Raw genomic sequence first — 45,613 nt, 5'->3', positions numbered from 1 at the left:
CGGAGCGGCCCGACCGCCGTATCGAGTTTGTCCCGCTGTTGCAGGAGACCGCCGTGGTGGCGCTGTCGCACAAGCACGCGCTGGCGCGGCGCAAGCAGATCGTGCTGCCCGACATCGCGGATCAGCCCCTGATCGTGCCGGAACGCCGCTCGCGGCCGCACAGCCACGATCTGACGACAAAACTGTTCGACGAGGCCGGGCTGACGCCGCGTATCCAGGAGATCGCCGACGAGAAGCAGACCATCGTCAACATGGTCGCAGCAAGGCTCGGCGTCGCCATCGTGCCGCGCTGGACCGCGCGGATGGCGATCCCCGGCGTCCGCTTTGTGCCGCTCCGCCTGAAGCGCGGCAGCAGCGCCGGCCGGCTGCCGCTCGCCGCCGCCTGGCTGAAAGGCTCCCGCGATCCGGTCCGCGACCAGGTGATCGCGGTGCTTGAGGCAAGGTTGAAGAGTTACGCGCGCGAGGCGTGAGGCTGCCTCGTTGCGTGATGCCTCGACGGCCGATGAATGATTTTGGCCGGTTGACCTAGGTCAACACGACCTGCGCTGGCCAGGATGAGCGTGCCCGGCATGGCGAAGCGTCAGGACTGGGTCATGATCGCAGGGTGCGTCGCTACCGCTTTGGCGGTGGTGGCGCTCGTCGCCCTTTTCTCTGCCTGAGCTGTGTCGCCCCCGTAGTGTTACGGGGATGTCCAGCTAGGTCCCTGAGATAACTGGGTAATTCCCAAAGCTCGAACACCGCTGGCACAAACTGCACTGGCTTGCCGAGTTCCTCCCGGCATAGCTTCCCCTTCCAACGTAGGGCGGCATTATGGGCAACCTACTTTACAGCGTGTTTGTCGTGCTGATGGGGCTAAGCCCGGTCATCCTCGTGGCGATTGCCATGTTCATAAATTGAGGGCCGGAGCAGTGTCTTTCGGCGTGCCAACCACCAATCCATTCCGCTGGCGTGTTTAGTGAATCAATCTGCGATGCCTTAACCTGGTGAAAGGTTGGCGTCAGCGCGGGCGTGTACGCTCGCGCCCATGAATTGGGATCTGCTGTATTTCCGCCTCTCGCTCGTCTGGATGGCGATCACCGCTGCCATGCTGGTCTATGTGCTGGTCGCATAAAGGCAGCCTCTCCGTCGCCGAAGGCCTTCCGCCGGTATTTTCCCCACGCCAATCGGTGATTTGCCGACGGACAACTCAGCAAAACGTGTCAAGTCCCCGCACGGAGCCCATGGGGGCGATCGACACCCGGCTTTCCCGCGCCCTCAGTTCAAGAGAGGGCGGATTGAAAAGTCAAAGCTCGGCAATTCATATCGCGAGAGCGCAGAAGTTTGTCTTACTCGCGGCTCCACACACTCAGTGTCGTCCCGGCGCAAGCCGGGACCCATAACCACAAATGCCGATTGTTACGCACCGTTGGAATAACGAGTCCCGTCAACAACACCCGCCGCGGCGTATGGGTCCCGGCCTGCGCCGGGACGACACTGAATTTGAGGCGCGCAGGCGGGCCTCGCAATCTGCACCACGGATTCGCCGTTGTCTCGGCCTTCGCCAGGACGACGCGGAGAGAACTGCGCACGGGTCTGCCTTCGCTCCGGCGCAGGTAGCCAACGGTTCCCATCCAGGCAGGTTTCCGGCAAAGCTGTCGACCGGGACGTCACTCTCCCGGCGCGGCTCAAATCTCCCCGGTTTTGCGGGTCGGTCATGAGTTCCTCGTTTGTAGACTCGCGTTATGTTATAATATAACAGTCGTTCCATGGCGCATACGCACACCCACGAGCACCACCATCACGGCCACGCCCCCCACGGGCACAGCCACGCCCCGCACGCGCATCCGGCGCAGGCCGCGCACTGGTCGATCCTGCGCATGCCGGTGCCGGCCCGACTGCTCGCGGCGCTCGCGGTCTCTGCCTGCCTGTGGGCTGTCGTCTGGCTGGCGATGAGGTGAGACCGGTGGCTGCTCTTGTTACCTTCCGCGACGTCACGCTCGGCTATGACCGCCACCCGGCGGTGCATCATCTCAATGGCGCCGTCGAGGCCGGTGCGCTGCTCGCCGTGATCGGCCCGAACGGCGCCGGCAAGTCGACCCTGCTGCGCGGCATCGCCGGCGTGCTCAAGCCGCTGTCGGGCGTGATCGATCTCGACGGGCTGGATCATCGCGACATCGCCTATCTGCCGCAATCTGCCGACATCGACCGCAGCTTCCCGATCTCGGTGTTCGATTTCGTCGGCACCGGGTTGTGGCGCTCCACCGGCTTCTTCGGCGGCATCGGCAAGGCCGCGCGCGAGAAGATTTTGGCGGCGCTCGCCGCCGTCGGCCTCAACGGATTCGAGAACCGCCCGATCGGCACGCTGTCCGGCGGCCAGACCCAGCGCATGCTGTTCGCGCGCGTGCTGTTGCAGGACGCCCGGCTGATCGTGCTCGACGAGCCGTTCAACGCCATCGACGCCAAGACCACCGCCGACCTGCTGGCGCTGGTGAAGCGGTGGAACGGCGAGGGGCGCACCGTGCTGGCGGCGCTGCATGACCTCGACATGGTGCGCAACAATTTCCCGGAGACGCTGCTGCTGGCGCGCGGCCCGGTCGAATGGGGACCGACCGCCGAGGCGCTGACGGCTGATAATCTGATGGTCGCAATGCGGATGTGCGAGGCGTTCGACGATAGCGCCGCGGCCTGCGCCGCCGATCCACGCTCGCGGGCCGCCTGACGCCGATGCTATCCGACGCGCTGGTCACGCCCTTCACCGAATTCGAGTTCATGCGCCGCGCGCTGGCGGCGGTGATCGCGCTGTCGCTCGGCGGTGCGCCGATCGGCGTGTTCCTGATGCTGCGGCGGATGAGCCTGGTCGGCGACGCCATGGCGCATGCGATCCTGCCGGGGGCGGCGATCGGCTTCCTGCTGTCCGGGCTCAACCTGTTCGCGATGACGACCGGCGGCCTGATCGCGGGCTTTGCCGTGGCGCTGCTCGCCGGCCTCGTCGCCCGCACCACCGAATTGAAGGAGGACGCCTCGCTTGCGACCTTCTATCTGGTCTCGCTCGCGCTCGGCGTCACGATTGTTTCGATCAAGGGCACCAATATCGACCTGCTGCACGTGCTGTTCGGCAACATCTTGGCGATGGACGACCAGACGCTGCTGGTGATCGCGTTCAACGCCACCCTCACGCTCTTGGTGCTCGCGGTGATCTATCGCCCGCTGGTGATCGAATGCGTCGATCCGGTATTCCTGCGCACCGTGAGCCGGGCCGGCGCGCCGGCGCATCTCGCCTTCCTCGCGCTGGTCGTGGTCAACCTCGTCAACGGCTTCCACGCGCTCGGCACGCTGCTCGGCGTCGGACTGATGATCCTGCCCGCGGGCATTGCGCGGTTCTGGTCGCGCGACATCACCACCATGATCTGCATCGCGGTGGCGAGCGCGATGCTGTCGGGCTATGCCGGACTGGTGCTGTCGTACCAGACCCGGATTCCCTCCGGCCCCGCGATCATCCTGGTCGCGGCGGGGCTGTATATTGTGTCGCTGCTGTTCGGTAATGTCAGCGGCCTGGTGCGGCAGCTGTTTCCCGGCCGCCATCTCGAGGCGTGAGTACGATGCGGCGATTGTTCGGTTTGATTGGTCTGGCGCTGCTGCTGGCGAGTGGACCGGCGCGCGCCGCCGAGCGCATCAATGTCGTCGCGAGCTTCTCGATCCTCGCCGACATGGTGCGCAATGTCGGCGGCAATAATGTCGACGTGACGGCGCTGGTCGGGCCCGACGGCGACGCGCATGTCTACGCGCCGACGCCGGCGGATGCCAAGAAGGTCGCCGACGCCAAGCTCGTGGTGATTAATGGTCTCGGCTTCGAGGGCTGGATGCCGCGGCTGCTGCAGGCCTCGGGCAGCAAGGCGCCGGTCGCGGTGGCGACCAAGGGGATCATGCCACGAAAGATGGGCGGCCATGACGATCCGCATGCCTGGCAATCCGTGGCCAATGCGAAGATCTACGTCGTCAATATTCGCGACGGGCTGATCGCCGCGGCCCCCGACCACACAGCCATCTTCAAGGCCAATGCCGACGCCTATCTGGCCAAGCTCGAGGCGCTCGACCGCGAGGTGCATGAGGCGGTGGCGAAAGTGCCGGAGGCGCGGCGCAAGGTGATCTCGACCCATGGCGCTTTCGGCTATTTCGCCGACGCCTACGGCGTCACGTTCTTCTCGCCACTCAGCGTGTCCACGGATTCCGAGCCCAGCGCGCGCGATATCGCCGCGATCATCGCCCAGATCAAGGTTGCGAAAATTCCGGCAGTTTTTCTCGAAAATATCAGCGATCCCCGCCTGATCGAGCGGATCGCGGCCGAGACCGGCGCCCGGGTCGGCGGCACCCTGTATTCGGACGGTTTGACGGCCGAAAAGGGCGATGCACCCACTTACATTGATATGGTCAGGCACAATATAAAGGCCCTGACCAGCGCGCTCGCCGAGTAGGGCAGGGGCCTCCCTGTCTGGATTGAGCGCGGCCCCAAGTTCCTTCGGAGTTGTTATGGCTGAAGCTTCGCAAAAAATTCCTGTGACCGTGCTGACGGGCTATCTCGGCGCCGGCAAGACCACGCTGTTGAACCGCATCCTGTCGGAAAACCACGGCAAGAAATACGCCGTCATCGTCAACGAATTCGGCGAGATCGGCATCGACAACGACCTCATCATCGGCGCCGATGAGGAAGTGTTCGAGATGAACAATGGCTGCGTGTGCTGCACGGTGCGCGGCGACCTCGTCCGCATCATGGACGGCCTGATGAAGCGCAAGGGCAAGTTCGACGCCATCATCGTCGAGACCACCGGCCTTGCCGATCCGGCGCCGGTCGCGCAGACCTTCTTCGTCGACGAGGACGTGCAGAAGAACGCCCGGCTCGACGCGGTCGTGACCGTCGCCGATGCCAAATGGCTGAGCGACCGCCTCAAGGACGCGCCGGAAGCCAAGAACCAGATCGCGTTCGCCGACGTCATCGTGCTGAACAAGACCGACCTGGTCTCCAAGCCCGAGCTCGCCGAGGTCGAAGCCCGCATCCGCGGCATCAATCCCTATGCCAAGCTGCACCGCACCGAGCGTTGCCAGGTCGGGCTGACCGACGTGCTGGAGCGCGGCGCGTTCGATCTCGACCGCATCCTGGAGATCGAGCCGGATTTCCTCGAGGCCGGCGACGATCACGACCATGATCACGATCATCATCACCATGACCATAATCATCATCACCACCATGATCACGACCACGGCCATGGCGGGTTGAAGCATTATCACGACGAGGACATGCAATCGCTGTCGCTGCGTTCCGAGAAGCCGCTCGACCCGACCAAGTTCATGCCCTGGCTGCAGCAGCTCGTCGCCACCGAGGGCCAGAAGATCCTGCGCTCGAAGGGCATCCTCGCTTTCACCGGCGATGACGACCGCTATGTGTTCCAGGGCGTCCACATGATGCTGGAGGGCGACCATCAGCGGAAATGGAAGGACGGCGAGAAGCGCGAGAGCCGCGTCGTGTTCATCGGTCGCGAACTGCCCGAGCAGGCAATCCGCGACGGCTTCGAGCAGTGCATCACCACGTGATGAAAGAGTTCGATCCGGGCGAGGCCCCTTCTTCCATCGTTTCGATCACCGACCGCGTCAAGCCGCTGCCGCTCGGCGCGGCGGTGGGGTCGGTGCATTTCCTCGGCGACCGCGCGTTCTTCGTCGGCGCCGAGGAGGGCGTTGCGATCGCGACCGCCGACGGCGAGATCACACGGACGCAGACGCATTTCGGCGCCATCCTGTGCGCCGCCTCCGACGGCAAGCGGCTCGTCACCGGCGGTGACGACGGCAAGCTGATCGCGATCGACGCCAAGGGCGAGACCGCTGTCATTGCGACCGACGCCAAGCGGCGCTGGATCGACAATGTCGCCCTGCACAGCGACGGCACGCTGGCGTGGTCGGCGGGCAAGACCGCGTTCGTGCGCAATCCCAAGGGCGAGGAGAAAACCTTCGAGGTACCGTCGACCGTCGGCGGGCTTGCTTTTGCGCCGAAGGGCCTGCGGCTTGCGATCGCGCATTACAACGGCGTGACCTTGTGGTTTCCCAACATGGCGGCCAATCCGGAGTTTCTGGAATGGGCCGGCTCGCATCTCGCCGTCATGTTCAGCCCGGACAACAAATTCCTCGTCACCGCGATGCACGAGCCCGCGATGCATGGCTGGCGGCTCGCCGACAACCGGCATATGCGGATGAGCGGCTATCCCGGCCGCGTCCGCTCGATGTCATGGAGCGTCGGCGGCAAGGGGCTCGCGACCTCGGGCGCCGATACCGTGATCGTCTGGCCGTTCACCAGCAAGGACGGCCCGATGGGCAAGGAGCCGGCGATGCTGGCGCCGATGCCGGCGCGGGTCGCCGTGGTCGCCTGCCATCCGAAGAACGACATCATGGCGGTCGGCTATGCCGACGGCACCGTGCTGATGGTCCGGCTCGAGGACGGCGCCGAGATCCTGGTGCGCCGGAACGCCGGCACGGCGGTGTCGGCGCTCGGATGGAATGCCAAGGGCACGCTGCTCGCCTTCGGCACGGAAGATGGTGACGCGGGCATCGTGGAAATGTAAGAAATCGCGGCAGACGAAGCGTTTTCGAGCGAAGTGGGTACCGGTTCGCGTGAAGAAAACGCGTCAAAAGACGAAGCTCGCGCCGGGGCCGCAGCGTCATGCGATTTCTCACCACGTTCCAGCTCGCCGACTTCATCGACACGCTGGTCAGCCTGACCACGGCCTTTGTATTCGGCACCCTGATCGGCGCTGAGCGGCAGTACCGACAGCGCACCGCGGGTCTGCGCACCAATGTGCTGGTCGCGGTCGGCGCTGCCGCCTTCGTCGACCTCGCGATGCATCTGGCCGGCGCCGACGAAGCGGTGCGGGTGATCGCCTATGTGGTGTCGGGGATCGGCTTCCTCGGCGCCGGCGTCATCATGAAGCAGGGCATGGATGTGCGCGGCCTCAACACCGCGGCCACGCTGTGGGCCTCGGCCGCGGTCGGCTCCTGCGCCGGTGCCGACCTCGTGGCGCAGGCGGCGGCGCTGACCGTGTTCGTGATCGCCGGCAACACGCTGCTGCGTCCGCTGGTCAACGCCATCAACCGCATCCCGCTGAACGAGAAGGCCTCGGAGGCGACCTACTACTTCAAGCTCGCGGTTACCCCGGAAGCGCTGCCAGACATGCGCGATCGCCTGGTCGAGAAGCTGGAGGCAGCGAACTACCCGGTGGCCGATGTCGACGTGGTCGAGGCCGGCGACGACTTCCTCGAGATCGTGGCGACGCTGGTCTCGACCGCGGTCGAACCCAACGAGTTGAATGCCGTGGTGGTGGACCTGCAGCATCAGCCCGGCGTGCGGCACGCGACCTGGGAGGTCAGCACCATGGATTGAGCCGAGGTTCCCGCAGGCACCGCTTCGGAACCATGCCGTGGCGGGATCGTTGACCCCGCGGACAAGGCGCAGGTGAACGAGATGGCTGTGGATCGGACCAGGTTGCGAATCGACATGCTGATCGCCTCGACGCTGGTGGCGGCGGGCGTTGCGATCGCGGTGCTTTCGCTGCACGCGATCAATGCCGCTCCGCCGCAGGAGATCGCGCAGGCGACCCAGCCGCTGCAACCGACGCCGACGCCCGAGCCGCAGCAGACGGCGCCGCCGGCCGAGTCGAAGCCGGGCGGCGAGCGGCCGACCACGCCGGCGCCGCAGCCCGCGCGTCCCGACGATGAGGCACGGAAGGCCGGCGCCAAGCCGGTGCTGCCGCCCGCGCCCGCGGAGAAGACCGCGCCGCCGATCGAGAAAAAGTAAGCGCACCGCGGCCCGCATTGTGACGCGGATTTGACGGACGCTGCCGATTATACGGTCTCGCCTCCGCCACCGGCGCACTCCATAATCTGTCGTCTCGCCAACGACAGATGGGGCCTGCCATGAAGATCGAGGACGTCCGGCGCACCGCCTATTCGATGCCGCTTACCAACCCGTCGTTTCCGCCGGGGCCCTACCGGTTCTTCGACCGCGAATATTTCATCATCACCTATAAGACCGACCCGGAAGCGCTCGCCGCCGTGGTGCCGGAGCCGCTCGAGGTCGCCGAGCCGGTGGTGAAGTACGAGTTCATCCGCATGCCGGACTCGACCGGCTTCGGCGACTACACCGAGACCGGGCAGGTGATCCCGGTTCGCTTCAGGGGTGAGGAGGGCGCCTACACCCACGCAATGTATCTCGACGATGAAGGCCCGATCGCCGGCGGCCGCGAGCTGTGGGGATTTCCGAAGAAGCTGGCAAAGCCCAGGATCGAGGTCGAGAGCGACGTGCTGGTCGGCTCGCTGCATTACGGCTCGGTGCTCTGCGCCTCCGCCACCATGGGCTACAAGCACCGCAAGGTTGATCACGACACCGTACTGAAGTCGATGACGGCGCCGAACTTCATTCTGAAAATCATCCCGCATGTCGACGGCAGCCCGCGGATCTGCGAGCTGGTGCGGTTTCATCTGGAAGACATCACGCTGAAGGAGGCCTGGACCGGTCCCGCCGCGCTTGGGCTGTTTCCGCACGCGCTATGCGACGTCGCCCGCCTGCCGGTGCGCGAGGTGGTCTCGGCGCTGCATTTCAAGGCGGACCTGACGCTCGGCCTCGGCTCGGTGGCGTTCGACTACATGGCGAGGTGACGAAGTCATTCCGGGGCATCGCGCCAGCGATGAACAACGGTGCGCACTCGCGCACCGGAGAATCTCGCGCAGCCATCTCGAGATCCCGGGTATGCGCGCCGAAGCGCGCATCCCGGGATGACCTTTCGGGTCAGCGCACCAGAATATTCTTGAACTGCCAGGGATCGCTGGTGTCGATATCTTCCGGAAACAGTCCCGGACGATCCGTCAGCGGTGTCCAGTCGGTGTAGAAGCCCTTCACGGGGCCGAGATAGGGTAGCTGGATTTCCAGCAGACGATCGAAGTCCATCTCGTCGGCCTCGACGATACCTTCGTTCGGGTTTTCCAGCGCCCACACCATGCCGCCGAGCACGGCGGAGGTCACTTGCAGGCCGGTGGCGTTCTGATAGGGCGCGAGCTTGCGGGTCTCCTCGATGGAGAGCTGCGAGCCGTACCAGTAGGCATTGTTGTCATGGCCGAACAGCAGCACGCCGAGCTCGTCGATGCCGTCGACGATCTCGTTCTCATCGAGGATGTGGTGCTTTTCCTGCATCTTCGCTGCGCGGCCGAACATTTCATGCAGCGACAGCACGGCGTCGTCGGCCGGGTGATAGGCATAGTGGCAGGTCGGCCGATAGATCGCCGTGCCCGATGCGTCACGCACCGTGAAGTAATCGGCGATGGAGATCGACTCGTTGTGGGTGACGAGGAAGCCATACTGCGCGCCGCGGGTCGGGCACCAGGTGCGCACGCGCGTGTTGGCGCCGGGCTGCATCAGATAGATGGCGGCGCCGCAGCCGGCTTCGTGGGTGCGCGCATTCTCGGGCATCCATTTCTCATGGGTGCCCCAGCCGAGTTCGGACGGCTGCACGCCTTCCGACAGGAAACCTTCCACCGACCAGGTGTTGACGAAGACGTCAGGCTCCTTCGGCGACTTGGAGCGCTGGGTGTCGCGCTCGGCGATGTGGATGCCCTTCACACCGGCCTGCCGCATCAAGTCCGCCCATTCGGCCTTGGTCTTCGGCTTCGGGGCATTGAGCTTCAGATCGGCGGCGACATTGAGCAGCGCCTGCTTGACGAAGAACGAGACCATGCCGGGATTGGCGCCACAGCAGGAGACGGCCGTCGTCGAGCCCGCGGGGCGCGCCTTCTTGGCGGCCAGCGTCACCTCGCGAAGCGCGTAGTTGGAGCGCGCTTCCGGGCCCTTCGAGGAATCGAAATAGAAGCCGAGCCAGGGCTCGTTGACGGTGTCGATGTAGAGAGCGCCGAGTTCGTTGCACAGCTCCATGATGTCGGTCGAGCCGGTATCGACCGACAGATTGACGCAAAAGCCCTGGCCGCCGCCTTCAGTGAGCAGCGGGCTCAGCAGGTCGCGATAATTGTCCTTGGTCACGGCCTTCTGGATGAATTTGACGTTGTGCTTCTCGCAATGCGCCTTGCGGCCCTCGTCCTTGGGGTCGATCACGGTGACGCGCGACTTGTCGTAATCGAGATGCCGCTCGATCAAAGGCAGCGTGCCTTTGCCGATCGAGCCGAAGCCGATCATGACAATGGGACCTGTGATCTTCGCGTAGATCTGCGAGGCGGGGCTCATCATTTTCTCCAGGAGAGTGCCTAGCGGCGGATAGAGTGGATCAGGGGTTGCGACGCTTCGCGGTGACTTCGATCTCGACCTTCATCTCGGGCTTGTAGAGCCCCGCGACGATCAGCATCGTTGCGGCCGGGCGGATGTCGCCGAGGACCTCGCCACAGACCGCGAAATGGGCATCCACGTCACGGGCGTCGGTGAGGTAGTAGGTCGCGCGGACGATGTCGGCCATCGCAAAGCCTCCCTCCTTGAGGGCGGCCTCGATGGTCTTGAAGCAGTTCCGTGACTGGCTCGTGACATCTGCCGGCATGGTCATCGTGGCGTAGTCATAGCCCGTGGTTCCCGCGACGAAGGCGAAGTCGCCGTCGATCACGGCACGGCTGTAGCCGGCGGTCTTCTCAAAGGGCGAGCCGGTGGAAATCAGGCGGCGGGACATGTTGGACCTCGACTGAAAAGGCTTTGCGCGGGGTTTACGGGCATTTTTGGCGCCCGCGCAACCCCTTGGTTCAGGCCTGGTGCGGCCGGCACTAATGGGACTGCAGCGTGGTGTCCGGCGGCGATGGCGGCGTGCCGGTCCAGCGCCGGACCAGGATATCCCTGACGATCATCACTGAGATCAGAATCAGCATGACCGTGGTGACGAGGCCGCGCCAACGCGGGCGCGCGCCATCGGTGATGGGAAGGTGCTCCGACATGGCGGCCCGCTTTACGCCGCGTGCGGCACGGCGAGCGGTGCCTTCCGGGTCCGGGACCGCATCCGCGATGCCTTGGCCTCGGGCAGCGGCGCGCCGGTCGGCGTGATCATGCCCCAGGCGCCGTCCAGCGCGCCCGCGACAAGCTCGACGCCGAGCAGCCGCTCGCGCTCGAACGTGCCCGGCAGCGACAGCTCGCTTGTCTTGGCGGCGGTGAAGCCGAAGCGGGCGTAGTAGGGCGCATCGCCAAGCAGGATCACGGCGCCGTGGCCGCGCGTCTTGGCGACCGCCAGCGCACGCCGCATCAGCGCGGCGCCGACGCCGAGGCCGCGGCAGTCGTCATCGACTGCCAGCGGCCCCAGCATCAGCGCGCTGCGGCCCCCCGCGCTGACGTGCCACAACCGCACGGTTCCAACCAGCCGGCCGTCCTGGCGCACGGCCGCAAGGCTCAGGCCTTCGGCGGGCGCGCGTCCGTCGCGCAGGCGCTGGCAGGTGCGCGTATGGCGATCACAGCCAAAGCAGGCATCCAGCAGCGCTTCGCGTGCGACGACGTCCGAGCCACGCTCCGCACGGATCGCGAACGGGGCGGCATCTCGGATGAGGGCAACGGGGGTGTTCCGTTTTGCAGTCATGGCACGTCAGTCCCCGCTTGCAACGGCATGTCGTACGCCGCGGCAAGCGTCGTTCAGGAAAATCAAAAATGATCGGGGAGGAGCCGGCGGGGCCGGCTCCCGGTTTATCGGGCCTCGAAAACGAGGCGGGTCAGATGTGGTAGGTCTTCAGCGGCGGAATGCCGTTGAACGCCACCGACGAGTAGGTCGACGTATAGGCGCCGGTGCCTTCGATCAGCAGCTTGTCGCCGATCTCGAGCGTCACCGGGAGCGGATACGGCAGCTTCTCGTACAGCACGTCGGCGCTGTCGCAGGTCGGGCCCGCGAGCACGCACGGCGTCATGTCCGCCCCGTCATGCGGGGTGCGGATGGCGTAGCGGATCGACTCGTCCATCGTCTCGGCGAGACCGCCGAACTTGCCGATGTCGAGATAGACCCAGCGCACCTCGTCCTCGTCGCTCTTCTTCGAGATCAGAACGACTTCGGTCTCGATGATTCCAGCATTGCCGACCATGCCGCGGCCCGGCTCGATGATCGTCTCCGGAATCTGGTTGCCGAAATGCTTGCGCAGCGCGCGGAAGATCGACCGGCCATATTGCAGGACCGGAGGAACGTCCTTGAGGTACTTGGTCGGGAAGCCGCCGCCCATGTTGACCATGGTGAGGTTGATCCCGCGCTCGGCGCAGTCACGGAACACGGTCGACGCCATCGCGAGCGCGCGGTCCCACGCCTTCACCTTGCGCTGCTGCGAGCCGACATGGAACGAGATGCCGCACGGCTCCAGGCCCAGGCGCTTGGCGAGGTCGAGCACGTCGACCGCCATCTCCGGGTCGCAGCCGAACTTGCGCGACAGCGGCCACTCGGCGCCGGCGCAGTCATAGAGGATGCGGCAGAACACCTTGGCGCCGGGGGCGGCGCGGGCGATCTTCTCGACCTCGGCGGCGCAATCGACCGCGAACAGGCGAATGCCGAGCGCGAAGGCACGCGCGATGTCGCGCTCCTTCTTGATCGTGTTGCCATAGGAGATGCGGTCCGGCGTCGCACCGGCGGCCAGCGCCATCTCGATCTCCGCAACTGTCGCGGTGTCGAAGCAGGAGCCGAGCGAGGCCAGCAGCGACAGCACTTCGGGCGCAGGATTGGCCTTCACCGCGTAGAACACGCGGCTGTCCGGCAGCACCTTGGCGAAGGTCTGGTAATTGTCGCGCACGACTTCGAGGTCGACGACGAGGCACGGCTCGGTGTCGAGTCCATCCTGGCGGCGGTGGCGCAGGAATTCCTGGATACGTTCAGTCATGGCACTCTCCAACGGCCCCAGCGACGGGATCCGCATCAACGTGACGTCGGGTAAGAGCGCTTCGGCCACATCGCGCGATGGAGGCGCGTTGAGGCCAAGAGACTCAAACCAGACTGTGCTGCCGTGGATTGGTTGGGAGAGTTTCCCGCCCGATCACCTGGCAATGAAGGACAAGCCTTTTCAGTAGCCCGGGCCGGCGTTGGACCGCCGGTAGAGACCAAAAAAGCCCGATCCGTCGTTGCTTTAAGTCGCGTCCCCCGTTGAGAGCGGGGTGCGCCGGTTCGCCTCCGGCTGCCAGTCACGGTTGCAAAGAGTGGTGAGACCTTCAACGGCATCCCTGGAGAGAGATGCTGGCCGCCTCGTGTCCTGATGGACGTAAGCGACCCTCGGTTCTTCCACCCCTTGGCGGCTGTCCGGCCTCTTGTCCGGATACCTACCGACTGACACACGACCACAGGCACGTGCGAAATTGGGCAAGGCAGGAAATAAGTCTTTTGACTTCGTGGCGCAAGAATTTTTTTGCGATAGCGGCAAATTTCCCTAACGCGTGCTTGCGATGTCGCGCGCAGCACGCGTCGGACACGCTGAAGATGAACGGCTGTTAAGAATGACTAACGAAGCGTGTGTGCGTTTTAGCCTTGCGCCGCAGTGCTTTCTTGAATCGCTCAAACTCACGCGCGACGCGTGAACGGCTCGACGCGCTGAGCTGCGCGGATGAAGGCGATCATGATCAGCACGCCGATGCCGAACAGCACTGCCTGCAGGATGTGCGCGGCGACGTCGTCGAGCCCGAGCAGAATCGCGAGCGCCCAGCCGCCGGCGAACGCCGCGCCGAACACTTCCGCGCCGATCAGGATCGCCGCCGAGATCACGGTGATGACGCTTGGCCAGGCGATGGTGCGGTTGCCTGAGGTGGAGGGCTGCATGGTCATGAAATAGGTCCTGTTCAGGGGGCGCAATCTCTCCGAAAAGTGCCCATCTATCAAGCGCAAAAGGCCCAAAAATGCCGTATCGCGTGATATAGATTGGGCAGCATTTTCAAGGCGAAAAACGGGACATTCGATGTCAGAAACCAGCGCAGACGCCAAGGCTCAGGCTCTTGCCAACCCCCTCCTGAAGGCATGGCAGACGCCGCTCGAGACGCCGCCGTTCGCCGAGATCAAGCCGGAGCATTTCCTGCCCGCCTTCGAGCAGGCCTTCGCCGATCATTCCGCGGAAGTGACTGCGATCACCCACGACCCGGCGCTGCCCGACTTCGACAACACCATCACTGCGCTGGAGCGCTCCGGCAAACTGCTGTCGAAGGTCTCGGCGGTGTTCTACGACCTGGTCTCGGCGCATTCGAGCCCGGCGATCCTGGAGATCGACAAGGAGGTGTCGCCCCGGATGGCGCGGCACTGGAATCCGATCATGATGAACGCTGTGCTGTTTGGCCGCATCGCCATGCTGCACGAGAAGCGCGCCTCCCTCGGCCTGACCCGCGAGCAGATGCGGCTGCTGGAACGCACCTACACCCGCTTCCGCCGCTCCGGCGCCGGCCTCGACGATGCGGCAAAGGCCCGCATGGCCGAGATCAACGAGCGCCTCGCCCATCTCGGCACCTCGTTCAGCCACCATCTGCTCGGCGACGAGCAGGAGTGGTCCATGGAGCTCGGCGAGGACGACCGCGCCGGTCTCTCCGACACATTTGTGGCGGCTGCCAAGGCTGCGGCGGAAGAGCGCGGCATGCCCGGCAAGGCGATCGTGACGCTGTCGCGCTCCTCGGTCGAGCCGTTCCTGCAGAGCTCGTCGCGGCGCGACCTGCGCGAGAAGGTCTACAAGGCCTTCACGGCGCGCGGCGACAATGGCAACGCCAACGACAACAACGCGACCATCGTGGAGATCCTCAGGCTCCGCGAGGAGACCGCCAAGATCCTGGGCTTCCCGACCTACGCCGCCTACCGCCTCGAGGATTCCATGGCGAAGACGCCGGAGGCCGTGCGTGGCCTCCTGGAGCGGGTCTGGAAGCCGGCGCGGGCCCGAGCGCTCGCCGACCGCGACGCGCTGCAGGCGCTGATCGCGGAGGAGGGCGGCAATTTCACCCTGGCGTCCTGGGACTGGCGCTATTACGCTGAGAAGCTGCGCCAGCGCCGCGCCAATTTCGACGATTCCGCGATCAAGCCCTATCTGGTGCTCGACCACATGATCGAGGCCGCGTTCGACTGCGCCACCCGCCTGTTCGGCGTCACCTTCGAGGAGCGCAAGGATATCCCGGTCTGGCATCCGGACGTCCGGGTCTGGGAGGTCAGGGGCCGCGACGGCCAGCACAAGGCGCTGTTCTACGGCGACTACTTCGCGCGACCCTCGAAGCGCTCCGGCGCTTGGATGACCTCGCTGCGCGACCAGCAGAAGCTCGACGGCGACGTCGCGCCGCTGGTCATCAATGTCTGCAACTTCGCCAAGGGCGCCGATGGCGCGCCGTCGCTGCTGTCGCCCGACGACGCGCGGACCCTGTTCCACGAGTTCGGCCATGGCCTGCACGGCATGCTGTCCAACGTGACCTATCCGTCACTGTCCGGAACCAGCGTGTTCACCGACTTCGTCGAGCTGCCCTCGCAGCTCTATGAGCACTGGCAGGAGCGGCCCGAGGTGCTGCAGCGCTTCGCCCGCCACTACCAGACCGGGGAGGCACTGCCGGACGACCTGCTCAAGCGCTTCCTTGCCGCGCGCAAGTTCAACCAGGGCTTTGCCACCGTGGAGTTCGTCTCCTCTGCGCTGATCGACCTCGAATTCCACACCCAGCCGGCAGCGGCGAGCTGGGATGTCCGCGCCTTCGAACAGAAGGAGCTGGAGAAGATCGGCATGCCCGCCGAAATCTCGCTGCGGCACCGGCCGACGCAGTTCGGCCACATCTTCTCCGGCGACCACTATGCCTCCGGCTACTACAGCTACATGTGGTCGGAGGTGATGGATGCTGACGCCTTCGGCGCCTTCGAGGAGGCCGGCGACATCTTCGATCCCGCGACCGCCAAGCGGCTGCATGACGACATCTATTCGTCGGGCGGCTCGCGCGATCCGGAGGAGGCCTATGTCGCCTTCCGCGGCCGCGAGCCCGAGCCGGACGCGCTGCTGCGCCGTCGCGGCCTGCTCGAAACGCCTGAGGCGGCCTGAGGTGCGGCCGTCGTTGAACCGGCTGATCGGCTGGCTCGTGCTTGCGGTGTCCGTCGTGCTCGGCACGGCGGCCGCCGAGGCCCATCCGCATGTCTGGATCGTCGCCAGGAGCGAGCTGATCTACGCGCCCGACGGCACCATCACGGGGGTCCGGCACGCCTGGACGTTTGACGACATGTTCTCGACCTACGCGCTGCAGGGCATCGAGACCAAGGTGAAGGGCGCCTACAGCCGCGAGGAGCTGGCGCCGCTGGCGCAGACCAATGTCGAATCGCTGAAGGAATACGCCTACTTCACCTTCGCCAAGGGCGACGGCAAGAAGCAGAAGTTCACCGAGCCGGTCGACTATTTCCTCGAATACAAGGATTCGGCGCTGACGCTGCACTTCACCTTGCCGGTGAAGACGCCGTTCAAGGCCAGGCAGCTCTCGCTCGAAGTGTTCGACCCGACCTATTTCATCGACTTCCAGTATGCCGAGAAGGAGCCGGTCAAGCTGGTCGGCGCCGCGGCGAACTGCAAGATGCAGTTCGAGCGGCCGAATAGCGACGGCACCGCCGCCGCGCAGAAGCTCGGCGAGCAGACCTTTCTCGACGGCGGCAACGGCAATTTCGGCATGATGTTCGCCAACAAGGTCTCGGTGGAGTGCCCATGACGCCGATCGTCTCGCGCATGACGCGCGGCCTCGCCGTGTCCGCGGCCGTACTGACGGCGTTTGCGCTGCTCGATGGCGCCGTTCATGCGCTGCTGGCACAGAATCCGTTCGGCGCGCCGCGCGCGGCGGAGCCGCAGGGCGGGTTGGTCGGTTGGCTATTGGCGAAACAGTCGGAGTTTTACCGCGAGATCTCCCAGACCATCCGCGCCGCGAAATCCGACGGTTCGGCGGTCTGGACCCTGCTTGCGATCTCCTTTGCCTACGGGATTTTCCATGCCGCCGGCCCCGGCCACGGCAAGGCGGTGATCTCGTCCTACATGGTCGCCAATCGCGAGACCGCGCGGCGCGGCATCGCGCTGTCGTTCGCCTCGGCGCTCATGCAGTCGGTGGTCGCCGTTCTCATCGTGGGCATCTGTGCCTGGCTGCTCAACGCGACCGCGAAGACCATGTGCGGGGCGGAGAAGGCGATCGAGATCGCAAGCTACGCGCTGATCGCGGCGTTTGGCGCCCGGCTGGTCTGGGTCAAGGGCGGCAGCTTCTTCCGCGCCCTGCAGGCGCCGCGGCCGGCGCTGGCGATGGCCGGCGCGCATCATCACGACCACCATGATCACGATCACCACGACCACCGCCATGATCACCATCACCGTCACGCGCATGACGATCACGGGCATCATCATGATCACGGTCACGATCACGGGCATGACGCGCAGCACGTCCATGACGAGCATTGCGGCCATTCGCACGGGCCGACGCCGGCCGAGCTCGCCGGTCCTGGCGGCTGGCGGCGGGGGCTCGGCGCGATCCTCACGGTCGGGATCCGGCCCTGCTCGGGCGCGATCCTGGTGCTGGTGTTCGCGCTGGCGCAGGGCCTGTTCTGGGCCGGCATTGCCGCGACCTTCGTGATGGGGCTCGGCACCGCCATCACGGTGGCGGCGATCGCGCTGGTCGCGGTGTCGGCGCGCGGCGTGGCGGAGCGGCTGAGCGCGGCGCGCGACGGCGGCGGCATGGTCATCATGCGCGGCCTGGAGTTCGCCGCCGCGGGCCTTGTGCTGCTGTTCGGGCTCGGGCTGCTGTTCGGCTACGTCGCGGCCGAACGCGCGACGTGTTTGTAGGGTCCCACTCCAGGTTATCCGTCATCCTGAGGAGCCTGCGTAGCAGGCGTCTCGAAGGATCGACGGCCACCAGCCGGGCCGTGCATCCTTCGAGACGCGCGCAAGGGCGCGCTCCTCAGGATGACGGGGAGGGGAGCGGATTCGCACTCAACTCGTCAGATACCCTCTGATCGCCGGCAGCAGGAAGATCGCGATGTTGATCGCAAATCCGATGCTCCAGAGGATCGAGCGCAGCGTCGGGCGGTTGCCGATATAGGTGAAGACGTAAGCGATCCGCACGATCAGGAACAGCACGGCGAGCTCGTCGATCAGCCGCAGCGGGCCGACGCGGAATTCGGCGAGCAGCACGGCGAAGGCGAAGAACGGGAAGGCCTCGATGCCGTTCTGGTGCGCGCCGAGCGCCCGCGAGCGGATCGGGTCGTCGTAGAAGTCGGGATCGCGCGGCCTGGCATTGTCGAAGCTGCGGAAGCCGGTCCACTTCACCGACACGATCGTCAGCAGCGAGAGCATCAGCGTCCCGAAGACGCACCATTCGGCGATCGTCATGGTTCCCCCTTATTCCGCAGGGGAACGTAGCCAACCCGCACTCGGCTTGACAAGGTTGGAGCAACGCGCGAAGCCCAAAGCTCCCAGGCGAAGGATATCAAGCGCAAGGCCATCATGAGCACGGTGATCCCCTTCGAGAGCGCGAAGTCTGCCGCGGCGCCGAAGCCGGAACGCGTCGGCGTGCTGCTGGTCAATCTCGGCACGCCCGATACGGCGGATGCCGCCGGCGTGCGGGTCTATCTCAAGGAATTCCTGTCCGATCCACGGGTGATCGAGGATCAGGGCCTGCTCTGGAAGCTGATCCTCAACGGCATCATCCTGCGGGTCCGTCCGGCCCGCAAGGCGCGCGACTATCTGAAGATCTGGAACACCGAGAAGAACGAGTCGCCGCTGAAGACCATCACGCGCTCGCAGGCCGACAAGCTGGCGGAGGCGATCGCCGATCACGACCACGTCGTGGTCGACTGGGCGATGCGCTACGGCAACCCTTCGATCAAGCAGCGCATCGAGGCGCTGGCGGCGCAGGGTTGCGGCCGGCTGCTGGTGGTGCCGCTTTATCCGCAATATTCCGCCGCGACGTCGGCGACCGTCTGCGACGAGGCGTTCCGCGTGCTGGCCGGCATGCGCGCGCAGCCGATCCTGCGGGTGACGCCGCCTTACTACGACGATCCCGACTACATCGAGGCGCTCGCGGTCTCGATCAATGCGCATCTCGCGGCATTGCCGTTCCAGCCCGAGATCATCGTCGCCTCGTTCCACGGCATGCCGAAGGAATATGTCGACAAGGGCGATCCGTATCAGGCGCAATGCATCGCCACGACCAATGCGCTGCGCAAGCGGCTCGGGCTCGATGCCGACAAGCTGATCCTCACCTTCCAGTCGCGCTTCGGCAAGGCCGAGTGGCTGCAGCCTTATACCGACAAGACCGTCGAGAAGCTGGCCAAGGACGGCGTGCGGCGCATTGCCGTGGTCACGCCCGGCTTCTCCGCCGATTGCCTGGAGACCCTGGAGGAGATCGCGCAGGAGAATGCCGAGATCTTCCGGCACAATGGCGGCGAGCAGTTTGCGGCAATCCCGTGCCTCAACGACAGTGACGGCGGCATGGACGTGATCCGCCAGCTCGTGCTGCGCGAGCTGCAAGGCTGGATCTAAGGAGGCTGGATTTGATTGTTAACGATCCGTGACACCGGGCACGGGCATTCGTTGGCATCTGGTCATCCGACAGCAGCTTCCTATGTGCTAGGGAGAACAACAGCCGGCTGAACCGGCGGAGCGGTCCTGCCGACCAATGCACGACCGTGACTGGCGACGGTCTCGCCGGCCCTGGAGGACTTTATGACTGGCTTCGACGTTTTCGCGATCGCGTTTGTTCTTCTCGTCATCGTTACGCTGTTCGCCGGGATCAAGACCGTTCCGCAGGGTTTTGACTGGACCATCGAGCGGTTCGGCAAATACACCCGCACGCTGTCGCCCGGCCTCAATCTGATCGTGCCGTATTTCGACCGCATCGGGCGCAAGATCAACATGATGGAGCAGGTGATCGACATCCCCGAGCAGGAGGTGATCACCAAGGACAACGCCACCGTGACGGTGGACGGCGTCGCGTTCTATCAGGTGTTCGATGCCGCCAAGGCGAGCTACGAGGTCGCCAATCTCAACCAGGCGATCACCGTCCTGACCATGACCAACATCCGCTCGGTGATGGGCTCGATGGATCTCGACCAGGTGCTGTCGCATCGCGACGAGATCAACGAACGCCTGCTGCGCGTGGTCGACGCCGCGGTGTCGCCCTGGGGTGTCAAGGTCAACCGCATCGAGATCAAGGACATCGTGCCGCCGGCCGACCTCGTCGAGGCGATGGGCCGGCAGATGAAGGCCGAGCGCGTCAAGCGCGCCGACATCTTGCAGGCCGAGGGCCAGCGGCAATCCGAAATCCTGCGCGCCGAGGGCGCCAAGCAGGGCCAGATCCTGCAGGCCGAGGGCCGCCGCGAGGCCGCCTTCCGCGATGCCGAGGCGCGCGAGCGGCTCGCCGAGGCCGAGGCCAAGGCGACCCAGATGGTGTCGGAATCGATCGCCAAGGGCGACGTCGCCGCGCTGAACTATTTCATCGCCGACAAGTACATCAAGGCGTTCGGCCAGCTCGCGGAATCGCCGAACCAGAAGGTCTTGATGCTGCCGATCGAAACCTCGAGCGTGCTCGGCTCTCTGGCCGGCATCGGCGAGATCGCCCGCGCCACCTTCGGCGAGAGTGCGGCGTCCGCTACGGCCGCAGCACGGCGTGGCGGCTCGGTGCCGCCGGCCGGCCCGACGGCGCCGCCTCCGGTGCCGCCGCAGCGGTGAGGGCGTGACGGCGTCGCGCCCGCAATGGTAGAGGTCACGTCATGGCCGAGATGTTTTCGACATTGGGTACCTGGAACTGGCTGATCTTCGGCTTCATCCTGATGGCGCTGGAGCTTGCGGCGCCCGGGGTGTTCCTGTTCTGGCTCGGGCTCGCGGCACTGCTGGTCGGCCTGCTGTCGTTCGCCTTCACGCCGTCCTGGCAGATACAGCTCTTGATGTTCGCAGTGTTCGCCGCCCTGGCGGTGCCGGCATGGCGGCATTTCGCGAAGGGCGCGACGGCGGCAAGCAAGACCAATCCCTTCCTCAACCGCCGCAACGAAGCCCTGGTCGGCCGCGAATTCACGCTGGAGAAGCCGATCGTTGACGGTTCAGGCACGGTGCGGATCGACGATACGGTGTGGCGCGTCGCCGGCCCCGATGCGCCGGCCGGCAGCCGGGTGAAGGTCGTCCGCGCCGACGGCGCAAGCCTGACGGTGGCGATCGCTTAGTCTGGCCTGAGCCATCGACGACGACTCGGCCCCGAGCGTCGGATGCTGCTTCGGGCGAGTAATCCGTAGCCCGGGTGAGCCAACGGGTCGCGCGCATGCGCGCCCGATGACAGGCTCCGCGATACCCGGGGAAACCGGTCCCGCATGTCGCTCCGCTCATGCGGGCTACACACTGACGGCCGCCGAGGTCTAGCTGCCGCCCTGCTTGCTCCAGCGCTCGGCGAAGCGGTTGAGCGGCGTGAATGTCGCAAATAGCTCGCGGCCGAGCGCGGTGAGGCCGTAACCATCCTCCGTCAGCTCGACGAAGCCGGCCTCGCGCAGCTCCGTCAATCGCGTCTGCAGGATCGTCGGCGAGGCCTCGTCGCAGGCCGTGCGCAGCGCGCGCGAGGTCAGCGCGCCCTCGCGCAGCTCCCAGATGATGCGCAAGGTCCAGCGCCGTCCCAATAGATCGAGCAGCGCCATGATCGGGCGGCCGGTCCGCGAGCCGCGGACGCCGGGTCTTGTGACTGGGCTCTGCTTCGGCATGTCGCGAATTCCTTTCGAATTCCTCTTGCGAGTCGCTACAGATATTGTAGCATGTCGCTACATTAAATGTAGCAACGGGATCAGCCCATGTCACGCCTCGCGCCGCTCGATCCGCCCTATCTGGTGGACGTTCAACAGCATTTCGATCGCATCATGCGCGGCAAGCCACCGCTGGTACTGTTCCGCGTGATGGCCGGCCATCCGCGCGCCTGGGAGAAGTTTCGCGGCGGCAGCTTATTGGACCGCGGGCCGCTTCCCTTGCGGGCGCGGGAGATCGTGATCGACCGCACCTGTGCGCTCAATGCCTGCGAATATGAATGGGGCGTCCACGTCACGGCGTTCGGCGCGGCCGCCGAACTGACGGAGCAGCAGGTCCACGCCACCGTGCGCGGTGCGGCCGACGCCGGCTGCTGGTCGCAGGCCGAACAGGCGATGATCGCGGCAGTCGACGCGCTGCATGGCCGCGCGACGCTGGATGACGCGGAATTCGCGGCGCTGTCGGCGCATTACGATGAGGACCAGATCCTGGAGATCATCCTGTTGTGCGGCTTCTACCGCACGGTCTCCTACCTCGCCAACGCGCTGGCCCTGCCGCTGGAGGAAACCGCGGCGCGGTTTCCGAGGTAATCATCGTCATTGCGAGGAGCGAAGCGACGAAGCAATCCATTTCCCGCAAGAGGAGAGATGGATTGCTTCGCTTCGCTCGCAATGACGGGGGAAGCTTGCGCTACGCCACACCCGCCCGCAGCAGATCGTGCAGATGGATGATGCCGACCGGCTTCTTCGCATCGGTCACGATCAGCGTCGTGATCTTCGAGGCGTTGAGCAGTTCCAGCACTTCGCCGGCGAGCGTATCGCGGCTGATCGTCTTCGGCGTCCTGGTCATGACCTCGTCGACCGACAGCGTCAAAAGGTCGGGGCGCATCTGCCGGCGCAGATCGCCGTCGGTGACGATGCCGACGAGATGGCCGTGGCGGTCGACGATGCCGACGCAGCCAAAACCCTTGGAGGTCATCTCGACCAGCGCATCCGACATCTTGGTGCCGAGCGGCTTCAGCGGCAGCGCGTCGCCGCCATGCATCAGGTCGCGGGCATATTTCAGGAGCGCGCCGAGCTTGCCGCCCGGATGCAGCACGCTGAAATCGGTCGAGGTGAAACCGCGGCCCTCGAGCAGCGCGATCGCCAGCGCATCGCCGAGCGCCAGCATCATCAGCGAGGAGGTGGTCGGCGCCAGATTGTGCGGGCAGGCCTCGCGGGCCTTCGGCAGCGTCAGCTGCACGTCGGCGGCCTTGCTCAGCGTCGAGTCCTTGTCGGCCGTCATCGCGATCAGCGGAATGCCGAAGCGGGCGGCATAGGCGATCAGGTTGCGCATCTCCGGCTGCTCGCCGGACCATGACAGCGCCAGGATCACGTCATCGATCGTGATCATGCCGAGATCGCCATGGCTCGCTTCGGCGGCGTGCACGAAGAACGCCGGCGTGCCGGTCGAGGCAAAAGTCGCGGCGATCTTGCGCCCGATATGGCCGGACTTGCCGAGCCCGGTGACGATCAGCCGTCCCTTGGCATTGCCGATCAATTCGGACGCGGCCGCGAACGGCGCGCCGAGGTCGGACTTCAGTGCCGCGGAGATGGCTGCGACGCCGCTTGCTTCGGCATCGAGGGTGCGGAGCGCCGATTGAACGGCGCCGTCATCGGGGCCGGATGATTTGGTCATCAGCGGTTTCGGTTTGGCCATTTAGGATTCCAAGGGAGGGTTTTGCACCCGGGCGTCTCCCTTAGCACGTTCGATTCCGCGATGCGACGCGCGGCGGCCGATCCTCAACGGCTCATTAACCATAATTGTTTTAACTCCATTAACGACGTTTTCCGCCGCCGGCGGAGTGCGTCCGACAAGTATGTGAATTCGTTGGAGTTTTTCCATCGTGTTGCGGCGGCCAGCAAGCGGCCAAGACCGGCGTGGACGCCTCGTCCGCGCGGTTTTGCCATGCCCTGCCGTGACCGTCTTGGCGCTGACCGTGACCACCGGGTTCGCCGCGGCCCAGACCGTGACGCCCGATCTGTTCAGCCCCAATCGCCAGAGTCAGGTGATCACGCAGGATTCGCCGCTGCGCCGGACCACGGCCGACGCCATGGATCCGCTCAACGGCCTGAGGCTGCCCGACGCCGATCGCGAACGCCGTTCCTCCTCGTCTTCATCGACATCAACATCGACGACGCGGATCGGGCAGGTCCCGACCTACGGGCTCCCCGCGGCGAACGGCGCCTCGACGTCGGGCTATGACTCGCTCAACCGCAAGCGCCAGAAGCCGAAATACTATCCGGGTCAGGCCAAACCGAAGCCGCCGGCGGGACCCGGCTCGCCGCAGCCGACGCCGGCGCCATTGAACGCCACGGGGCAGCTGCGGCTATCGATGCCGCCCTCGGAGACCGCCAACAAGACGCCGCTGCCGCCGGCGATGGCCGGCACCATCGTCGGCCAGCCGCCGCGCAAGCGGCTCAAGATCGACGACGATCCGTTCGGCGCGGTCGGCGACTACGCCGGCTCGTTCATGGTCAAGACCGCGGTCGAGGTGATGGCCGGCTACGACACCAATCCGGGCCGGCTCTACTCGCCGCAGGGCAGGGCGTTCTACATGGTCGCGCCGGAATTCCTCGCGGTTTCCGACTGGGAGCGTCACGCCGTCGTCGCGGATCTGCGCGGCTCCTTCACCGGCTATGGCTCCGAGCTGACGCCGAACGCCAACGGCACCCCGCTGTCGGCGCCGCTCGACATCGACCGTCCGAACTTCACCGGTCATGTCGACGGCCGGCTCGACGTCTCCAGATACACGCATCTCACGGCGCAGGCCCGCCTGCTGGTCTCGACCGACAATCCCGGCAGCCCGAACGTGCAGGCCGGCCTCGCCAGATATCCGCTCTACAGCACGGTCGGCGGCACCTTCGGCATCGACCAGAATTTCAACCGCATGCAGGTCTCGCTCGGCGGCACCGTCGACCGCACCGACTATCAATGGTCGAAGCTCACCGACGGCACCTCTTCGTCGAACGACGACCGCAACTTCACCCAATACGGCGGCGTCGGCCGTGTCAGCTATGAGCTCAATCCGGCCGTGAAGCCCTTTGTCGAAGTCGAGGGCGACAGCCGCTTCCATGATCTCTATCTCGACCGCAACGGTTACGCGCGCAATTCGTCGGGCGGTTATGCCAAGGTCGGCACATCGTTCGAGTTCACCCGGCTGTTGTTCGGTGAGATCTCGATCGGCTATGCCATGCGCGACTATGTCGACCCGCGGCTTAGCCGACTCGAAGGCCTGCTCACCACGGCCTCGCTGACCTGGACCGCGACGCCGCTGACCACGGCAAAGTTCTATTCCGACACCCAGATCGGCGAGACCACGCTGCCCGGCACCTCGGGCGTGCTGTCGCGCACCTACACCGTCGAGGTCGATCACGACTTCCGCCGCTGGCTGACCGGCATCGGCAAATTCACCTACGGCACGCTCGATTACCAGGGCGACAACCGCACCGACAAGATCTACGTGTTGTCGGGCGACCTGATCTACAAGCTGACCCGCAGCCTCTGGATCAAGGGCACGCTGAGCCGGAACTGGCTGGATTCGAATCAGCCGGGACAGAGCTCGGCGTCGACGGTGGTGATGCTCGGCGTGCGGGTGCAGAATTAGCGGTGAGGATGCGCGAGTCGCATCTCAAATGAGGTGTCGTGCTCCGCGAAGGCGGGGCACCCAGTACGCCGCGGCCTGTCCGTTCAAGCCTTGACGTCTCTGGAATACTGGATCGCCCGCTTTCGCGGGCGATGACAGTTCAGTGTGTGGGTGCAGTGGCGTGGCGGCTGACGCGCTTACCCTGGCAGGTCCGTCTTCCCCATCAGGAAGGTGTCGATCGAGCGCGCGCACAGGCGGCCTTCTCGGATCGCCCAGACCACGAGCGACTGGCCGCGGCGCATGTCGCCGGCTGAGAAGATCTTCGCGCGCGAGGTCTGGTAGTCGTGCAGGGAGGCGCGGACGTTGCCGCGCTGGTCGAGCTCGACGCCGAGCGTCTTGAGCAGGCCCTCGTGCACCGGATGGACGAAGCCCATCGCCAGCAGCACGAGCTCGGCGTCGAGCGTGAACTCGGTGCCAGGCAGCGGCTTGAACTTATCGTCGACCTTGACGCAATGCAGTTTCGTCACCTTGCCGTCGACGCCTTCGAACTTCGTCGTCAGCACGGCGTATTCGCGCACCGCGCCTTCGGCCTGGCTCGACGACGTCCGCATCTTCAGCGGCCAGTTCGGCCAGGTCACGCCCTTGTTCTCGTGCTCGGGCGGCGCCGGCATGATCTCGAGCTGGGTCACCGACGTTGCGCCTTGCCGGAACGAGGTGCCGATGCAGTCCGAGCCGGTGTCGCCGCCGCCGATCACGACGACATGCTTGCCGCCGGCGAGAATGTCGGCGGCGCCGTTCAGCGGCTCGCCGGAGACGCGGCGGTTCTGCTGCGGCAGGAAGTCCATCGCGAAGTGGATGCCGGAAAGCTCGCGGCCGGGGATCGGCAGGTCGCGCGGGGCTTCCGCGCCGCCGGTCAGCGCCACGGCGTCATACTGCTTGGCGAGTTCCTGCGGATCGATCGCGCCGGGCGTCGAGCCGCCGACGGCCTTGCCGTAATGGAAGGTGACGCCTTCGGCCTCCATCTGCGCCACGCGGCGGTCGATGATGCCCTTCTCCATCTTGAAGTCGGGAATGCCGTAGCGCAGCAGGCCGCCGGCCTTGGCGAACTTCTCGTAGACATGCACCTCGTGGCCGGCCCGCGCGAGCTGCTGCGCGGCGGCCATGCCGGCGGGGCCCGAACCGATCACGGCGACCTTCTTTCCGGTCTTCTGCGCCGCGATCTCCGGCTTCACCCAGCCATTGTCCCAGGCGCGGTCGACGATCGCGCATTCGATGGTCTTGATGGTGACCGGGTTGTCGTCGATGTTGAGCGTGCAGGACGCCTCGCACGGCGCCGGGCAGATGCGGCCGGTGAACTCGGGGAAATTGTTGGTCGAGTGCAGGTTGCGCGAGGCTTCTTCCCAGTTGCCCTGATAGACGAGGTCGTTGAAATCGGGGATCTGGTTGTTGACCGGGCAGCCCGGCGTGCCCGGCGCGGTCGAGCCGGTGCCGTGGCAATAGGGGATGCCGCAATTCATGCAGCGCGCGGCCTGGTCGCGCGTGTCCTTCTCGCTCAGCGGAATGACGAACTCGTTGAAGTTCTTGAGCCGATCGGCGACCGGCTCGTACTTGCGGTCATGCCGCTCGATCTCGAGAAAACCTGTGATCTTACCCATTGAAACCCGATGCCCCTGCATCTCAGTTGTTCCGTCATTCCGGGCTGCGCCGAAGGCGCGGACCCGGAATCTTGAAGTTGCCTTGCGAGATTCCGGGTTCGCGCCTTGCGCGCCCCGGAATGACGCGTGATGAACCCTAAGCGCCGATCGCGATCTTCGGCTCGGCGTCGGCGTTGGCCTTCATTTCCTTCAGCGCGCGGCGGTACTCGACCGGCATCACCTTGCGGAATTTCGGCAGCCAGCTCTTCCAGTCGGCGAGGATCTCCGCCGCCTTCTTCGAACCGGTCAGCTTGGCGTGACGCGTGATCAGGACGTGCAGCCGCTCCACATCGGAGTCGAGCAGGTTCTGGAACACGTCGACCCGGCCATGCGCCTCGAGATCGCCGGAGTGGTGGTAGGTGTCGGCGTTGATCATCTCCTCCGACAGCACCGGCTCGAGCTCGACCATCGAAAGATTGCAGAGCTTGTCGAAGTCGCCGGCCTCGTCCAGCACATAGGCGATGCCGCCGGACATGCCGGCCGCGAAGTTGCGCCCGGTCTTGCCGAGCACCACGACAATGCCGCCGGTCATGTATTCGCAGCAATGATCGCCGGCGCCTTCGACGACCGCGACCGCGCCGGAGTTGCGCACCGCGAAGCGCTCGCCGGCGATGCCGCGGAAGTAGCACTCGCCCGCGATCGCGCCGTACATCACGGTGTTGCCGACGATGATCGACTCTTCCGGCACGATGCCGGAGATCTTCGGCGGCTTGACGATGATGCAGCCGCCCGAGAGGCCCTTGCCGACATAGTCGTTGCCTTCACCCTCGAGCTCGAAGGTGACGCCCTTGGCGAGCCAGGCGCCGAACGCCTGTCCCGCCGTGCCCTTCAGGCCGACATGGATGGTGTCGAGCGGAAGGCCGGCATGGCCGTAGATCTTGGCCACCGCGCCCGACAGCATCGCGCCGGCGGAGCGGTCGGTATTGTTGATCTCTTCCTCGATCTTGACCGGGGCGCCGCGATCGAGCGCGGCCTGCGCCTTCTCGATCAGCCGGCGGTCGAGCACGGCTTCCAGATGGTGGTTCTGGCTCTCCGAGTGATAGATCGTCTGGCCCTTCTCCTCCTTCTGCCGCACGAACAGCTTGGAGAAATCGAGGCCCTTGGCCTTCCAATGCGAGACCAGCGCGGTCTGGTCCAGCATCTGGACCTGGCCGACCATCTCGTCGAACGTCTTGTAGCCGAGCTGCGCCATGATCTCGCGGACTTCCTCGGCGACGAAGAAGAAGTAGTTGATGACGTGCTCGGGCTGGCCGGTGAAGCGCTTGCGCAGCACCGGATCCTGGGTCGCGACGCCGACCGGGCAGGTGTTGAGGTGGCACTTGCGCATCATGATGCAGCCCGCCGCGATCAGGGGGGCGGTGGCGAAGCCGAACTCGTCGGCCCCGAGCAGCGCGCCGATCACGACGTCACGGCCGGTGCGGAAGCCGCCGTCGACCTGGACCGCTATGCGGCTGCGCAGCTGCTGGCGCACCAGCGTCTGATGGGTCTCAGCAAGACCGATCTCCCACGGCGAGCCGGCATGCTTGATCGAGGTCAGCGGCGAGGCACCGGTGCCGCCCTCGAAGCCCGCGATGGTCACATGGTCGGCGCGCGCCTTGGCGACGCCTGCGGCAACCGTGCCGACGCCGACCTCCGACACCAGCTTCACCGAGACCTGGCCGTCCGGATTGACGTTCTTGAGGTCGTAGATCAGCTGAGCGAGGTCTTCGATCGAGTAGATGTCGTGATGCGGCGGCGGCGAGATCAGGCCGACGCCCGGCGTCGAATGCCGGACGCGGGCGATCGTCGCGTCGACCTTGTGGCCGGGCAGCTGGCCGCCTTCGCCGGGCTTGGCGCCCTGCGCCATCTTGATCTGCATCATGTCGGAGTTGACGAGGTATTCCGTCGTCACGCCGAACCGGCCCGAGGCGACCTGCTTGATCGCCGAGCGCATCGAGTCGCCGTTGGGCATCGGCTTGAAGCGATCGGACTCCTCGCCGCCTTCGCCGGTGTTCGACTTGCCGCCGATCCGGTTCATCGCGATCGCGAGCGTGGTGTGCGCCTCGCGCGAGATCGAGCCGAACGACATCGCGCCGGTCGAGAACCGCTTGACGATGTCCTTGGCCGGCTCGACATCCTCGAGCTTGATCGGCTTGCGCTTGTCGTCCTCGGCGCTCTTGATCCGGAACAGGCCGCGCAGCGTCAAGAGACGCTCGGACTGCTCGTTGAGGATCTTGGCGAACGCCCGGTAGCGCTCCTGCGAATTGCCGCGCACGGCATGCTGCAGCGTCGAGACCGATTCCGCGGTCCAGGCGTGGTCCTCGCCGCGGGTGCGGTAGGCATATTCGCCGCCGACATCGAGCGCGCCCTTGTAGATCTGGCCGTCACCGAAGGCGTCGGTGTGGCGCCGCACGGTCTCCTCGGCGATCTCACCGAGGCCGACGCCCTCGATCCTTGTGTGGGTGCCGGCGAAATACTTGGCGACGAAGTCCGCCTTCAGGCCGACCGCGTCGAAGATCTGCGCGCCGCAATAGGACTGGTAGGTCGAGATGCCCATCTTGGACATCACCTTGAGCAGGCCCTTGCCGATCGACTTGATGTAGCGCTTGACGATCTCGTAATCGTCGAGCGCGCCGGGCAGCCGGTCCTTCATCGCGAGGATGGTTTCGAACGCGAGATAGGGGTTGATCGCTTCGGCGCCGTAGCCGGCGAGGCAGGCGAAGTGATGCACCTCGCGCGGCTCACCGGATTCCACGACGAGGCCGACCGAGGTGCGCAGGCCGGTGCGGATCAGGTGATGATGCACGGCGGCGCAGGCCAGCAGCGACGGGATCGGAATCCGGTCGGTGCCGGTCATGCGGTCCGACAGGATGATGATGTTGATGCCCTCGCGCACCGCGCCCTCGGCGCGCGCGCAGAGCTCGTCGAGCACCTGCTCCATGCCTGCCGCACCGAACCCGGCGTGGAAGGTGGTGTCGAGCGTGCGCGACTTGAAGTGGGTCTCGGCGACGTCGGAGATCGAGCGGATCTTTTCCAGATCCGCGTCGGTCAGGATCGGCTGCCGCACCTCGAGGCGCTTGGTCGAGGCGACGCCCTGCAGGTCGAACAGGTTCGGCCGCGGCCCGATGATCGAGACGAGGCTCATGACGATTTCCTCGCGGATCGGATCGATCGGCGGGTTCGTCACCTGCGCGAAGTTCTGCTTGAAGTAGGTGAACAGCTGCTTCGGCCTGTCCGACAGCGCCGAGATCGGCGTGTCGTTGCCCATCGAGCCGGCGGCTTCCTCGCCGGTGGCCGCCATCGGCGTCATCAGGATCGCGATGTCTTCCTGGCTGTAGCCGAACGCCTGCTGCCGATCGAGCAGCGGCAGGTTGGAGCGCACGCCCTTGGCCGGCGCATCCGGCAGTTCCTCGAGCTGGATCTGGGTGCGATGCAGCCAGTCGCTGTAGGGATGGCTCTTGGCGAGGTCGGCCTTGATCTCGTCGTCGGGAATCAGGCGGCCCTGCTCGAGGTCGACGAGCAGCATCTTGCCGGGCTGCAGCCGCCACTTGGTGACGATCTGGTCCTCCGGAATCTTCAGCACGCCCATTTCGGACGCCATCACGATGCGGTCGTCCTTGGTGACGAGGTAGCGCGCCGGGCGCAGGCCGTTGCGATCGAGCGTCGCGCCGATCTTGCGGCCGTCAGTGAAGGCGATCGCGGCCGGGCCGTCCCACGGCTCCATCAGCGCGGCATGATATTCGTAGAACGCGCGGCGCTGCTCATCCATCAGGGGATTGCCGGCCCACGCTTCCGGAATCATCATCATCACGGCGTGCGGCAGCGAGTACCCGCCCTGCACCAGGAATTCGAGCGCGTTGTCGAAGCAGGCGGTGTCGCTCTGGCCTTCATAGGAGATCGGCCACAGGCGGCTGATGTCCTTGCCGTAGAGCTCCGAATGCACGGAAGCCTGCCGCGCCGCCATCCAGTTGACGTTGCCGCGCAGCGTGTTGATCTCGCCGTTATGGGCGATCATCCGGTACGGATGCGCCAGCGACCAGGTCGGGAAGGTGTTGGTCGAGAAGCGTTGATGCACCAGCGCCAGCGCGCTGTCGAAGTCGGCCTCATGCAGGTCGGGATAGTACTTGCCGAGCTGGTCGGCGAGGAACATGCCCTTGTAGATCACGGTGCGGCACGACAGCGAGCACGGATAGTAGCCCGCCATGCCGCGGTCGCGGCGCTGATAGATCGCCTGCGAGATCGACTTGCGCAGGATGTAGAGGTGGCGCTCGAAATCGTCCTCGGTCTTGGCCGCACCATTGCGGCCGATGAAGACCTGCATGTGGTAGGGCTCGGTCGGCTTCACGGTGACGCCGAGCGATGAATTGTCACTGGGCACGTCGCGCCAGCCGAGCAGCTTGAAGCCCTCGTTCTTGATCTCGTCGGCGACGATGCTCTTGATCACGTTCCGCCACGCGGCATCGCGCGGCATGAACAGCGCGCCGATGGCGTATTCGCCGGGCTGCGGCAGCTTGAAGCCGAGCTCCGCGGTCTTGCGCGCGAAGAAGGCGTGCGGGATCTGCACCAGGATGCCGGCGCCGTCACCGGCGCGCGGGTCGGCGCCGACGGCGCCCCGATGCTCGAGGTTGCACAGGATGTTCAGCGCGTCGGAGACGATCTGGTGCGACTTCTGGCCCTTGATGTTGGCGATGAAGCCGACGCCGCAGGAATCCTTTTCCAGGCTCGGATCAAACAGGCCTTCGGCTTCCGGGCGCCAAGTATGCAACTCACGCGCGGGCTCGGCGGCTTTCGAGTCCGCGGTCGCCGACAGCGTTCCTGCCACGATGTTTTCGCGCTCGAATTCCGACCCGCTCATGTGTCCTCTCCCTTTCGTAAGGGCCCCACCGTATTTGGCGCACCTTGGACGTTGCGGCACCCACCGGGCCACCGCTCGTCCGCCGCGAGCCGCATTTTCCTAAATTCAGACGACGGGCGTTTCAACGTCCCCTGAGGGACGGCCCTGCCTGCAGCATTCTCGGAGCTCGGGGCGCCGAGGTCTCGTTGCAATCCCTATGCCGGGATGGCCTCGAAATTGAGACAGCTTTACTGTCCTAACTTAGACCTTGCCAAATTTTTGTCTATCACACAAGCGCGAGGAAGTCCTCGCCCGCATGCTCGGATCGAACGGCTCGACGGGCATGTGGCGCCCCCGATTCGAAGCAAACACGCCGTGATCTGGCCCAAGGAGGGACCAAGGACCGCCGAATTTGAAACTGAAGTTTTGCCCCGGGCAAGCCGGCAAGAGAGCGGAAACGCTCCAGGGCGGGGCAGACAGGAGTTACGGCGATGAAGTTGTTCACAGGTTCGGTTGCTGCCGCCGCCCTCGCGCTCAGCGCAGCCTCGGCCGAGGCCCAGCTGGCGACGTCCGCCCGGATCGGCAGCCCGCTTCTGGTCAGGGTATCCGACATGGACGGGCCCTATGCCACCATGCCCGAGGTTCCGCCGCCGCCGCGCTTTGGCCGGGTCCCGAGCCTGTTGCCGCCGGTCGAGGTCTATACCGTGCTCCGCGAGAACGGCTATCTGCCGCTTGGCGCGCCCCGGCAGCGCGGGTTCGTCTACACGATCTCGGTGATCGACCAGGGCGGCGACGACGGCCGGCTGGTGATCGATGCCCGCGACGGCCACATCATCCGCTTCACGCCGGCCTCCCGGCTCGGCGACAATTACGAAGAGGAAATGAGCGCGACCGACGGTCCCGTCGGGCCGATGCCGCGGCCGATCCAGGCCCGGGTGCCGCGCCCGCCACTCCCGATCCCGCATGTTGCCAGCCGCGTGCCGGTGCCGAAGCGGAACCCGCTGGGGGCCAAGGCCCAGGTTCCGGCGGCGCAGGTTCCGGCGATCCAGACTCCGGCGATCCAGACTCCGGCGGCTGCCCAAGCGCCGGCGGCAGCCCAGGCTCCGGCCCCGGCGGCCCAGGCCGCCGTCCCGCAGGCGGCCACGCCGCAGCCTGCTCAGGCAGCCGCACCCGCGACGGCCGAGCAGGCCCCAGCCCCGAAGCCGGCCGAGGCCCAGGCTGCGCCGCAGCAGCCGGTCCAGCAAGCCGAGGCTCCGACCGTCGGTCAGGGTGCTCCGCCGCCGGCGCCCGCGCCCGCGATCCTGCCGACCCAGGCAATGCCCAAGGTGCAGGGATTGGAGTAGCGGTTACCGGCAACAAAAAACGCCCCGGTTTCCCGGGGCGTTTTCGCGATCAGCCAATATCTGCTGACGCGGGTTTGTTGCTCAGGCGGCGACCTTGCCGGCCGAGCCGTCAACGACCTGCGGAGCCTTCTCGCCGCCGCCGATCGGAATGCTGCGGGGCTTCTTGGCCTCGGGAATCTCGCGGACGAGATCGACGTGGAGCAGACCGTTCTCGAGCGAAGCGTTCTTCACCTGGACGAAGTCGGCAAGCTGGAAGACGCGCTCGAAGGCGCGGGAGGCGATGCCGCGATAGAGCACTTCGGAGCCGTTGCCGGAGTTCTCGTTGGCGGTCTTCTCGCCCTTGATCGTCAGCGTGTTCTCCTTCGCGACGATCGAAAGCTCGGCCTGCGAGAAGCCGGAGACCGCAACGCTGATCCGGTAAGCATTCTCGCCGGTGCGCTCGATGTTGTAGGGGGGATAGCCGGGGCTGCCGTCCGAGGTGACCTGATCGAGCAGGTTGAAGAGGCGGTCGAAGCCGACGGTGGAACGATAGAACGGAGTGAGGTCGTAGCTACGCATAGGAATAGTCCTCCATTGAGCGACTGTTTCAGTTACCCGCCCGCCATCGGGCCGGGCTTAGATGTGTGCAGCCTGATGTTTCGGTTCCGAAGCACTGGTAGCGGCCTGCACGGAGGTGATATGGGAGGGGTCACGTCGCGTTCAAGAGGCGGAAACCGCGTCGCATTTTTCGGCGCCGGCGTCCTTGATCTCCACCCTGTCTCACCACTCCGGTCCCCTTCATGACGCTCGTCTCGATTCCCGCCAACCCGGTTCCGGACGACGTTGTCAGTGGCACCATCAAGACACCAGAGGGGGCCGAGCTGCGCTTTGCGCGCTGGGCGCCGCCGCCCGGCCGCAAGGGCACGGTCTGCGTGTTCGGCGGGCGCGGCGAGATGATCGAAAAATATTTCGAGACCGTGCGTGATCTGCGCGACCGCGGCTTTGCGGTGGCGATGATCGACTGGCGCGGACAGGGCCACTCGTCGCGGCGGCTGCGCGATCCCCGCAAGGGCTATGTGCGCGACTTCGCCGACTACGAGGTCGACGTCGAGACCTTCGTGCAGCAGGTGGTGCTGCCGGATTGCCCGCCGCCCTATTTCGCGCTGGCGCATTCGATGGGCGGCGCGGTGATGCTGCGCCTCGCGCATGCCGGCAAGCGCTGGTTCGACCGCATGGTGCTGTCGGCGCCGATGATCGACCTGCCGCGCCGCCGCGTGTCGTTCTTCCCGAGCGCGCTGCTTCGGATCATGCGGCTGGCCGGGCAGGGCGGCCGCTATGTTCCCGGCGGCAGCGACGAACTGGTCGGCCTCGCGCCCTTCATCGGCAATCCCGTCACCAGCGATCCGGTGCGCCATGCCCGCAACGCGGCGATCCTGGAAGAAGACCCGACGCTCGGCATCGCGGCGCCGACGATCGCCTGGGCCGACACCGCGTTCACCGCGATGCGCACTTTCCGCGGCATGTCGTATCCGTCCGAAATCCGCCAGCCGATCCTGATGCTGGCGGCGAGCAATGACGAGGTGGTGTCGACGGCCGCGATCGAGGAGTTCGCCTATCACTTGCGCGCCGGCTCGCATCTCGTGATCGCCGGCTCCAAGCACGAAATCCTGCAGGAGCAGGACCGCTACCGCGGCCAATTCTGGGCGGCGTTCGACGCGTTCGTGCCGGGCACGCCGCTGTTCAAGTGAAACATGGCGTTTTCGAGCGAAGCGGATACCGGTTCGCGTGAAGAAAACGCGTCCAACAAAAATCTAGCGCTGTAGCAGCGCGACGATCCGGTCAGGAAAGTGCTTGTCCGCGAACAGCGTCCTGACCTCGGCGACGCTGAGATAGCGGTTCTTGCCTTCGCCCTTGCCCATGATGTCGAGCAGCACCGGCCACTCGCCGAGCATCAGGAGCGGATAGTAGCAGTGCAGGATGCCGTAGGACGGAGGATGCTCGTCCTTGGCGCGCTGGAAGTTCGCCGCCATGAAGGTCTTGATCTCGGCGGCCGACAGCCCGCGTTCGACGCTGCCGTCGGGTGCCTTGTAGTCGCTGCCGAAGGTCGCGAGCCGCGCGATCTCGTCCTCATGGACCACCGCGTGCTGGTCTAGGATGCGCGAGCCGGCGCCGTGCTTGTCGAGCGGGCCGTTGCGTAACGCGTCGAGAATGGCGCCCTGGAACAGGCTGCGCAGCTGGCTGAAAGGACCGAGGCCGTTGGCGATCTGCGCCACCATGAAGATCTTCGCCCGCGCGGTGAATCCCTCGAACCCGGTCTTGCCGGTTGCGCGCCCGATGGTGCCGGTCAGTTCAGGCAGCGGCACGATATGGCCGCCGACATAGTTGCCGGCGACGAGCGCCCGCAGGAACGGGCAGGGATTGTCAGGGGAAATCTGCGGGGCGGGCGCCTTGCTTGCAGCCGTATCGGACATCAAACCACATCCTGAAAAGCGTCAGCTTAAAAAGCATCCATTACCGGTGGATGAATTCGCTCAGGAGTCGACGGCGAATTTCGATGTGGACGCAACCAGAGCGAGTTTGCCGAACGGCAGGCCGGCTTTCAAGAGGCCGTCGCGATAATGCGCGATGTCGGCCGGGTTCTTCCAGTGGAAATTGCGCAAGTGACGCTCGACCGTCAGCTCGGGATGGTTGGCGAGCAGGGCCTCGGCCGCCTGCGCGGCCTCGTCGGCGCGGCCGAGCTGGGCGAGCGCTGCGGTGCGCACCGCAAGGCACTGCAGATGGTTCGGGTTCAGATACAGCCCCTCGCGCGACCACGACAGCGACGCGTCATATTGCCCGAGTAGATAATGGCTGAATGCGTTCAGCGCCGCCCATTGGTAGCGCGGGTCGCTGTTGCCGCGCTGGACCGCCGTCGAGAACAGATCGACCGCCTTGCGATGATCGCCGATCACCATGTGGCAGATTCCCAGCACGCCGCGCGCGCCCATGTCGTAGGGGTTGAGCTCGATCGCCCGCTTGATGGCGTCCATCGCGGCTTCGTAATGGCCCTGCATCGCGTGCAGATAGGCCAGCAGCGAAAACGCGAACGAGGAGCGCGGGTCGAGCCGCACGCTGCTCTCGGCCAGGCTGACCGACGAGGCCCACAATTCGCGCGTGCTCGGAATCCAGCCGAACTGGATGCTCTGGATCTGGATCAGCGCCAGATAGGCGCGCGCGATCGACAGCGCGGGGTCGAGCTCGATCGCTTCCTTGAACAGCGCGATCGCGGTTTCGCAATCGTCCTTGGTCTGCTGGTAATAGTGCGACAGCCCCTTCAGGAAGCGATCCCACGCCGTCAGTTCGGCGTTCGGCGAGCGCGCCGGTGCCGAGGCCTCGGCGCGATAGATCTCCTGCGCGACGGCGGCGGAGAGATTCGCGGTGATCTCGTCCTGCATCGCGAACAGGTCGCCCATGTCGCGGTCGTAGCGGCCGGTCCACAGCTGCTCGCCTTTCTCGGGCGCGATCAGCTCGGCGGAGACGCGGATCTTGTTGCCGGCGCGCCGTACCGAACCCTGGATCAGATAGGTCGCGTCGATCTCGCGCGCGATCAGCCGCGTCGAGACGTTCTTGCCCTTGTAGGCGAAGGTCGAGTTGCGGCTCAGCACGCGATAGAAGGATTGCAGCGACAGCGCGTGGATCAGGTCCTCGGTCAGGCCGTCCGAGAAATATTCGTCGGCGCCGCCGCTGAGATTGTCGAACGGCAGCACGCCGACGATTGCGGTCCGGTATTGCCCCGGCAGATGCGGGCCGTCGTCCGGAACCTGCTCCTGGGCATCGGACCCGGCCGGCGCCCAGGTCCAGACATTGACCGGCTCGGCGATGTTCTTGAAGCGGTGCGGGCCGGCGTCAACGAGGGTGACGGCAAGCCGCCGTCCCGCTTCGGTGCGGGCCTTGTCCGACACCGCGATGCCGCCCGGCGTTGCGACCGTCTCGAGACGGACCGCGATGTTGACGTCGTCGCCGAACACCTCGTCCTCGTCGGCCATGACGTCGCCCATGTGGACGCCCATCCGGAAGTGCATGGCGCGGTCGGCCGGCAGATGTTCGTTGCGCTCGGCCATCAGGGTCTGCATCGCGACGGCGGCCTCGATCGCGCCGATGATGCTCGGAAATTCCAGCAGGAAGCCATCGCCGGTGTTTTTGACGATTCGGCCGCCATGATTGAGGATGATCGGGTAAATCGCGCTGCGGTGCGCCTTGAACGAGGCATGCGTCCCCGCCTCGTCGGCACCCATCATGCGGGAATAGCCGGCGATGTCAGCGCAAAGAATGGCAGCGAGCCGTCTTTCCATGTCTCCTGTGCCCTGGAATGGCCACTTAGCCGAGGTGACCGAATCCGATACTTACAAGACAGGCCGGGTCCGGCGGAAGCCCGGTTTGCAGGCACCTATAATGCATAGTAGCAGGAATTGGCATGCGACCAACGGATCGTACAGTCGTTTCTCTACTGAATTCGTGTGTCGCTGGGATGGCGCAGGCTGGCTGATCATCCTTTCCGGGCGGTTACTTCCATAGGTTAATCTCACTGCCATGCTGGGAATTCACGAACTTTGGCTGTTTGTCCTGTCCGGCCTGCTGCTCAACGTCACACCGGGGCCGGATACCGCTTATATCATCGGGCGCACGATTCAGCTCGGATGGCGCGGCGGAGCCGCGGCGGCGATCGGAATCAGCTGCGGCTGCCTGGTTCATGTGCTGGGTGCGGCGATCGGGCTGTCGGCGCTGCTGATGGCCTCGTCGACCGCGTTCCTGGCCGTCAAGCTGGTCGGCGCGGCCTATCTGGTGCTGACCGGTCTGCAGATGCTGCTGGCGCGCGCCAAGCCAGTCGCTGACATCACGGGGCAGGGCGGCGAGACCTCGATCTCGCGCGTGTTCTGGCAGGGGGCGCTGACCAATATCCTCAACCCCAAGGTGGCGCTGTTCTTCCTGGCCTTCCTGCCGCAATTCGTGGCGGCCGATTCGCCGCACAAGACGCTCGCCTTCCTGGTGCTCGGGCTGATCTTCATCACCGGCGGCACGCTGTGGTGCCTTGGTCTTGCGGCCTTCGCGGCGCGGGCTGCCGGCCGCATCAGGCAATCGGCCGGCGTGATCGCCTGGATCAACCGCTCGCTCGGCGCGCTCTTCATCTATCTCGGCGTCCGCGTCGCGACGCTGGAGGCGCGCTAGCTCGCGCCTTGGCGCTCTGGCTTTGCCGCTCTAGCCGTGGATCTTGAGCAGTGCGCTGCCGGCGAGATAGATGCCGAGCAGGATCATCGCGATCAGGAACCAGCGGCGGAACACCTCGGGGTGCATCCGTGTGCGAACCGCCTGGCCGATGAACATGCCGGTGAACGACGCCGCCATCGCGACCGCGCCAGGCAGTGCGGTGGCTGCCGTCAGCAGGCCCGATGCCGTGAGGTTGAACGCGAGCGCCACGGTCGCAGTGGTGAAGAACACGCCGAGCGCCTGCACCAGTTCGTCCTTCTCCATGCCGATCGCCTGCATGAACGGCATCGAGGGGATGACCTGAACGCCGGTCGCCGCCGAGATCAGCCCGGTGATGACGCCGACGATGCCGCCGATCCATTTCTCGTCGCGCTGCGCGACCTTGAAGCTGAACCTGCTCAGGCCGACGATCGCGTAGATCACCAGCAGCACGCCCAGCACGACGGTGCCGTAGGCCGCGTATGGCCCGGTCAGCAGCCCGGCATTGATCCAGATCCCGGCCACGGTGCCGAGCATCAGCGGCCACAGCCGCTTGAGGATGTCGCGCAGATAGGGGCCGACGAAGGTCTGCCAGATATTGGTGACGATCGCCGGCACGATCACGATCGCGATCGCCTGGCCCGGCGCCATCGTGGTTGCGAGCAGCCCCATCGCGACCGTCGGCAGGCCGAGGCCGAGCGTCCCCTTGACGAAGCCGCCGAGCAGGAAGGCGAAAGCGATGAAGATCAGGAGATGGTCGACCATGGCGGCACATTGACCGATCGATGCGAACGGCACAATCTGGAGGTTACGGAGTTAGCCTTCGGGTAGTCCGAAGGTATGGGGCGGGAAACGTCATGCGGTTCGACCTGACCGACTTGCAATTGTTCATCGCGGTCTCCGATGCGCGCAGCATCACGCAGGGCGCGGCGCGCGCGAACCTTGCGCTGGCTTCGGCCAGCGAGCGGATCAAGGGCCTCGAGGAGGCGCTCGGCGTCGCACTGCTCAAGCGCGGCCGCCGCGGCGTCGAACTGACGGCAGCGGGCGAGAGCCTGCTCGGCCATGCCCGCATCGTGATTCACAATGTCGAGGCGCTGCAAAGCGATCTCGCCGCCTATGCCAGCGGCGTGCGCGCCAACGTGCTGCTGCTCGCCAACACCTCGGGCCTGTCGGAGCATCTGCCGCGCGCGCTCGCGGCCTTCCTGCACGAGCATCCCGACATCAGCGTCGACGTCGAGGAGCGTGAGAGCACCGATATCGCGACCGCGATCGCCAGCGGCGCCGCCGATCTCGGCTTCGCCGCGGAACACGCGCTGCCCGACAGCGTCGAGCGGTTCCTGTTCAGCGAGGACCGCCTGATGCTGGTGGCGTCGCGGCGCAGCGATCTCGGCGGCCGCCGCCAGATCGACTTCCAGGAGGTGGTCGGCCGTGATTTCGTCGGGCTCACGGCAACGTCCGCGCTGCAGGTTCATATCTCGCGGCACGCCGCAAAGCTCGGTGCGCGGCTGCGCTTCCGCGCGCGCCTGCGCGGCTTCGATGCGATCTGCCAGATGGTCGCCGCCGATGTCGGCATCGCCGTGATCCCGGAGACCGCGGCGCGGCGCTGCGCGGCGTCGATGCCGATCACGACGATTAGGATCCGCGACGCCTGGGCCAACCGCCGGCTGACGATCTGCGCGCGCAGCTTCAAGGCGCTGCCGCGCGCGGCCAAGCAGCTTGTGGACTATCTGCGCGCCGAAGCGCAGCGCTGACGGCTGGCTCATTTCGTCGTCACCACGCCGGCGTCCTGGATCACCTTCGCCCATTTCCTGATGTCGGCGGCGATGAAGTCGCGGAAATGCTCCGGCGTGTCACCGGCCAGCGTCAGACCCTGCTCGGCGAGCTTCTGCTTGACGATCGGATCGGCCATTGCCGCGGTGGCGAGCTGGTTCAGCCGGGCGAGGATCGCGGGCGGCGTGCGTGCGGGCGCGACCATGCCGTACCAGTTCTCGATGATCAGGTCCGGCATGCCGGCCTCGGCGGTGGTCGGCACGTCGGGTGCGGTCGGCGCGCGTTCGCGCCCACCGAGCGCGATCGGCCGCAGCGCGCCCGCCTTGATCTGCGGCAGGATCACCGGCAGGTCGAGGAAGGTCATCTGCACCTGCTGACCCAACAGGTCGTTCACCGCCGGCGCGGCGCCGCGATAGGGCACGTGCACGATGTCGATCTTGGCCGTCAGCTTGAACAATTCGCAGGCGAGATGCGGCAGGCTGCCGGGGCCGGAGGAGGCGAAGTTGAGCTTGCCCGGCTGCGCCCTGGCGAGCGCGACCAGTTCGTTCATGTTCCTCGCCGGCACGTTGGCGGCGACCACCAGCATCTCCGGCACGGTCGCGACCAGCGTCACCGGCGCGAGATCCTTCAGCGTGTCGTAGGCGACCCTCTCCATGCTGGGGCTGATCGCCAGCGCGCCCGCGCTCGCGATCGCCACCGTGTAGCCGTCGGGCGCCGCCTTCGCGACTGCGTCGGTGCCGAGCACGCCGCCCTGGCCGGCGCGGTTGTCGACGATGACGGGTTGCCTCGCGAGCTCCGAGACCTTCTGCCCGATCACCCGTGCGATGATGTCGTTCGGCCCGCCGGGCGGGAACGGCACGATCAGCCGGATCGGCTTGGTCGGGAAATCCTGGGCGAAAGCCGTGACGGGCGCGAGAAGCAGGAGAAGGGCTGCCAACAGCCTGCCGCGCATCGCCATGTCGCCCATCCCTGACTTTTCTGATTGCGGTCAGGATGGGCGCAGATCAGGCGCCCGGCAACTCAAGAATCAGGCCAGGAACTCAGGCGTTCAGCAGCTTCATCGCCGCTTCGTGCACGCGCGGGTCGCCGGCCGCGATGATCCGGCCGCCGCTTTGCGCCGGCTTGCCGTCCCAGGTGGTGACGACGCCGCCGGCGCCGGTGATGATCGGGATCAGGCCGGCAATGTCGTAAGGCTTTAGCTCGGTCTCGACCACGAGGTCGAGATGACCCGCGGCGAGCATGCAATAGGAGTAGCAGTCGCCGCCATAGCGCGACAGGCGCGCTGTGTTCTCGATGCGGCCGAAGCGGGCGCGGTCATCCGGATTCATCAGCAGCGGGCTCGTGGTGAAGACGGTCGCCTCCTTCAGCGAGGCGCAGCGCCGCACCGAGAGCCGCCGTTCACCCGACGGGCCGGAGTAGTGCGCCGAGCCGTTGTCGCCGGAGAAGCGCTCGCCGATATAGGGCTGGTGCATCATGCCGAATACCGGCGTACCTTTGTGCAGCAGCGCGATCAGCGTGCCCCAGATCGGAAAGCCGGCGATGAAGGATTTCGTGCCGTCGATCGGATCGAGCACCCAGACATAGTCGGCGTCCTCGCGCTCATTGCCGAACTCCTCGCCGACGATGCCGTGTTGGGGGAAGTTCGACTTGATCAGCCGCCGCATCACGGCTTCCGCCGCCCGGTCGGCCTCGGTGACCGGATCGAAATCGTTCGAGCTCTTGTTGTCGACCGAGAGCGAGGTGCGGAAGAAGGGCAGGATGGTTTCGCCGGATGCGGTCGCAAGGCGGCCGATGAAGGCGGTAAAGTCGATGACCGTCACGGCATGTCCCTGAACTGCGCAAACGACGCGGTAGAAATCGGATGCGGTCTTGCCTAGCTCAATCCGGCGCGGCGCGCACGATTAACGGAGTGTTATCCAGCCCGATGACGCGGTTCCGGACTTTCGATTTGGCTTCGGATTCGAAAGCGCCCCGGGTCCCGGCCTCGATCACGAAGTTGCGAATTCTGGTATACAAGCTATGCGCAAAGCGCCGACCGCTCGGGGCTTTCCTTGTAAGATATTGATCCTACATACGGAAAGCCGCTCCTGCCGGCCTGTTGCAGTTTCGCCAGACTTTCCAACATTACCCAAGAAATGTTTCGAAAGTTCTTGCGTTTTGTGCAGCGCGGTCGCATATTGTTGCGGTGCGGTAGCGCCTCGCGCTATCGCTGCCCTCCTTGGGCGTTTCCTCCCTAGACTTGGGCCGCTTGTTCATTCAAGCGGCCCTTTTTTCTTGGGCCGTCGTTTTCGCAAGTGAACTGAGAATCCAGTTCTGCGCTTATCGCGCCGCCAACTTGAATTCCTGGTTCATGACTTCGTCGGGATCGCAGTGCCCGACGAAGGATTGATTACTCCGCTGCCGCCTGGAACGGGCCGAGATCGCCGAACGGGATTTTCGCCAGCGCATCCGCCAGGGTCGCAAAGTCGGCGGCCACCTGCGCGAAGCGCGGGCCGCGCTCGCGGCGGCGCTCATCCATATAGACCGCGCGGTTGAGCTCGATCTGCACGGTGTGCAGGCCGCTCGCCGGATTGCCGTAATGCTCGGTGATGAAGCCACCGGCATAGGGCTTGTTGCGGCCGATCGAATAGCCGAGCGAGCTCATGATCTCCTCGACGAGGTCGGGCAATAGCGCCGCACAGCTCGTGCCGTAGCGGTCGCCGATCACGACGTCGGGCCGGCGCGGCTCGTCGCGCGACACGCCGACCGACGGCATCGAATGGCAGTCGACCACGATCACGGCGCCGAACGCCTGGTGTGCCTTGTTGATCAGCCGGCGCAGCGCGCGGTGATAGGGCTTGTAGAGCACCTCGATCCGGCGCAGCGCATCGTCGACATCGAGCCGCTCGCGATAGATCTCCTGGCCGTCGCCGACCACGCGCGGGATGGTGCCGAGCCCGCCGGCCACCCGCATCGAACGCGTATTGGCAAAGCTCGGCAGCCGCCCGGTGAACATGCGCGGGTCGAGCTCGTAGGGCTCGCGGTTCACGTCGACATAGGAGCGCGGGAAGTTGACCCGCACGATCGGAAAGCCGCGATCGCTGAGGCCGGCGATCAGCTCGTCCATGAAAGAGTCTTCGGAGCGGCGCAGCGACACCACATCGATTCGCGACGCGTCGAGGAATTCGGCCGGATAGACCGAGCCCGAATGCGGGGAATTGAAGATGATCGGCGCGCGCCAGGCCTGCGGCTCAACGATCTCGAACGGGGGCGACAACTCGCCAGCAAATTCGGTCATTCCCTTGGCGCCGTCCCTTGCGTCCGCCTCGCCCCGCAGCAACTGAGTCTGCCGGAAAAGCGGAGATTTATGGGCACGCATTGTCGGTAATCGCGATCATTCTGCCAAGTGAAAAGAGTGTGGTTTCAGCTGGAACGCGTCTTAAAAGCAGCAAATGCGGCACCCGGTTGATTCGATGTCCGGTTCGGTTCACAAATGGGTGGCGCGCATTTGCCGCTGGCTTGACGCAAATTTCACCCGAAATTTACCGTCTGTCGGGCTTACTGTTCGGACTGCTCCTCAAGCCGGATTCGACGATTCCTGCCATGCCGAAAATACTTCTCGCCGAAGACGACACCGATATGCGCCGCTTCCTGGTCAAGGCGCTCGAAAACGCGGGTTTCAAGGTCTCGCCGCACGACAACGGCATGTCGGCCTACCAGCGGCTGCGCGAGGAGCCGTTCGAAATGCTGCTCACCGACATCGTGATGCCCGAGATGGACGGCATCGAGCTGGCGCGCCGTGCCTCGGAACTCGATCCCGATATCAAGATCATGTTCATCACCGGCTTTGCCGCGGTGGCCCTCAATTCCGATTCGGAGGCGCCGAAAAACGCCAAGGTGCTGGCCAAGCCCGTGCACCTCAGGGAATTGGTCAGCGAAGTGAACAAGTTGCTGGCGGCCTGATTCGCCAAAAAACCTTCACTTTGTATCCTTGCCTGCCCCGCCGCCGTCCGTTATAGGGACCCGATCCAAATACGCTTTGGGTGCGTAGCTCAGCGGGAGAGCACTACCTTGACATGGTAGGGGTCACAGGTTCGATCCCTGTCGCACCCACCACGCTTCGCCCTGACGGGCTTCGCGTGGCGCAGCTACGCGGAGACCTTCAGGTCGAAGCGTGTCCGGCGTAGCTTGAACGTAGTGAAAGCGAAGACGGACGCCGGCGCCGAAGCCCAACGGGCGGAGGCGGGCCCTTGGCCGCGAGCTGCGGCTCGGCAAGCCGTTTCTTGATACCTCCATAAATCTCTCGACCCGTCATTGCGAGAAGCGAAGCGACGAAGCAATCCATCGCTCCAAGTTCTCGATGTCATCACTCGCGAAGGCGGGTGGTCCGGTATTCCAGAGACGCCGGTGCTTGAACCGAGAAGCCGCGGCATAGTGGATGCCCCCACGCACGGGCATGACACCAAGGAGAGTGAGAGCGCGCGGCTCTTTCCACGAGTCGTCCCTGCGAAAGTGTTCAGTCCCGTGAGTTTAGCAACGGCCTGGATCGGGGCCTGGTAGCCGAGGCATTTGAGGCGAGTCCGGTTGTAGTCGTGGACGAACTTGGCGATGAAGGCGTCGCGATCGGCATGGTCGATGAAGGTCCGCCGGGCGCTGCCGCGCTTTTGTTCGCGGCCAATGGCTTCGTTGAAGCGTTCGACGAGGCCGTTGGTCTGCGGGTGGTAAGGCTTGGTCAGGCGACGCTGGATGCCGCACTGTCGGCAGAGCCGATCAAAGGGGTGGTCGCCGGAAGGTTTCCCGGGCGGCTTGTTCTTCTTGTCGACAGCGAAGCGGTCGGTGAACTCCGCGCCATTGTCGGTCAGGATGGTGTGAACCTGGTGCGGGAAGTCGGCCAGGAAGCGCTCGAGGAAGCCGGTCGCGGTGGCCCCGTCCCGCCTGGAATGGATCTCGACAAAGACGTAGCGGGTGGCGCGGTCGATGGCGACGAAGGCATAGCTGGTGCGGCGCTGCAGGGACGGCAGATACTTCACGTCGATATGGATGAAGCCGATGCTGGCGGTCTCGAAGATGCCGGCCTTGGGTTTGTCAGGCTTGGCGAGCGCTGCAGGCAGCGGTGAATGGCGCTGCGGGACAGCTTGGCATTGATGCATCGCTGCATCACCTCGACGATGTCATCCCGCGGCAACTGCAGCGACGTCCGCAGCTCGCAAACCGCCCTTTCTTCGACAGCCGACAGGCTGGTCACCAGGTTCTTCGGCCGGTGCGAGCGATCTTCGACCGTCGTGCGGTCGCGCCAACGATAGATCGTGGTCTCGCTGACCCCCAGTTCCGTCGCCAATTCGGCAACCGACTTCCGGCTGCGCTGGATATAGGCGCGCGTCTTCGGCGTCGTCGTGGCGTTCGCGTGCAGGCTCAGTTCCATGACCCGAGGTGCTCCCTGACAAAGGCCACGCCTCGTTCTACACCGATTCCATCAAACCAATCAGCAGGGACCAAACAC

Annotated in this window: 44 protein-coding genes and 1 tRNA gene; 25 read left to right on the top strand and 20 right to left on the bottom strand. The window is 65.4% G+C overall.

Going from position 1 to position 45,613, the window contains the following annotated elements:
* The 10 genes from J6525_RS37420 to J6525_RS37375 form a co-directional block, all read left to right on the top strand.
* Window positions 1-470 (top strand): LysR family substrate-binding domain-containing protein (locus tag J6525_RS37420; RefSeq protein WP_225648379.1); only part of this gene is annotated, 470 nt, incomplete at its 5' end.
* Between the two features lie 1,275 nt (window positions 471-1,745).
* The gene (locus J6525_RS37415; RefSeq protein ID WP_225648378.1) at window positions 1,746-1,937 is read left to right on the top strand and encodes a hypothetical protein; all 192 of its coding nucleotides are present in this window, start codon (window positions 1,746-1,748) and stop codon (window positions 1,935-1,937) included.
* Between the two features lie 5 nt (window positions 1,938-1,942).
* Entirely contained in the window at window positions 1,943-2,698 is a 756-nt protein-coding gene (locus tag J6525_RS37410) for a metal ABC transporter ATP-binding protein (RefSeq protein WP_028332852.1), read from the top strand.
* Window positions 2,699-2,703: 5 nt separating this feature from the next.
* The gene (locus tag J6525_RS37405) at window positions 2,704-3,573 is read left to right on the top strand and encodes a metal ABC transporter permease (RefSeq protein WP_016842589.1); all 870 of its coding nucleotides are present in this window, start codon (window positions 2,704-2,706) and stop codon (window positions 3,571-3,573) included.
* Window positions 3,574-3,578: 5 nt separating this feature from the next.
* Window positions 3,579-4,451, top strand: coding sequence for a metal ABC transporter substrate-binding protein (locus J6525_RS37400; protein ID WP_225163850.1), 873 nt, complete (start codon window positions 3,579-3,581; stop codon window positions 4,449-4,451).
* A 55-nt stretch (window positions 4,452-4,506) separates the two neighbouring features.
* A complete protein-coding gene (locus J6525_RS37395) occupies window positions 4,507-5,565 on the top strand; it encodes a CobW family GTP-binding protein (RefSeq protein WP_057016235.1) in 1,059 nt (352 codons plus the stop codon).
* Window positions 5,565-6,584 carry a WD40 repeat domain-containing protein gene (locus J6525_RS37390; RefSeq protein ID WP_225648377.1) on the top strand — a complete coding sequence of 340 codons (1,020 nt, stop codon included), beginning with the start codon at window positions 5,565-5,567 and terminating at the stop codon, window positions 6,582-6,584. The genes J6525_RS37395 and J6525_RS37390 overlap by 1 nt, the downstream gene beginning before the upstream one ends.
* A 98-nt stretch (window positions 6,585-6,682) precedes the next feature.
* Window positions 6,683-7,399, top strand: coding sequence for an MgtC/SapB family protein (locus J6525_RS37385; RefSeq protein WP_225648376.1), 717 nt, complete (start codon window positions 6,683-6,685; stop codon window positions 7,397-7,399).
* An 81-nt stretch (window positions 7,400-7,480) separates the two neighbouring features.
* Window positions 7,481-7,813, top strand: a complete 333-nt coding sequence (locus J6525_RS37380; RefSeq protein ID WP_092087548.1) for a hypothetical protein — start codon at window positions 7,481-7,483, stop codon at window positions 7,811-7,813.
* Between the two features lie 119 nt (window positions 7,814-7,932).
* Complete coding sequence (locus J6525_RS37375) at window positions 7,933-8,673, top strand: acetoacetate decarboxylase (RefSeq protein ID WP_076827705.1); 741 nt, start codon at window positions 7,933-7,935, stop codon at window positions 8,671-8,673.
* Window positions 8,674-8,803: 130 nt separating this feature from the next.
* Here J6525_RS37375 and J6525_RS37370 read toward each other — a convergent pair whose 3' ends face one another.
* The 5 genes from J6525_RS37370 to J6525_RS37350 all read right to left on the bottom strand — a co-directional run bounded on the left by J6525_RS37370 (window position 8,804) and on the right by J6525_RS37350 (window position 12,837).
* On the bottom strand, window positions 8,804-10,246 hold the full coding sequence (locus J6525_RS37370; protein WP_225648375.1) for a homospermidine synthase: 1,443 nt from the start codon (window positions 10,244-10,246) through the stop codon (window positions 8,804-8,806).
* Window positions 10,247-10,286: 40 nt separating this feature from the next.
* Window positions 10,287-10,676, bottom strand: a complete 390-nt coding sequence (locus tag J6525_RS37365; RefSeq protein ID WP_076827703.1) for a RidA family protein — start codon at window positions 10,674-10,676, stop codon at window positions 10,287-10,289.
* A gap of 91 nt (window positions 10,677-10,767) precedes the next feature.
* Complete coding sequence (locus J6525_RS37360) at window positions 10,768-10,935, bottom strand: hypothetical protein (RefSeq protein ID WP_162832417.1); 168 nt, start codon at window positions 10,933-10,935, stop codon at window positions 10,768-10,770.
* Between the two features lie 11 nt (window positions 10,936-10,946).
* A complete protein-coding gene (locus tag J6525_RS37355) occupies window positions 10,947-11,564 on the bottom strand; it encodes a GNAT family N-acetyltransferase (RefSeq protein ID WP_225648374.1) in 618 nt (205 codons plus the stop codon).
* A gap of 130 nt (window positions 11,565-11,694) precedes the next feature.
* Window positions 11,695-12,837 carry a type III PLP-dependent enzyme gene (locus tag J6525_RS37350; RefSeq protein ID WP_057016239.1) on the bottom strand — a complete coding sequence of 381 codons (1,143 nt, stop codon included), beginning with the start codon at window positions 12,835-12,837 and terminating at the stop codon, window positions 11,695-11,697.
* Between J6525_RS37350 and J6525_RS37345 the strand changes: the two genes are divergently transcribed.
* A complete protein-coding gene (locus J6525_RS37345; RefSeq protein ID WP_179077299.1) occupies window positions 12,836-13,024 on the top strand; it encodes a hypothetical protein in 189 nt (62 codons plus the stop codon). The genes J6525_RS37350 and J6525_RS37345 overlap by 2 nt on opposite strands.
* A gap of 484 nt (window positions 13,025-13,508) precedes the next feature.
* Here the strand turns inward: J6525_RS37345 and J6525_RS37340 are convergent, their stop codons facing one another.
* Window positions 13,509-13,769, bottom strand: coding sequence for a hypothetical protein (locus J6525_RS37340; RefSeq protein ID WP_028332864.1), 261 nt, complete (start codon window positions 13,767-13,769; stop codon window positions 13,509-13,511).
* A 130-nt stretch (window positions 13,770-13,899) separates the two neighbouring features.
* Here J6525_RS37340 and J6525_RS37335 point away from each other — a divergent pair, with 130 nt between their 5' ends.
* The 3 genes from J6525_RS37335 to J6525_RS37325 are packed head-to-tail and all read left to right on the top strand — an operon-like array spanning window position 13,900 to window position 17,751.
* A complete protein-coding gene (locus J6525_RS37335) occupies window positions 13,900-15,987 on the top strand; it encodes a M3 family metallopeptidase (RefSeq protein WP_225648373.1) in 2,088 nt (695 codons plus the stop codon).
* 13 nt (window positions 15,988-16,000) lie between these two features.
* Window positions 16,001-16,639 carry a DUF1007 family protein gene (locus J6525_RS37330; protein WP_225648381.1) on the top strand — a complete coding sequence of 213 codons (639 nt, stop codon included), beginning with the start codon at window positions 16,001-16,003 and terminating at the stop codon, window positions 16,637-16,639.
* Window positions 16,636-17,751, top strand: a complete 1,116-nt coding sequence (locus J6525_RS37325) for a nickel/cobalt transporter (protein WP_176937086.1) — start codon at window positions 16,636-16,638, stop codon at window positions 17,749-17,751. The genes J6525_RS37330 and J6525_RS37325 overlap by 4 nt, the downstream gene beginning before the upstream one ends.
* A gap of 147 nt (window positions 17,752-17,898) precedes the next feature.
* On the opposite strand, the gene J6525_RS37320 is transcribed toward J6525_RS37325, so the two are convergent.
* Window positions 17,899-18,297 carry an MAPEG family protein gene (locus tag J6525_RS37320; RefSeq protein WP_016842609.1) on the bottom strand — a complete coding sequence of 133 codons (399 nt, stop codon included), beginning with the start codon at window positions 18,295-18,297 and terminating at the stop codon, window positions 17,899-17,901.
* Window positions 18,298-18,411: 114 nt separating this feature from the next.
* On the opposite strand from J6525_RS37320, the gene hemH reads away from it, so the two are divergent.
* The 3 genes from hemH to J6525_RS37305 all read left to right on the top strand — a co-directional run bounded on the left by hemH (window position 18,412) and on the right by J6525_RS37305 (window position 21,125).
* Window positions 18,412-19,449, top strand: coding sequence for a ferrochelatase (hemH, locus tag J6525_RS37315; protein ID WP_092087538.1), 1,038 nt, complete (start codon window positions 18,412-18,414; stop codon window positions 19,447-19,449).
* A gap of 183 nt (window positions 19,450-19,632) precedes the next feature.
* Window positions 19,633-20,637: an SPFH domain-containing protein gene (locus J6525_RS37310; protein ID WP_076827695.1), complete on the top strand. Its 1,005-nt coding sequence runs from the start codon at window positions 19,633-19,635 to the stop codon at window positions 20,635-20,637.
* 41 nt (window positions 20,638-20,678) lie between these two features.
* The gene (locus tag J6525_RS37305; RefSeq protein ID WP_028332871.1) at window positions 20,679-21,125 is read left to right on the top strand and encodes an NfeD family protein; all 447 of its coding nucleotides are present in this window, start codon (window positions 20,679-20,681) and stop codon (window positions 21,123-21,125) included.
* A 189-nt stretch (window positions 21,126-21,314) separates the two neighbouring features.
* On the opposite strand, the gene J6525_RS37300 is transcribed toward J6525_RS37305, so the two are convergent.
* On the bottom strand, window positions 21,315-21,650 hold the full coding sequence (locus tag J6525_RS37300) for a winged helix-turn-helix transcriptional regulator (RefSeq protein ID WP_225648372.1): 336 nt from the start codon (window positions 21,648-21,650) through the stop codon (window positions 21,315-21,317).
* A gap of 87 nt (window positions 21,651-21,737) precedes the next feature.
* On the opposite strand from J6525_RS37300, the gene J6525_RS37295 reads away from it, so the two are divergent.
* Window positions 21,738-22,277 carry a carboxymuconolactone decarboxylase family protein gene (locus tag J6525_RS37295; protein ID WP_225648371.1) on the top strand — a complete coding sequence of 180 codons (540 nt, stop codon included), beginning with the start codon at window positions 21,738-21,740 and terminating at the stop codon, window positions 22,275-22,277.
* Between the two features lie 100 nt (window positions 22,278-22,377).
* Here J6525_RS37295 and J6525_RS37290 read toward each other — a convergent pair whose 3' ends face one another.
* Window positions 22,378-23,385, bottom strand: coding sequence for a KpsF/GutQ family sugar-phosphate isomerase (locus J6525_RS37290; protein WP_092087532.1), 1,008 nt, complete (start codon window positions 23,383-23,385; stop codon window positions 22,378-22,380).
* Between the two features lie 259 nt (window positions 23,386-23,644).
* On the opposite strand from J6525_RS37290, the gene J6525_RS37285 reads away from it, so the two are divergent.
* The gene (locus tag J6525_RS37285) at window positions 23,645-25,333 is read left to right on the top strand and encodes an outer membrane beta-barrel protein (protein WP_225648370.1); all 1,689 of its coding nucleotides are present in this window, start codon (window positions 23,645-23,647) and stop codon (window positions 25,331-25,333) included.
* A 176-nt stretch (window positions 25,334-25,509) separates the two neighbouring features.
* Here the strand turns inward: J6525_RS37285 and J6525_RS37280 are convergent, their stop codons facing one another.
* Both J6525_RS37280 and gltB read right to left on the bottom strand, forming a co-directional pair.
* Entirely contained in the window at window positions 25,510-26,967 is a 1,458-nt protein-coding gene (locus J6525_RS37280; RefSeq protein ID WP_225648369.1) for a glutamate synthase subunit beta, read from the bottom strand.
* 136 nt (window positions 26,968-27,103) lie between these two features.
* Window positions 27,104-31,840: a glutamate synthase large subunit gene (gene gltB / locus J6525_RS37275; RefSeq protein WP_225648368.1), complete on the bottom strand. Its 4,737-nt coding sequence runs from the start codon at window positions 31,838-31,840 to the stop codon at window positions 27,104-27,106.
* A 470-nt stretch (window positions 31,841-32,310) separates the two neighbouring features.
* On the opposite strand from gltB, the gene J6525_RS37270 reads away from it, so the two are divergent.
* Window positions 32,311-33,162, top strand: coding sequence for a hypothetical protein (locus J6525_RS37270; protein WP_225648367.1), 852 nt, complete (start codon window positions 32,311-32,313; stop codon window positions 33,160-33,162).
* A gap of 81 nt (window positions 33,163-33,243) precedes the next feature.
* Here the strand turns inward: J6525_RS37270 and J6525_RS37265 are convergent, their stop codons facing one another.
* Complete coding sequence (locus J6525_RS37265) at window positions 33,244-33,720, bottom strand: Hsp20 family protein (RefSeq protein WP_028341344.1); 477 nt, start codon at window positions 33,718-33,720, stop codon at window positions 33,244-33,246.
* Between the two features lie 221 nt (window positions 33,721-33,941).
* Between J6525_RS37265 and J6525_RS37260 the strand changes: the two genes are divergently transcribed.
* Complete coding sequence (locus tag J6525_RS37260; RefSeq protein WP_225648366.1) at window positions 33,942-34,889, top strand: alpha/beta fold hydrolase; 948 nt, start codon at window positions 33,942-33,944, stop codon at window positions 34,887-34,889.
* Window positions 34,890-34,952: 63 nt separating this feature from the next.
* On the opposite strand, the gene J6525_RS37255 is transcribed toward J6525_RS37260, so the two are convergent.
* A complete protein-coding gene (locus tag J6525_RS37255) occupies window positions 34,953-35,612 on the bottom strand; it encodes a hypothetical protein (protein WP_225648365.1) in 660 nt (219 codons plus the stop codon).
* A 60-nt stretch (window positions 35,613-35,672) separates the two neighbouring features.
* The gene (locus tag J6525_RS37250; protein WP_057016253.1) at window positions 35,673-37,472 is read right to left on the bottom strand and encodes an adenylate/guanylate cyclase domain-containing protein; all 1,800 of its coding nucleotides are present in this window, start codon (window positions 37,470-37,472) and stop codon (window positions 35,673-35,675) included.
* 238 nt (window positions 37,473-37,710) lie between these two features.
* Between J6525_RS37250 and J6525_RS37245 the strand changes: the two genes are divergently transcribed.
* Window positions 37,711-38,346, top strand: a complete 636-nt coding sequence (locus J6525_RS37245) for a LysE family translocator (RefSeq protein ID WP_225648364.1) — start codon at window positions 37,711-37,713, stop codon at window positions 38,344-38,346.
* A 30-nt stretch (window positions 38,347-38,376) separates the two neighbouring features.
* Here J6525_RS37245 and J6525_RS37240 read toward each other — a convergent pair whose 3' ends face one another.
* Complete coding sequence (locus J6525_RS37240) at window positions 38,377-39,129, bottom strand: sulfite exporter TauE/SafE family protein (protein WP_225648363.1); 753 nt, start codon at window positions 39,127-39,129, stop codon at window positions 38,377-38,379.
* A gap of 92 nt (window positions 39,130-39,221) precedes the next feature.
* On the opposite strand from J6525_RS37240, the gene J6525_RS37235 reads away from it, so the two are divergent.
* Window positions 39,222-40,115: a LysR family transcriptional regulator gene (locus tag J6525_RS37235; RefSeq protein ID WP_018269712.1), complete on the top strand. Its 894-nt coding sequence runs from the start codon at window positions 39,222-39,224 to the stop codon at window positions 40,113-40,115.
* Between the two features lie 8 nt (window positions 40,116-40,123).
* On the opposite strand, the gene J6525_RS37230 is transcribed toward J6525_RS37235, so the two are convergent.
* The 3 genes from J6525_RS37230 to J6525_RS37220 form a co-directional block, all read right to left on the bottom strand.
* Complete coding sequence (locus tag J6525_RS37230) at window positions 40,124-41,101, bottom strand: tripartite tricarboxylate transporter substrate binding protein (RefSeq protein ID WP_225648362.1); 978 nt, start codon at window positions 41,099-41,101, stop codon at window positions 40,124-40,126.
* Between the two features lie 73 nt (window positions 41,102-41,174).
* Window positions 41,175-41,954 carry a histidinol-phosphatase gene (hisN, locus tag J6525_RS37225; RefSeq protein WP_225648361.1) on the bottom strand — a complete coding sequence of 260 codons (780 nt, stop codon included), beginning with the start codon at window positions 41,952-41,954 and terminating at the stop codon, window positions 41,175-41,177.
* Window positions 41,955-42,523: 569 nt separating this feature from the next.
* A complete protein-coding gene (locus J6525_RS37220; protein ID WP_225648360.1) occupies window positions 42,524-43,411 on the bottom strand; it encodes an N-formylglutamate amidohydrolase in 888 nt (295 codons plus the stop codon).
* 305 nt (window positions 43,412-43,716) lie between these two features.
* Between J6525_RS37220 and cpdR the strand changes: the two genes are divergently transcribed.
* Both cpdR and J6525_RS37210 read left to right on the top strand, forming a co-directional pair.
* The gene (gene cpdR / locus J6525_RS37215) at window positions 43,717-44,076 is read left to right on the top strand and encodes a cell cycle two-component system response regulator CpdR (protein ID WP_016843340.1); all 360 of its coding nucleotides are present in this window, start codon (window positions 43,717-43,719) and stop codon (window positions 44,074-44,076) included.
* A gap of 78 nt (window positions 44,077-44,154) precedes the next feature.
* Window positions 44,155-44,229: transfer RNA gene (locus J6525_RS37210), tRNA-Val, on the top strand.
* Between the two features lie 32 nt (window positions 44,230-44,261).
* Here the strand turns inward: J6525_RS37210 and J6525_RS37205 are convergent.
* Together J6525_RS37205 and J6525_RS37200 are read right to left on the bottom strand one after the other, a co-directional pair.
* Complete coding sequence (locus J6525_RS37205; RefSeq protein WP_312010031.1) at window positions 44,262-45,143, bottom strand: DDE-type integrase/transposase/recombinase; 882 nt, start codon at window positions 45,141-45,143, stop codon at window positions 44,262-44,264.
* The gene (locus tag J6525_RS37200; RefSeq protein ID WP_225648359.1) at window positions 45,140-45,535 is read right to left on the bottom strand and encodes a helix-turn-helix domain-containing protein; all 396 of its coding nucleotides are present in this window, start codon (window positions 45,533-45,535) and stop codon (window positions 45,140-45,142) included. The genes J6525_RS37205 and J6525_RS37200 overlap by 4 nt, the downstream gene beginning before the upstream one ends.
* Window positions 45,536-45,613 lie beyond the last annotated feature (78 nt).

Origin of the sequence: Bradyrhizobium australafricanum, assembly GCF_020329495.1 — a bacterium.
Classification (GTDB): Bacteria; Pseudomonadota; Alphaproteobacteria; order Rhizobiales; family Xanthobacteraceae; genus Bradyrhizobium; species Bradyrhizobium australafricanum.
The sequence above is the reverse complement of the archived record's forward strand: the minus strand, read 5'-3'. Positions and strand labels throughout refer to the sequence as shown.

Coding starts and splice junctions, on each gene's coding strand:
- J6525_RS37415 (WP_225648378.1), top strand. CDS start 1,746: ATGGCGCATACGCACACCCACGAGCACCACCATCACGGCCACGCCCCC.
- J6525_RS37405 (WP_016842589.1), top strand. CDS start 2,704: ATGCTATCCGACGCGCTGGTCACGCCCTTCACCGAATTCGAGTTCATG.
- J6525_RS37400 (WP_225163850.1), top strand. CDS start 3,579: ATGCGGCGATTGTTCGGTTTGATTGGTCTGGCGCTGCTGCTGGCGAGT.
- J6525_RS37395 (WP_057016235.1), top strand. CDS start 4,507: ATGGCTGAAGCTTCGCAAAAAATTCCTGTGACCGTGCTGACGGGCTAT.
- J6525_RS37390 (WP_225648377.1), top strand. CDS start 5,565: ATGAAAGAGTTCGATCCGGGCGAGGCCCCTTCTTCCATCGTTTCGATC.
- J6525_RS37385 (WP_225648376.1), top strand. CDS start 6,683: ATGCGATTTCTCACCACGTTCCAGCTCGCCGACTTCATCGACACGCTG.
- J6525_RS37380 (WP_092087548.1), top strand. CDS start 7,481: ATGGCTGTGGATCGGACCAGGTTGCGAATCGACATGCTGATCGCCTCG.
- J6525_RS37375 (WP_076827705.1), top strand. CDS start 7,933: ATGAAGATCGAGGACGTCCGGCGCACCGCCTATTCGATGCCGCTTACC.
- J6525_RS37370 (WP_225648375.1), bottom strand. CDS start 10,246: ATGAGCCCCGCCTCGCAGATCTACGCGAAGATCACAGGTCCCATTGTC.
- J6525_RS37365 (WP_076827703.1), bottom strand. CDS start 10,676: ATGTCCCGCCGCCTGATTTCCACCGGCTCGCCCTTTGAGAAGACCGCC.
- J6525_RS37360 (WP_162832417.1), bottom strand. CDS start 10,935: ATGTCGGAGCACCTTCCCATCACCGATGGCGCGCGCCCGCGTTGGCGC.
- J6525_RS37355 (WP_225648374.1), bottom strand. CDS start 11,564: ATGACTGCAAAACGGAACACCCCCGTTGCCCTCATCCGAGATGCCGCC.
- J6525_RS37345 (WP_179077299.1), top strand. CDS start 12,836: ATGGCACTCTCCAACGGCCCCAGCGACGGGATCCGCATCAACGTGACG.
- J6525_RS37350 (WP_057016239.1), bottom strand. CDS start 12,837: ATGACTGAACGTATCCAGGAATTCCTGCGCCACCGCCGCCAGGATGGA.
- J6525_RS37340 (WP_028332864.1), bottom strand. CDS start 13,769: ATGACCATGCAGCCCTCCACCTCAGGCAACCGCACCATCGCCTGGCCA.
- J6525_RS37335 (WP_225648373.1), top strand. CDS start 13,900: ATGTCAGAAACCAGCGCAGACGCCAAGGCTCAGGCTCTTGCCAACCCC.
- J6525_RS37325 (WP_176937086.1), top strand. CDS start 16,636: ATGACGCCGATCGTCTCGCGCATGACGCGCGGCCTCGCCGTGTCCGCG.
- J6525_RS37320 (WP_016842609.1), bottom strand. CDS start 18,297: ATGACGATCGCCGAATGGTGCGTCTTCGGGACGCTGATGCTCTCGCTG.
- hemH (WP_092087538.1), top strand. CDS start 18,412: ATGAGCACGGTGATCCCCTTCGAGAGCGCGAAGTCTGCCGCGGCGCCG.
- J6525_RS37310 (WP_076827695.1), top strand. CDS start 19,633: ATGACTGGCTTCGACGTTTTCGCGATCGCGTTTGTTCTTCTCGTCATC.
- J6525_RS37305 (WP_028332871.1), top strand. CDS start 20,679: ATGGCCGAGATGTTTTCGACATTGGGTACCTGGAACTGGCTGATCTTC.
- J6525_RS37300 (WP_225648372.1), bottom strand. CDS start 21,650: ATGCCGAAGCAGAGCCCAGTCACAAGACCCGGCGTCCGCGGCTCGCGG.
- J6525_RS37295 (WP_225648371.1), top strand. CDS start 21,738: ATGTCACGCCTCGCGCCGCTCGATCCGCCCTATCTGGTGGACGTTCAA.
- J6525_RS37290 (WP_092087532.1), bottom strand. CDS start 23,385: ATGGCCAAACCGAAACCGCTGATGACCAAATCATCCGGCCCCGATGAC.
- J6525_RS37280 (WP_225648369.1), bottom strand. CDS start 26,967: ATGGGTAAGATCACAGGTTTTCTCGAGATCGAGCGGCATGACCGCAAG.
- gltB (WP_225648368.1), bottom strand. CDS start 31,840: ATGAGCGGGTCGGAATTCGAGCGCGAAAACATCGTGGCAGGAACGCTG.
- J6525_RS37270 (WP_225648367.1), top strand. CDS start 32,311: ATGAAGTTGTTCACAGGTTCGGTTGCTGCCGCCGCCCTCGCGCTCAGC.
- J6525_RS37265 (WP_028341344.1), bottom strand. CDS start 33,720: ATGCGTAGCTACGACCTCACTCCGTTCTATCGTTCCACCGTCGGCTTC.
- J6525_RS37260 (WP_225648366.1), top strand. CDS start 33,942: ATGACGCTCGTCTCGATTCCCGCCAACCCGGTTCCGGACGACGTTGTC.
- J6525_RS37255 (WP_225648365.1), bottom strand. CDS start 35,612: ATGTCCGATACGGCTGCAAGCAAGGCGCCCGCCCCGCAGATTTCCCCT.
- J6525_RS37250 (WP_057016253.1), bottom strand. CDS start 37,472: ATGGAAAGACGGCTCGCTGCCATTCTTTGCGCTGACATCGCCGGCTAT.
- J6525_RS37245 (WP_225648364.1), top strand. CDS start 37,711: ATGCTGGGAATTCACGAACTTTGGCTGTTTGTCCTGTCCGGCCTGCTG.
- J6525_RS37240 (WP_225648363.1), bottom strand. CDS start 39,129: ATGGTCGACCATCTCCTGATCTTCATCGCTTTCGCCTTCCTGCTCGGC.
- J6525_RS37235 (WP_018269712.1), top strand. CDS start 39,222: ATGCGGTTCGACCTGACCGACTTGCAATTGTTCATCGCGGTCTCCGAT.
- J6525_RS37230 (WP_225648362.1), bottom strand. CDS start 41,101: ATGGGCGACATGGCGATGCGCGGCAGGCTGTTGGCAGCCCTTCTCCTG.
- J6525_RS37220 (WP_225648360.1), bottom strand. CDS start 43,411: ATGACCGAATTTGCTGGCGAGTTGTCGCCCCCGTTCGAGATCGTTGAG.
- cpdR (WP_016843340.1), top strand. CDS start 43,717: ATGCCGAAAATACTTCTCGCCGAAGACGACACCGATATGCGCCGCTTC.
- J6525_RS37200 (WP_225648359.1), bottom strand. CDS start 45,535: ATGGAACTGAGCCTGCACGCGAACGCCACGACGACGCCGAAGACGCGC.